Source organism: Streptomyces sp. NPDC085944, assembly GCF_040686295.1.
Taxonomy (GTDB): Bacteria; Actinomycetota; Actinomycetes; order Streptomycetales; family Streptomycetaceae; genus Streptomyces; species Streptomyces salinarius.
Map to the genome: position 1 here is coordinate 405,566 of NZ_JBFBJX010000006.1, position 52,956 is coordinate 458,521.

Genomic DNA, 52,956 nt, shown 5'->3' on the forward strand with positions numbered 1-52,956 from the left:
CGGTGAAACCGGCGACGATCTCGACGGGCGTCTGCCGGCTGAACGTGGCGTGCCATGCCTCTTGCGTCGCGGTCGGCTTGCCGCTGACCGTCCACCCGCCGGGCTGCGTAAAGGGGTCGTACCCGATCCGCACGCTCTTGTCGGGGCTGTCGAAGACGACCGGGCCGCCGGTCTTGGACTTGTCCTTCCAGCCCGAGGCGCGCAGGTACTCGGTGACGTGGCGCAGGTCGCCGCCGCCGGCTAGGTGGCGCGGTTCGACGAGGTAGTGCTGCTGCGGCTGCTGAGCGGTGGGGCCCCAGCCGGAGAACTGCTGGTTCTTCTTCACCGGCGCCGCCTCATGACCATCGCCGAGGCGGCGGGTGCCGCGTGGGGCCTGGCGGAGGTGACGGCGGGCGCGGCGAGCTTCTGGATGGCGCCGGTGTGCTCTTGGAGGTCGGTGCTGACGCTGTTGAGTTCGTTGGAAGCGCGCCCGAGGGCCAGCCAGACCTCGGGCGGCAGAAGACCGCGCTCGGAGTTGACCTTCGCGAACCGGGATCCGGTTTCGACGAGTCCGGTGACCTCGCCGAGCAGCCCGGTGTCGTAGTCCAGGATGTGGGCCAGGAGTTGGGCCGCCTCGTGCGGCGGCGCCAGCGCGAGGTGGTGGCGAAGCTGACCGAGCTGGGCGGTGATGGCCTCAGCCAGCTGTATGGACGGGAGGGGCGGGTTGGTCATGGGCCTCCTGAACAGGCTGGTCAGAGGTGCTAGTCGTGGTGGCGGAGGCGGTAGCTCTCGACAAGGAGGAGTGCGTCGCGGCGGCGGGCTTCGTCAAGGGCGGCCTCGGGGCGTCCGCCGGCCAGCGGGATGGTGCGTTCTTGGCTGCCGAGGGTGACGGCGCGCAGGTAGCGGCGGAACAGGGCGGTGACCAGGCGGGGTTTGCGGCCGGATGTGATGGGCGGTGGTGTGCGGTCATGATCGTGAGTGACGGCAGGCTCCTGCGGGTGGATGGGCCAGCCCCGGTGAGCCGGGGCCGGCGGTGGTCGGCTGGTCAGCGCGTACGACGTGCGTGCGCGGCGAGTGGCGGTGGTGGCCGGTGTGCTGCCTGTTCGGCGAGCGCGGCGCGGTAGGCGGTGCCGCCGAAGAGACCGGCGTCGATGTCGACCCGGTATCCGGCGCGGGCCAGTAGAGGTACAGCCCGGTCGGCCATGGACTTCATGGCGATCTCGTCCGTCTCGTCCGGGATCTGATGCCAGACGTCGTCCTCGACCTGATGCCGGTCGAGGCCGAGGCCGTCAAGCAGAGTCAGCAGATGCTCGGGGGCAGCGGCGCGGGTGTCGACGTAGATCGTTCCGTCGCTGTGGTACACGGTGACGTCGACGTCGCGCTCGTCGGCGAGGGTCATCAGGCCGAGACACGCAGGTCGGCTAACGTGCGCAGGCGGGGCCGGGGCGCCGTGGTCGCGTAGAGCCACGGCAGCGTCCGTGTAGGCGGCGGCGTTCCAGACGTCGTCGGAGATGTGGACCAGGTACCCGGCTTTGTGCAGCCAGGGCACCGCATGGCTGGCGAGCCGGTTCTTCGCGTCTTCGTCGAGGTGGGCGGGTGCTTCGTGCCATACGTAGGTGGGGCCGGCGGTGGTCAGCGTGCGGCGGGTGAAGCCGAGGGTGTCGAGAAGGGCGAGCAGCGGTTCGGGCGCTCCGGTTGGGGTGTCGGCGTGCACGGTGTCGCTGAGGGCTTTGCGGTAGAGCGTGACATCGGTGCCGTCATCGTCGGCACGGTTTCCCACGGGTGGTTGCTCCTGGGGAGGTAGGGGGTTATCGCCGTCGGGCCGAAGGCGCGGCCGAGGCGGTGGACGGCACGGCCGCCGGGGTGGTGCCCGGGGCGGGACGGGCCGACGGGTGGCCGAGGGACGTGCTGATGCCTAGCTGGGACAGGCGGTTGCCGACGGCGCGTGCGGAGGCGGCCTGTCGGGCGGTGTCGTCGCCCGGCAGGGCGAGGACTCCTCGGTCGGCGTCGAGGACGAAGCCGTGGTCGGTGAGCACCTGGGTGACGTCGGCACGCTCGGGCTTGTCGACCACCAGTGCACCCTCCGACCAGGTCAGGACCAGGCGCTGTGCGTCGGATGACGTTGGCGTGAGCTGCTCGGCGTTGGCGAAGACGTGGTGCACGGCGACGTAGTAGCGGGGCAGGAGGTCGACGGTGACGGCCTCGGCTGCGCTGAACGGGTCGGCCTCCACGGTGATTCCGTCGGGCTCGCGTACGCCCCGGAATGCCTCAGCCGGTACGTCGTGGGGGGCAATCGCGGCGATGAGGTAGCCCTCGCCGTCGCCGAGCGGGTCGGTGACGAACAGGCGTGTTCCGTCATGCCGTTGCAGTACCGCGCAGTGGTCCAGGGGGTGCCTGGCCAGGGCTTCGGCGATGTCGTTCATGTCCCACACGTGGTCCGTGAGGATGTCGCGGACATCGAGACTGCCGAGGTCGGGGTGGTACGTGCTGGTCCAGGCGCCGGGAAGTTCGCCGGCGAGGACGGTGGCGAAGGAGGCGAGGCTGGTGTCGGGGATGGGGTCGTGCATGGGCTCCTCGAAAGGGGACGGGGTGCGGGTCAGCGCCTCGGGTGTGCCGGTGCGGGGGCGGTTGGCACGGCGACGGGAGTGGAGGACAGACGCGGTGGCGGGCAGGCGCAGACGGCAGAGGCTTCGCGTTCGTGCGGTCCGACCTCGGTGGTGCACGCGCGGCGCTGGGGATGCTCCTGGTGCCGGTCGGCGAGGTCGTTGCGGGTGTGAGCCAGGTCGGACCACAGGACGCCGAGCCGGTGTTCGGCGAGGTACTGCAACCGCTTCGCGGTGTGCGGATCCGCTGGCTGGCCGAGGTCCTGGCAGAAGGCGGCGGTGGCCGCGAGCACCTCGCCGATGGCGATGAGGACGCCGTCGTGGGAGGCAGTCAGTTCGGTCAGGACGTCGGCGACCTCGTCGCTGGTGGCGGCGTCGCGGATCCGCTCGGCGAGGTGAGCGACCTGGGCGCCGAGTGGTAGGTAGTGCGGCTCGCGGGTCGTGGTGTCGAAGTCGGCATCCGTGTCGACCGTGTAGTTGACGGCGCGCAGCCGGGCCACGGCGCGGGTGGCGAGACGTTTCTCCTCTGCTTCGTCCAGGCCGACGGGCAGGCGGTGATAGGTCTCGTGGATGCGGGCGACGGGGACGAAGCCGGTGCGCTGGAGGATGCTGTGGGCTTCGGGATCGCCGCCGCGGGCGAGGACTTCTCCGGAGTGCACATCGCGCCCCAGGATCAGGGATCGATCGGCGAGGGCCATGAGGGAGGTTCTTTCTGACGGTCAGCGGACATGCCGGCTGGTGCCGGGTGCGGCGGGCAGCCCAATCACACGAGTCGAAGGCGGCGTTGGCGTCGTGGCGGAGGTACGGCCGTTGGCCGGCAGGGAGCCAGCCATGGCGTCAAGGTCTTGTTGGATGCCGTACAGGCGGCGGGCGATCAGCTCCAGCTGATGTGCACTGCCGGGACCGTGCGCGCCGGGTAGGCGGTCGAGTCGCTGTGCGGTGTGCTCGACGAGGCCGCGCACGGTGGACAGCGGCCCGGTGCGCTCGTCGGCGAGTTGCCGCAGCAAGCCGGCGAGTTGGGTCGTGACGTCTATGGCATTGGCCTGCAGTGTGGAGCGTCCGGCAAACCGGGCCTGCTGGACGGCCTGCTGCGGATCAGGGCCGGTGCGGGGCGCGATGAGGCCCAGCTCGGCCTCGATACGCCGGCTCTCGATGGATATCTTCTCGAACAGCCGTCGCTGCTGCGTCCAGGTCCCGTCGGCGCGGATGAGGTTGGCGATCAGATGAAGGCGTCCGGGCTGCGCCTGAACGGCGATCCACCGGCAGCCGTATTCGTCGCCGGGGTGGTGGATACCTGTGGCGCGGGCGATCCGGTGGGCGATCTCGGCCCACTCCGGGAGGGTGAGGTCGCGATCGTCGGGATGCAGGCGCGCGGACGCCTGCCAGATGGCCCGACGGTCGCCCTGCTCGTCGGCCGCGTGGCGGTGCTGCCAGGACGGATGGTTCAGATGCTGGGCCCAATCGACAGAAGTCCAGACCCGGTCCTCGTCGTCGAGGAAGTAGGCATCCAGCCCTGGCCAGTGGGCGACCACCGTGTGGTCGGTCAGCCCTTCTTGGCGGCTGACGGGTCGGCCCAGCGCCTCGGCGACCGCATCGTTGGGGTCGATGCCGCGCTCGTGAATACGAATGATCATGAAGGAGTGAAGTTCCGTGTTGCGCGGACGTGCTGGGCAAGTTCGTGGGCGGTGGCGATGAGGGTGTACTCCCGGACCAAGTCGGCGTGGACGGCCGGATCGCCGGGCGGCAGCAGCTCCAGGGCGTGGCCGATTGCCGTGAGGGCCTCGGGGTAGTGGCCCAGGCTGCGCCGGGCGGAGGCCATGCGGAACAGGGCGACCGGATCCGTCAGCCCGCCCTCGGGGAGCAGCCCCACTAGGGCCAGCATCAAGGACGCCCGGCCGGGCAGCAGGTTGCCCAGCCACAGACCGTGCAGCAGGACGTGCACGGTCTTGGAGTGAGCGTCGGAGGCAACGAGCACGCGGTCCATGACGGCCAGGCCGTCCGGCTTTGATTGCCCCAGTCGTGAGAAGGCGTACAGCGCCTCGCTGTAGGGATCCGCGTTGAGCACGCTCACCGGCACCTTGCACATCAGCGATTCGATGGTGTGGCAGCGGAAGTCGTAGCGCAGCGTGCTGAGGTAGAGGTGCCGGTACGTCTGCCAGATCAGCGGGTCGGTGCTGGAGTCGGTTACCTGCTCCTCGGTGAGCAGACCGAGCGCGCTGTTCTTGACCGCGCGCGCCCGCCAGGCGACGTCGGCGCACACCGCGGCCGACTCCTGCCAGGTCGCGTTCGCCTCGCGCAGGGCCCGGGCCAGAAGCTGCGGCCATTCGCTGCCCGTGATCGCCTCGATGGCGGCCGACGCCGCACCGGCCAGGGCCTCGGCGCGCTCGGTCTTGGATGCCTGGGTCACTGGCCGCCTCGGGCGTCGGCGACATGGACCACCTGGTTGAGGTGGGTGAGCGAGTACCAGCCGCAATCGACGTCCTCCTCGGCGCCGGCCAGGCGCGGGACGAGATAGCTGCGCAGCGCCTGCTGGTAGATGAGGCAGTCCGGGCACCGGGCGGACAGGTGCACGAGGTAGCGCGGGTGTGCGGTGATGTACGTGCGCTCGCCGCCGGCCGGGTCGTACAGGCGCCAGCCGTCCTCGTCGGTCGCGGTGTGCCAGGACGGGGTGACGACCTTGTACGCGTCGCCCCACAGTTCGCTGCCGGAGGTGCCCTTGAGGATGACGACCTGGTCACCGGGACGGAAGTGGGCGTGGGTGATGTCCCGGTCGGGGGTGACGATGTCACCGGGGGCCTGCGGATGGCGGGATGCGGGCACAGCGGGGTTCCTTCCACGAGGTACGCGAGGAGGCGGTGGGAGGAACAAGGATCCGGACGATCCCCGGTTTCGGTAACCGGGGATCGTCGGGTATACGACCCCGCGTTCTACCGGAACGGGTTCTCCGTCCCGGTGTCCTTGGACGTGGCTGCGTCCAGGAGTTCGGGCAGGTCAGGGCCCTCGGCGTCCCGCTGGTCGATCCACCAGCTGGCGCGGTCGAGGGTGCGGATCTTGTCTTCCAGGACGGCCCAGTCGGCCTCGTCCCAGGTGCCCTCGCTCACCAGCGCGCTGTACGCGGCGGTGACCAGCTGGTGACGGGAGCGCTCGCCCCAGTCCAGGGCCCGCTCGGGTCCTTCGAGCGGCGGCATGTCGAACTGCTCGGCCCACTCGCGGGCGGCCTGCTGCTCCTCGGCGCGCTTGGCGGCGAGCCAGGCTTCCTTGGATTCCGTGTCGGAGTCGCGGGCGGCCTTCCAGCAGTCGGTGCAGTCGCGGCCTTCGAGCCAGCGCGCGTATCCGGCGCGTCGGTCGGCGGGGCGGTTGGACAGGTTGTGCGTCACTTCGTGTCCACAGCTGTGGATGATCTTCCAGGTCGTGCGTACTGCCACGTGATTGATCCTGCTTTCTGTCTTTTGTCTTGTCTCAGCGGGTCCTGCGGATGGCGTCTGTGGCCGCCGTGGCGATGGCGGCGGGAGCGCTGGAGGGCTGGGGCAGGTGCAGCAAGGTGGTCCCCGGCAAGTGGCGGGACTTCGCGGTGAGGGTGAGCTGGAGCACGGCGCAGCCGGCGGTCGTGAGCTGCTTGACGCGGGTGACCGCTTGAGCGGTCTCGTCGGGGGTGTAGACGGCGTCAGTGACGATCACGAGGAGGCGCCCGGCGCCCGGACGGCTGAGTTCGAGGCCGTGGTCGAGCGCGTCCAGGGCATCGGCGAGGTTGTGGCTGCTGCCGTTGGCGCCGAACGTAGTCACGCGCTCCGGCGCCCGGTGGGTGGGTCGGGTAAGTGCGGTCAGATGCGTGTCGTAGGCGATGGTGGCGGTGCGGGAGTCGGGGTCGGTCAGGGCTGCAGCGCGTGCCACGATCCAGGCGGCGGACGCGACGGGCGCGCAGGCAGCACGCATGGAGCCGGAGACGTCAACGGCAATACCCACGCGCAACGGTGGGGTGGCGGAGTTACGGCGGCGGGTGTGGGTGAACGGCTCCGCGGTGGGCACTGACCCGGCCGCGCGCTGAGCGTCGCGGGCCAGAGCTGCGCGCATGTTGAGGCGGCCTGGCGGCGTGGGGCTGGTGGTCCGCTCCTCGGTCCGCTCGCGGTAGGCGGCGGCACGCAGGGCGCGGCTCAGGCGAGCTGCGGCGCTCTTCTCGGCGGCGGTGGGCCTGCGGGTGCCGGTGACCGGGTTGCTGTAGGGCGCCGGTGTGCCGTCGGGGGTGACGGTGGCGCCGCCGGAGTTGAAGACGGAACTCGCGGTGGCGGCGGCCTGGCGGCGCCGACTGGCCTGCTGGGCACGGTCGTTGGCCTGTGCCCTTGACCGGTCGGCCAGGGCGTTGGTCGCTGCGGCCTGTGCCGCGAGGTCGGCGGCGTCAGTGGCTGCCGCGCTATCCATGACGACCCCCACGGCGCCGGACAGCAGATCGGTGAGGTTCTCCGGCACGGGCAGGGCGGGGGCCGCGGTGTCCAGAGCGTCGCACCATGCTTGACCGTGCGCGAGCATCGTCGGGGCGTCGTGGTCGGCGCACTGGTGCGCTGCACTCCAGATGCGGGTGAGGGTGGTCAGCAGCTCTGCGCCCAGCACCGTCTTGCACAGATCGGCGACGGCCCGGGTCTCGCCGGCGTCCAGGATGCCGACGTCACGGCGGCCGAGGATCAGGGCCGCCACGCCGGCGGCGTGCTCGATGCCCTGGAGGGTGGGGTGGGCGATGTCGGGCATGACCAGGGTTCGGGCGCTGGTGCGCAGGTACGTGCGGTCGGTGGGCCGCGTGATCAGGTGTGCGCCTTCGACGCGGCTCTCCTCCAGCAGGAGCGCGGCCTCGACGACACGCGGGTTCGCTCCGGCCGGCGCTGTCCAGACGGAGTGGGCCGCGTGCGCGGCCTCGTGGACGAACACGCCCCAGGCGGCCGGGTACCGCTCCTCGTCGCCCATGATCCGCGGATGGATCTCGTGGGGCTTCAGCGGGGCGAACAGGCTGGCGTCGATTTCGACCTCGCCCAGCGTGGGGAAGTACGCGGCCGGCGCGCCGCTGCGCGTGCCGGGGCGGCAGGTGACGAGGAGGTCCTGGCGGCCGGAGAGGGCGACCAGCCGGTCGCCGAGCTCGGCTCCCACGCGCAGCCACGCGTGAGGGGAGGAACGGGGTTGCGCGGGCGGGGCGCCGTCGTCGTCCCAGCGCGCGAGGTCGGGGTCGTCGTCCTGCGTGGACTGGACGTGTTGGTGGACGCTCACCGCGAGCGGCCCCGGTGTGCGGAGCCGGTGCTTGAGGGCTGCCGGAGGGCCGAGGCGGGCAGCTGCTTGCCAAGGGTGAGGGGTGCGATCTTCTTGACGCCGACGGCCTTGATGACGGCGTCGGCGACGGCGTCGCGATCCTCTTCAGGGGCGATGCCGACCAGGTTCGCGAGCGCGGCGTTGGTGCCGAGGACGGCCTCGGTCCTCTGGTAGCTGAGCAGCTCTCGCAGTTGGGGGGCCCAGCCCAGCTCGCCGAGTTCGACTTGGCGGGACAGGTGTCGGGCGACCCGGACCACCCGGGCATCTATCCTCAGCGCCAGGGCGAGGTCATAGTCCGTGCCGACCTGGATCTGCACGCTGAAACGACTCGACAGCGCCTCCGTCAACACCGCCCCGTGCACGCCCGGATTGTGGCCCGCCACCACATAGAAGCCCGGCTCGGCCTTGATGGTCTCGCCCTTGTGGGCCTTGACCTGGATCTGCCGGCGCCCGTCCATCGCGGGGTACAGCGCGGCCAGCACCTTCGGAGAGATCAAGGTGGCATCGTCGATCAGCAGGGCGCGGCCCTCGGTCATCGCGGTGACCAGAGGCCCGTACTGGAATTCGTAGCCTCCGCTGTCGGCCTGTGTGTATTCGCCGATCAGGTCGCCGACCGTGGTGTCGCCGTCCCCGGCCACGGTGAGCAGGTCCGGGAACGCCGCCTCAACCAGACTGGTCTTGCCGGTACCAGGAGGGCCGTAGAGCAGCACCGGCACGTCGGCGTCACGCAGCCGGTTCAGCGCCTCGACGTCGGGCAGATCGGCCAGCTCGCGGGGGTGGTAGAGCTGGCCGCCCGCGCGGCGGATCGGGCCGGTCTGGCGGGGCGTGGTTGCTGCGGTGAAGGTCGTGCGGGCCTTAGCCGCCTGGGCGCGGGGAGCGTGGGTGCCCGGCGGGCTGATCACAGCGGCCTGCGCGGCAGCGGCGGTTTTTGCGTTCGCGCGGAACTCTGGCTGTCCGGTTCCGCTTTGGTCGGCCTCGCCGCGTCGCACCAGGGTCAGGGCGGCGTTGCGGACGGCGCCGTGGGAGTGGCCCAGCTGCCTGGCCATGTCCCCGATGGTGAGCGTGTCCGCCGGCCTGTCGGCCAGCAGCCGGGCGACCTTGGCCCGTAGTTCGCCGCCTTTGGTGCGCGCTGAACTCTTGCGCGTTCCGGGTGTGGTCAAAACGGAGCCTCTTCAACAGGTACGGGTGCGTGTGGGGTTGGCGATGCTCTGGAGAGGTCGGCGGCTCTCGGAGCGGATCACGGACTGTGCCGACATCGGCGACCGGACCCACCTGGTCGTACCGTCGCTCACCGGCAGGCCGAGGGATCGGCACAGGTGCACGGGGTTGCCGGCGACGAGTAGCTCGCTGGCTGCCGAGCAGGCCCGTGCGTCCGCTCCGTACCGGGTTCCGTCGCTCCGCAGGCGCAGTCGGGCGTCTCCTCGAAGCCGTCCTGGAGCAGGATCCGCCGGGCGGCGGCGTTGTAGCCGGTGGTGGTGATCTCGCCGGTGATGGCGTGACGGATCGGAATGAACGGCTCTGCGGGTGCGTCGGGCAAGGCGGATCTCCTATAGGTGGTGAGGGATACGGGCAGGTCTGGGCGGATGGAGCGTGGTGGCTCAGGACCGCGCGCCATGGGCTGACGTGCGCCGATGCCTGCCCCGGCGGCGGGCAGGGCCGGGGACGGCCAGACGGCGGCGGGCGCCAAGCAACACCGCTAGGCAGGCGAAGGCTCCGCCGGCCGGGAGCGCTGCGGCGTACGGATGCGCGGAGAGCACGCCCGCGAGCGCGGTGCCCGCGGCCTGACCGGTGCCCACCGCGGCGATCAGCCAGGCGTATGCCTCGGTGCGGGTGCCGGCGGGCGCGAGCGCATCCACCGTCAGGAACGCGCTGGTGATCAGCGCGGTGAGGAAGAGGCCCGGCAGCGCCGTGAGCATGATCGCGGAGTGCGGCCCGGGGCCCACGCAGAGCGGCGCCCACGCGAGAGCGAACAGCACTGCCCAGGTGCGGAGTTGACTATGTAGAGGGCCGGGCCAGTTGCGCCGGCCGTACAGGACGCCGCCGACGAGGCTGCCGACGGACAGCGCGGCGGGGATCACCCCGGACAGCAGGGCCATGCCGTGCCGTTCGGCCATGGCCACGGCCCACACGTTCATCGCTCCCAGCGCGAAGCCGACGCCGCAGACGGCGAGGAACAGCAACCGCAGCCCGCCGTGCTGCAGGGGCCCGAGGAACCCGCCCGCACGTCCACCTTCGGGATGCCACTGCCGGGAGGGCGCGGCGCTGAGCACCGCGCTCGCCCCGAGCAGCCCGAGTACCGCGGTGACCGTCATGGCGGCGCCGGGCCCCTGGAGGGTGGACAGCGTGGCGACCAGCGGAGGTCCGGCGACGTAGATCAGACCCTGGGCTCCTGTGTCGAGCGCGAGGGCGGCCCGGCGCCGCTCCGGATCCGGCAGCACCGCGGCCCACAGGGCGCGCAGATTCGCCTCCAACGGCGGCGTGCTCAGCCCTGCCAGGACGACCAATCCGGCCGCGAGCCCCGGGGCGGCGTCGGCGTCGGCGTACGCCAGCAGCAGGAGGCAGACCGTGGTCGCCAGGACGGCTGCCGTGGTGACAACGGTCTGGCCGCGCCGGTCAACCATGCGCCCCAGGGCCGGCTGCCCGATGGCGCTCGCGAGTCCGTACAGCGCACACAGCAGTCCCCCGGTCGTGAGCGATCCACCCTGTTCCGCGATCAGCAGGAGGATCGCGACGGGGACCATGCCGTTGGGCAGGCGGCCGATCAGCGTGCCCAGCAACAGCCGGGCGACGTGCCGCTCGGCAAGCAACGGCCGGGAAGTGGGGCGGTCCTGCGGGCGGCTGGTACGGGAGTTCAAAGCGGAGGTGCTTTCGGTGATCGTCTGGCGGGGACGAGAGGCGTGGGGCCTTCGTGTGGAGACGGCAGGTCAGCGCCGTTGCCGCCGCGGCGTGCCGGCGGGTGCGGGTTGTGCGGTCATGGCGGTCTTCGTGCGGCGGGGCGCCGATGGCGCGGACGCGGCGGGCGGGACGGCGCGCAAGTCGGGGTCGAGGTCGACGCTGTAGCGGGCGGCGGCGAGCATCTCGGCGGCCCACGTGGCGTGCTCGTTCTCCCAGGTGCGGCCCAGGTCGAACGGCAGCCGGATCCAGACGCCGCGCAGCTGCGGGTAGGTGTCGAATCCGGCGCGCTTAAGGACGCTCGCGGCGAAGTGGTCGACCGGGCCCTCGACGTCGACTTCGCCGCCCTGGCCGCGGGTGATGCGGATCGGTATCTCGCTCATCGGCTCCGCCCCTTCGCGGCCCTCTGGGCTTGGCCGCCGATGGGCACGGCGCCGGGCTGGGGCAGGTACTCGGGGAGGGTGGTGGTCGGGGCGCCGCGGTGTTGCGGGGAGCGGGTGGAGGCGGCCTGCGCGATGCGGTTGCGGCGCTCCATCAGCCCGTTGCGTACGGCCGGCCGGGGCGGTGAGGCGCTGCGGCCGGGGTCGAGGCTGTAGTCGGCGTGGACCTCGTAGCCGTGGCGGCGCAGGTCGTGGACGGCCTGGCGGGTGCGGCGGATGCCGTCCTGCTCGGGGTTGGTGAGCCGGTATAGGCCCGGGGTCTCGGGGACGGGCTCGAACTGTTCGCGGACGAGGAACCAGTCCGCGAGGTGTGCGGGGATGTTCGCGGTGACGGCGGCCACGAAGCCGTGGTCGGGGTGGGCGCCGATGCGGAAGTGGTCAGACAGTGGCGAATCCTTCTCTCGTGAGCGGTCAGCGGTGCACCGTCGGCGCCGGCGCGGCCGGGGGCGGCACGGGGCGGGAGGTGAGGGCACGCTGGCTGGAGGAGGCCAGAGCAGTCGGCCCGGCCGGTTTGGCCGCGCGGACCTGTCGCTCGAACGCCGCGCTGTCGGCGAGCCACGTCTCGATGGCCGGCCGCGCGGACAGGCCGAACTCGGCCCGCACATGGTGGTACTCGTGGGTCTGCAGCAGTCGACGAAGCTGATGCAGATCGTCGTTGAGGGTGGTGTACTCGCGCATGGCCGCTTCGCTGTCGGCGAGGGCGCTGCGCAGCCGGACGACTGCGGCCTGGTCACCTGGCCAGGGGCTGGACCCGGGGTCGCATCGGGCGATCAGATCAGGAGCTAGGTCGGCCACGGTGCGGAACTGGATCCAGGCGAGGTCGGTGAAGGAACGCTCCAGGGCGTCTGTGATCCGTCCGGTCAGCGGCACGCCATCGGCGTAGTGGCCGGACTCCTTCATCCCCTGAAGCCTCCGGTGCTCGCCCCGGATACGCTCCAGCGCCGCCAGAACAGTGTTCAGGTCCCGATGGTGCACGGCGTTTCGGTAAAGGGGCAGGAAGGTGCCGGCGATGAGGGCGGCTGCCCGGTCGGGTTCGGCAGGCAGCACCATGGTGCTCGGCGTGGTCGGATCCTCGAGAACGTCTTCCTTCTCGTGGTCGGTGAGCGCGCCGAGAAGGTAGCCGCTGGACTGACCGGGCCTCTCCACCAGCAGCAGCTCGGTGCCCTGGCCGTCCCTGAGGACGGAGGCGAAGGGCACGTTGTGGTTCTGCAGAGCGGCGTGAATCTCCCCGGCTTCCCAGAGCTGGCACCAGAGGTCGTCCTGCCACAGCGGAAGGCTGTAAATCTCCAGCTGGGCGCTCCAGTTGCCCGGTAGCTGGGCGGCGATCTCGGTCCCGACGTCGCCGAGGTAGCGGCGGGTGCTGGTGACGAGGGCGATCCCGTGTTCGTAGGCGTGGGCTGCCAGGGCGCTGGCGGCACGCCGGGCGGCCTTCGGGTCGGTGAGCGGGACCGCGTAGGCCCCGCCGGGCTGGCGGGTGAGACCGGCGGCTTCGATGGCCTGGTTGGCCTTCTGGTAGTTCTCGCCGACGGCGATCGCAACGAGGCCAAGGGTGGCGCTGGTGCTGAGGGCGATCTCGGTTGAGGGGGGTGTCATCAGGGTCCTGGTGGGTCGATCCTGCGAGCGAACTCGTCCGAACGGACGTGGCTCAGCGGGACTTCGGCGAGCGCTTGAACGGGTGGCCGCGCGCGGGTTCGGCGGATGAGGGGCGCGCAGAAGGGGATTGCGGCGTCGGAACGTGCTCGATGGTCACCAGAGGAAGGACGGCGTTGGGGAACGGGAAGGCCGTGGTGCGCAGAATGGGCCGCGGATCGAGCGTCTTGGTGACGACCGCGTGCATGAGGAAGTCGGGCGCCTGCTGCGTGAACGAGATGTCCCACAGGTGACCGAGGTCGTCCGGGGAGGCGGCCACGTGCCAGGCGATGGATGCGTCGCCATGGATCGCAGGAGCTGATGAGTCCGGTGGCCGGCCGATCACAGCGGCCTGCCCATCACGCGAGATGAAGCCGGACAGCCCGGAGGCGTCGAACGGGTTCCAGGCGTCGACGTCGACCAACAGCTCGAACGGGCCGGGTTCGACGCCGATTCCGTAGACGACGTGATCCGGATCGGCGGCCAGCTCGGCCGCCAGAGTGCCGACGAGCGTGGAGACGAATTCGATCGGCGCGGCGCCGCTGACGCTGGTCCGCCAACGCTCGGCGGCGTCCTCGTCACTGCGAGCCGAGACCACAAGGTGGGCGCCTCGTCCCACGCTCTTCTGCTCGTGGCGGATGGTGACGCGCCGACAGGGGCTGGTGGCGGTGAACGAGGAGTTGTCGGTGTGCGCATCCCACCCTGCCTCCTCGGCGAACACGTCCAGGAATTCGCGGTGGGTGGCGGGGAGACTGGCGGCCAAGTAACGGGGAGAGATAAGGATCTTCTCCCGGGGACGGTCCTGGGCCGGGATATCAGGCATAGGTGCTTTCGGTGAGGGGCGTATGGGGATAGGCGGGCCGTCCCGGCTACGCGGCGGCCGGATCGCAGTCGCGCCGCGGCAGGCACGCGGTGCGCAGACTGACGCCGAAACGGTGAGCGAACGATCTCGCCCGCGACTCCAGTTCGTCGTAGCCGTCCTGCGCTGTCATCTGCCCCGGATGCTTGCGGTAGCGGTAGACCGGCACGGGCAGCACGACGCCCGGGGACAGGCAGGTCACGGCGAGCGCGCAGTAATCCTCGCCCTGGACCAGGCCGCCCATGGGGGCCGCACGCACCAGATCGGTGCGGGCCAGAAGGGTGGTCGGGCCGAGCGGGATGGTGTCAGCCGGGTCCCGCCAGTACCGCCACACGTCCCCGGCCTCGTGCCGACCCGGCGGCGTCGGGGGCCGCCACAGGGTCGCGGTCCCATCGGGGTGGAGGTCCTGGCTGTATCCGGCGCACCAGCCCACCCCGGACTCCTCCAGGACACGCAGCCGCACGTCCATCGCCTCATCGGTGAACTCGTCATCGTTAGTCGCGGCAAACCCCGTGTCCCACACAGGTCGTGTCGCTTAACGACGGGCCGGTCGTCCGTTCCTGCTCGTGTGCCAGGTGGACCATTGTGTCGCTTTCTGGAGGCCAGCTACCCCTGGAATTGTGGCGGACGTCATGCACGGATGGGTGCGACCGCGAGAGATCGCGGTCCGCAGACGGCCGTCGGCGAGACGATCTCGGAGGTCTGTCGGAGTGGCGCATTCGTGCGGGATGTGGGTCTCCATTTGTTGGGGCAGTGGGAGTTGGTTCGACTGTCGGCGTACGGGCGCGCTGACCATGGCGGATGGCGCGCCCTTGAAGTCGCCTTGGGCGGCAAGTAGTTACGCCGACAGCTCTTGCGCTGTAGGGGGCGCGAGTGCACGAGTACTGGCTCCTGCGGAAACACCGGAATCCGCGTCCGATGAGCAGCGCGCGTGCTTGGTGATCATGAGTGGTTTCGTCCACCAGGCTCTGAGCGGTGGTCACTGGTGGTAGCGGGCCCTGGTTCCGGGGCCGCGAGGATGATGTTGTTTTCCATGTTCTCCGCGGGAAGCTCGGGGGGTGGGGTGAGCTTCAATGGTCGCTACGATCCCCGGTTACCCAAACCGGCGATCGTCGGCTATGTTGCGGTCGCTTGGCAGGCATGGCCCCTGCTCGGAGGCCGTGTCCCCTCTGTGACAGGTTTGGGCGAGGTCTTGGGGGAGGTCCCGGTCAGCAGGGGATGTCGAGGGTGACTGTGGCGCCGTGTCCGGTGTTGTCGGCGTGTGCGGCACCGCCGTGGGAGGCGGCGACCGCGGCGACGAAGGCGAGGCCGAGCCCCGAGCCGGGGCTGGTGCGGCTGGCTTCGGCGCGTGCGAAGCGGTCGAAGGCTTTGGGCAGGAACTCGGCGGGGAAGCCGGGTCCCTCGTCGGTGACGGTCAGACGCAGGTTCCCCTCGTGGATGGTCGCGGTGACGCGCACGTCCCCGCGGCTGTGACGCAGGGCGTTGTCGACGAGGTTGCCGATGGCCGGGCGGATCCACCCGGCATCCACGTTGACAGCGCTGGGCACGGCGTCGACGTGGAGGGTGCGGCCCTCACGTGCGGCGGCCGCGCGATGAGGGTTGACGGCGGAGGCGACCAGTTCGGGCAGGTCCACAGGAGAGCGGGTGAGGTGTTCGGTGCCACCGAGCTGCTCCAGGTCCAGCAGCGCGTTGGTCAGATCGATGAGCCGCTGGACCTCAGTGTCCACCGAGCGGATGGTTGCGGTGAGTTCGGCGGCGGGGCGCGGCTGGTGCAGGGCGACGTCGAGTTCGGCGCGCAGCAGGGAGAGGGGGGTGCGCAGTTCGTGGCTGGCGTCCGCGAGGAAGCGCCGCTCGCGTTCGGCGGCCGCTTCGAGGCGCTCGAGCATTTCGTTCAGGGTGTGTCCGAGCCGGGTGAGTTCGTCGTCGCGGTCGTCGGGAACGGGCAGCCGCAGGCCGGAGGTGCCGTCGGCCAGGCTCGCGGCCCGGCGGCGGTAGCGTTCCACCGGATCCAGTGCGGCGCGGACGGTGCGGTAGCCGACGTAGGAGGCGGCGAGCAGGGTGAGGCCCGCGGCGATACCGAGCTGAGCGAGCAGCTCCCGCAGGGCCTCGTCACGGTGGCCGCGGCGCAGTGCCGCGACGGCGATCACCGTGCGGTCGGGCAGCCGGACCCGCTGCGCCCTCAGCCGCAGCGTATGCGGATCCAGTGTCGCCAGCCCTCCGATGTCGCGGTGGACGGTGGCGCCGCGGGCGGCGGAGGCGATGTCGGCGGTGGTGAGCAGCCGCTGGGAGCGTACGAGGTCGCTGGCCTGGAGGATCCGCCCCTGAGCGTCCAGGACCTGGTAGGCGCTGCCGTCCGGGCCGCCTAGCTTCCGGCCGGCGAGCAGGTCGCCTCGCAGCTGGTGGAAGTACGTCGCCAGGTCCGCGTCGAGCTGCTCATCCAAGGCGTGCTCAACGCGCCAGTACACCAGGCCGGTCGCCCCGCCCAGGACGAGGGCCATGGCGGTGGCGACGGAGAGGACCAGCCGCACCACGACGGGCAGGCGCTGCCACCGCCGCAGGCCGCGCGGGCGGGGTACGGTCTCGGCCGCACCCTCCTGCGGTGTCATGGCCGGGTCTCCAGGCGGTAGCCGGTACCGCGCAGGGTGGTGATGCTGTTGCGGCCGAAGGGCTTGTCGATCTTCGCGCGGAGCTTGGAGATGTGGACGTCGACGGAGTTGCTGCGCAGGTCCGCCTCGCCGTCCCATACCTCCTCCAACAGCCGGGTCCGGCTGACTACCCAGCCGGCGTTCTCCATGAGCACCTCGAGGACGGCGAACTCACGCCGGGACAGGTCCAGTTCGACGCCGGCCCGCCAGGCGCGCTGCTCGTCGGGATCGAGAACCAGGTCACCGACCTCAAGACGGCTGCCGAGGGCGGGTCGACGGCGGGAGACTGCGCGCAGCCGTGCACTCAGCTCCTCCAGGGCGAAGGGTTTGGCCAGGTAGTCGTCGGCGCCGGCGTCCAGTCCCTCGACACGTTCCTTGATCGCGCTGCGGGCGGTCAGCAACACCAGTGGGACGTCGTTGGCCTCCCGGCGCAAGGTGCGGCACACCTCCACACCGTTCATGCCGGGCAGCATCACGTCCATGACAACGGCGTCCACCCGCGCATCGCGGGCCGCGTCGAGCCCGCTCGGCCCGTCATGCCGAGCCTCGGCGGTATGCCCGGACTCGCGCAGGTATTGGACGATCAGGCCGGCCAGCCGGACCTCGTCCTCGACAACCAGGAAGTGCACGGCGGAAGCGTAACGCGCCGGGTGCGACTCGCCGGACGGGCTCTGGTGCCTCTGGGCGCCGACAAGCCTTCATGGTCTGTTAATGCGACTTCCCTAGCGTGCGTCGCCTTACGGCAGTAGCCGGCCCCTGACCGCCACGGGCGGCGGCCGCCGCCCGGAACGGAGACCAGATCATGCACTCCTCTATATCGCTGCTTGCCGCCAAGTCGCTCGCATCTGCGCTGACGGTGGGAGACCTGACCGCGCGCGCCGGCCTGGACGTGCTGGCGCTGCTGGTGCTGGTGGGCTGGCTGTACCGGCGCCGGCGCAGCGTACCGGAGATGCCGCTCGCGCTGACCGCGCTCAATCTCGGGCTGTTCGCCGCGATGACCGCGATCAGCGCCGGCAAGTTCCCGGCCGGCGTCGGATTCGGGCTGTTCGGCATCCTCTCCCTGGTCCGGCTGCGCAGCGCCGCCTTCACGGTCAGGGACGTCGCCTACGCCTTCATCGCGCTGGTGATGGCGCTGAGCAATGGGCTGCCGCAGCGCGAGACCTGGATGATCATCGGCATCGACGTCCTCCTGCTCGTCACGGTGCTGCTGGTCGATGACCCGGCCTCCTACCAGCCCACCCGCACCATGAAGATCACCCTCGACCGCGTCTACCGTGATACCGCCGACCTGCACACCGATCTGACGGCCAGGCTCGGCAGCGAACCCCTCGCCGTCGAGACCGACGAGATCGACTACGTACGGGAGACCACCCGCGTATCCGTCCGGTACGCCGTGCAGGAGAGTACGCGGGTCTTCATCCCCGGGCAGCGGGACACGGAGGACTCCTCGCCGGTCGTGGCCGACGCGGCGGGTGGGGGGAAGTCGCTGTGACCATGACGCCAGCCGTGCCCGTGCACGCAGTGGCGGCCCCCGGCACCCCTGCCCGGTTCGCGGACCTGCTGCCACTGCACGAGCTGAGGGCGGCCTCGCTCGCCGAGGTCGACGCCGCGGCCGCACTCCAGCACCGGGTGGACCGCAAGTACCTGATACCGGCCTCATCGGCGGCCCAGCTGGTGAAGGACCTGGCCGGCACCCACCACGTCCTCGACATCCGCGGCCGCCGCACCACCGAGTACCGCAGCACCTACTTCGACACCTCTCACCTGGCCGCCTGGCGCGCCCACAACCAGGGGCGCCGCCGTCGGTGGAAGGTGCGTACCCGGCTGTATGCCGAGGACCGGTTGTGCCGGATGGAGGTCAAGACGAAGGACGGCCGCGGCGCCACCGTCAAGCACGCCCACACGGTCGACGCGGATGCCTACGCCCGCCTGGAGAGGGGCACCGAGGCCGCCGCCTTCGTCGAGGCCGTGCTTTACGGCAGCGGGATAGACGTCACCGCCGCCGATCTCGCCCCGGCCGGCGAAGTCTGCTACCACCGGGCCGCCCTCGCCGACCTCCAAGCCGGCACCCGCCTCACCCTGGACGGCCGGCTCGCATGCCACCGCGACGGCCGGACCGCCGAACTGGATCCCGGCTACGTCCTGGTCGAGACCAAGGGCACGGCCCGGCCCGCCCCCGCCGACCGCTGCCTGCTCGGCCTGGGCGCACGGCCGGTGTCCATCAGCAAGTACATCGTCGGTCTCGCACTGCTCGTCGAGGGGCTGCCCGACAACAACGTCCGACACCTCGCCCGCACCCGCTTCCGCACGGGCCCGCCCACCGAGACATCGGACGCCCGCACCGAAAGGAACACCCCCGCATGAACCGTCTGCGCCAAGTGAAGTGGCAGTACGCCGTGGTCGCCGCCCTCGCAGCCCTCGCCGCTGTCTTCGGCCTGCTTCACACCACCGCCACCACCCCGGCCGCCGCCACCACCGCGGCGAAGAAGAAGCCCGGCGCAACCGAACTGATCAAGAACGACCCCCCGCCCCTGCTCTTCGCCGACGCCGACGTGGCCGCCCTCGCCAAGCAGCAGACGGCGCAGAAGCACACCGCGGATGCTCTGTTCGCCAAGTGGAAGGCCGTGCACGGCTCCACGCGGGACGACAAAGCCTTCACCGCCTGGGTCGTCGAGCAGGTCCCCGCTCCGCCTGCAAAGGCCGCCCGCACCGCCGAACTGCACCAGGTGCAGCAGCTCGCCAAGACCCGTACGGCTGCCGGGAAGAAGGCCGCGACCTGGCTCGAAGTCCACGGCAAGGGCGACATCTGGAAGCTCTACGCGCACGACCAACGCGAACTACTCCCCCAGGAACAGGGAGCTGCGGAGAAAAGCGAACTGAAGAGCGCGCTGAAGCTGGCCAAGGCGATCACCGAGAAGCTGGCGGCCCGCTACCAGCAGCCCGCCCCCTACGTCCTCGACCCGTCGCTGCGCCCCGACAAGCACGTCACCGCCGGGCAGAAGGGCCCCTACTCCTACCCTTCGCGGCACGCCGCCAAGGCCGCGGCCGCCGTCACCCTCCTCAGCGGCTGGGCCCCGCACCGCGCCGAGGACTACCGGGCGATGGCCGCCCAGATCGTCTACTCCCGCATCTACATGGCCGGCCACGTGCCCAGTGACATCACCGCCGGCACCCTGGTCGGTGACCTGGTCGGCGACTACTTCGCCAACGCCGCATCCCCGGCCGGCGCGGGCAAGTAGCCGCGGCAGTGGCCTCCGCCGTGTCGGTCCGGCCGCGGCCCCGCCCCACCCGGGCGGGAGACGCGGCCGGCAGCCCCCTGCCACTGGCGGCCGTCGCGGTCGCCTTCGCCCTGGCCCAACTGCTCTTCGTGGTGCCCGGGCTGCACCTGGGCTGGGACGAGTCGGTGTATGCCAGCCAGGTCACCCCGCACATCCCTTCCGCGTTCTTCAGCGCGCCACGCGCCCGCGGTGTGCTGGTGCTGCTCGCACCGCTGACCCTCCTCACCTCGTCCACGCTCGCACTTCGGATATATCTCGCCGCCTTGTCCGCCACCGGGCTCTTCCTCGCCCTGCGGGCATGGCGGCCGCTGCTGCGGATGTCCGTGCTTGCTCTGGCCGGGGTGCTCTTCTGCGGGCTGTGGGTGACCCAGCTGTACGGCCCGCAGGCGATGCCGAACCTCTGGACCGCCCTCAGTGGACTCGCCGCGGTCGGCTGCTTCCTGCGGGCAGCCGGGGACCGCGACGACCGGCGGGCACTCGGCGGACTGTGCCTGGCCCTCGCGGCCGCCGCGCTGCTGCGGCCCTCCGATGCGGTATGGCTGTCCCTGCCGATGGCGGCCGCCAGTCTCCTCGTACGCCGATGGCGGCGCCCCATGCTGCTCACCGTCCTGGTCTGCGGGCTCGCGCTGGGCGGCGCGCAGTGGATCGTCGAGGCGTACCTGTCCTATGGCGGGGTGGTCGCGCGGCTGCACCGTTCCAGCGCCATCGAGGGCGGGATCGGCTGGCATCTCGCGTTCGGCGACCAGCTGCGCACCCTGGCAGGCGGCCCGGAACTGTGCCGGCCCTGCACGGTGCCCTGGCGGCACCGGACGAGCGCGATCTGGTGGTTCGTGACGCCGGTCCTCGTCGCGGGCGGCGTTCTGGCGGCCGCGCGCGCCCGACGACTGGCCACCGCCCTGCTGCCCGCCCTGTGTGGCGCATCCGTGGCAGTCCCGTATCTGCTGCTCATCGACTACGCGGCACCCCGCTTCCTGCTGCCCGCCTACGCGCTGCTGTCCCTCCCCGTCGCAGACGCCCTGGCCACCTCCGCCCGCTCCGTACGACCCCGGCTGCGGCCCGCCGCCATCGCCCTGGTCACCGCGCTCATCGCGATTCAGCTGGTGACCCAGCACGTGGTCCTGACCCGCGCCGTGCACGCCGCCGCCGACGGCACCGGCGAATACGCCCGCATCGCCGCCGATCTGCGGACGTACGGAGTACGGCCGCCCTGCCTGGTCACCGGCCGCCTTGCCACCCCCGTCGCATACCAGACACGGTGCGCCTCCGGGCAGATCACCGGACACAACCAGAACACGACCGTCTCAAAGATCCTCGCCGCCGCCCGGCACGAACCGGTTGCCCTCCTCGTCCGGCCCCACCACAAACCCCCCGCGTATGCCCGCCACTGGACGTCCCACCAGCTCGATGGCCTGCGCGTCCACCACGGCTACCGCGTCTACCTCCCACCCCACACGCCAACGACGCCGATGTAACGCTTGATACATTCATTGATGTGACGAATGCAGAACGCAGGGTGCGCTGGCTGGTACTGGTGATCAAGCTGGCCGCCGAGCCGTCCCGCCATCGCGTGGCCGTATGGCGGGAATTGCGCAAGGTCGGTGCGCTCTCGCTGGGCCAGGGGATCTGGGCCGTGCCGGATGTGCCGCTCTTCGCCGACGGCGTGCGGCGCGCGATCGAGCTGACCGAGCGGGCCGGGGGCGAGGCCGTGGGCAGGCGGACTGGGCCGAATTCCTGGCCGACTGCGGCAAGTTCGAGGACGAGCTGGCCAAAGAGATCCGCACCGCCAAATTCACCCTGGCCGAGCTGGAGGAAGAGGAACAGTCGCTGGAGCGGCTGCGGCGCTGGCACCGCGACCTGACGGCGCGGGACGTGTTCGGCGCCCCGCAGGCCGCCGAGGCCGGCAAACGGCTGGCGCAGTGCACGACCGCCTGCGAGGACTACACGGAACGGGTCTTCCGCGCCCTGCACGAGACCCAGGAGGACAACTGATGGCCCCGCAGCCGACCAAGCCGGTGCCGGGGCGGCAGATGTGGCCGCTGTACGCGGCCGCGTTCACCACCGCCTTCGGCGCACACGGCATCGCCGCCAGCCTCGGCGGCCTCTCCGGCGACGCGGTGACCTCCCTCCTGACCCTTGGCGGGCTTCTCGCCCTGTACGACGGGGCGGAGGTACTCCTCAAACCGGTCTTCGGCACCCTCGCCGACCGGATCGGCGCCCGCCCCGTCCTGCTCGGCGGTCTGCTCGCCTTCGCGGCCGCCTCGGCCCTGTACGCGGTGGCAGACAGCCCCGGCTGGCTGTGGGCGGCCCGCCTGGGCCAGGGCGCCTCCGCCTCCGCCTTCTCGCCCTCCGCCTCCGCACTGGTCGCCCGGCTCAACCCGGCCGCCAAGCACGGCCGGGCGTTCGGCAGTTACGGCTTCTACAAGTCCATCGGCTACACCCTCGGCCCGCTGCTCGGCGGCATCCTGGTCTGGGCCGGCGGGCTGTGGCTGCTGTTCACCGTCCTGGCGCTGCTCGCCGCAGCCGTCGCCACCTGGGCCGCACTCGCCGTACCCCATGTAGCACCGCTGCCGCGCCCCCGGCAGACCGTCGCGGACCTGGCCAGGCGCCTGACCGACCCGGCTTTCCTCCAGCCCACCGCAGCCCTGGCGGGCGCCACCGCGGCGCTCTCCGTCGGCGTCGGCTTCCTTCCTGTCTCCGGCGCGGCAGCCGGATTGGGCACCGTGTCCACCGGCGCGGCCGTCTCGGTCCTCGCCGCCTGCGCCGCAGTCGTCCAGCCCAAGGCCGGACGAGCCCTGGACACCGGCCGCCTCACTGCACGCACCGGTATCGCCACCGGCCTGCTCACCACAGCCGCAGGTCTGGCCTGCGCCATGCTGCCAGGACTGGTCGGCGTGCTGCTGGCCGCGGCACTGATCGGCATCGGCACCGGCCTGATCACACCGCTCGGCTTCGCCACCCTGGCCGCCTCCACACCCCCCGAACGCCTCGGCCAGACGATGGGATCCGCCGAACTCGGACGCGAACTCGGCGACGCAGGCGGCCCGCTGCTCGTCGCCGCGATCGCGACGACGGCGACCCTCACCTACGGCTACGCCGCCCTCGCCCTGCTCCTGACCGCAGGCCCCATAGCCGCCCTCAGCACCCGCCGCCGCACGACACACGCACCCGCGGACACACCGCAGTCATAACCAGCAATCCCGCCCCGTCAAATGCTCGCTGAGCGGGTTCATCACAGGACGCGCTCCAGCAGGCCCAGCAGATCACCTGTGGCGCCGGCCGCGCAGAGAGCCGGAAGGCCCAGGTTCGACGTCGAGTAGACGTCAAGATGGGACCGAGGCGGGCCACCCACAGCCAGGCGGGGCTGTCCGCCACCACGTACAGGGCAGAAGCGGCGGCGAAGGCGACAAGCCTGCCGAACAGGACCGGGCGGGCGCCGATGCGGTCGGCGAGCGTGCCGAAGACCGGCTTGAGCAGCACCTCGGCCCCGTCGTATAGGGCGAGCAGGCCACCGAGCACGATCAGCGACGTGACTGCGTCCTGGGAGAAGCCCCCGAGGTTGGCGGCGATGCCGTGGGCGCCGATGGCGGTGGTGAACCCGGCCGCGTACAGCGGCCACATCTGCCGGGCGGGTGCGACCCGCACGGCCTCGGCCTGGGTCATCAGTCCTGCTCCAGTGTCTGGTGCAGGGCATGGAAGACCCGTTCCGCGTAGTCCTCGCAGGCGGCCGTGCACTGCTTGAGGCGTTCGGCGGCCTTGGCCGCCTCTGGCGTGCCGCACACGTCCCGCGCGGTCAGGTCACGGTGGCATCGCCGCAGCCGCTCCAGGGACTGTTCCTCCTTCTAGTTCGGCCAGCGTGAATTTGGCGGTGCGGATCTCCTTGGCCAGCTCCGCCTCGAACTTCTCGCAGTCGGCGAGGAATTCCGCCCAGTCCTCCCGGCGGGCGGCAGCGAACAGCGCCTGTAGGTGCGCAGAGTCGGCGGGCGTGCGGCCGGCCGCGTCGAGCGTCACGACCTCGCCGTCGGCCCGGCCGGCCAGTTCCGCCGCGCGCGCCAGACCGTCGGCGAACACCGGCACATTGGGAACGGTCCAGGTGCCCTGGCCCGGGCAGAGCGCGCCGATCCGGCGCAACTCCCGCCAGACGGCGACCCGGTGGCGCGCCGGACCGACCGTCAGCCGCACCAGCAGCACCACCCACCGGACAGGGGCGGAATCAGTGGTCACAATCCAATCCACAATGTGTCACTCGTTACACACGGCCTTGGCCGGAGGGCGAGAACCGCGAGGTGGTGCCCGGCATGCCGTGGTCGCGCAGCGCGCCGACCTGCCAGCCGCGGGCCTGGCAGGTGTCGAGGATGCGGGGCAGGGCAGCGAGGGTGGTGCGCCAGGAGCCGGTGGCGGAGGTGCAGTCGGAGTCGTGGAGCAGGATGGTGCCGCCGCCGTGCAGGTCGCGGGTGACGGTGTGGTGGACCGAGTCCGGTGTGGCCCGTTTGCGCCAGTCCTCGCCCCAGGCGGTCCACAGCACCGGGGTCAGTCCGAGCCGGCGGCAGGCGAGGTGGGCGGAGGTGGTCATCACCCCGTACGGGGGCCGGAACAGCGCGGGTGGCCGGCCGGTGATGTCGGTGACGGCGGCGTGGGCGCGGGCGAGGTCGTCACAGGTGGCGCGGGGGCCGCGCAGCAGCAGCGGGCGGTGGTGCCAGCCGTGAACGGCGATCTCGTGTCCGGCAGCGGCCATGTCCTTGGTCAGGCCGGGCGAGCGCACGGCCATCGAGCCGAGCAGGAAGAAAGTAGCCCGGACGCTGCGGGCATTCAGCAGACGCAGGAAGTGCGGGGTGGACAGGTGGTCCGGGCCGTCGTCGAGGGTGAGGGCGATGTGGTCGGGGCGGCCGCGGCCGGCGAGGTGGGGCATGGCCCGGTTGCGCAGCGGGCCGAAGGTGGAGATCACCGGGGCGGCGTGGGCGGCGGCGAGCGCGGGCAGGGCGATCGCCCCCACCCGCCGGACGGTGCGGGCCAGGTGGCCTGGGCTCATCGGTCGTCGTCTTCCAGATAGTGGGCGAAAGCGCTGAGGTGGAGGCTGGGGTCCTCGCTCAGGGCATGGGCGAGGGGGGCGATCCCGAGCGAGACGGTTGCCGCCACGGCGACGGCCATGCGCGTCATCCGGCGCCGGGCGGGGCGCGGTGCCCCGGCGGGGCGTACGGGGCGCGGCCGGCGCGGTGTCACGGGTCGGCGGGCGGCGGGGTGAGGCTGTGCGTCCGGATCTGTGGCGGCCGGGTCGCGGGGCGCGGGGAGTCGCACCGGTACCGGGTGAGGCAACGCGGCAGGGTGTACGGCGGCCGGGGCATGCACCCCGGAATGCGCGGCGGGCAGTCGGCCTGCGGCCAGGGCGGTGACGGCCTGGACGGGGCCGGGCGCCGAGGAGAGCAGGGCCAGGCCCGCCGCCCGCTGCGACCGGCCGCGCGGCCCGTGCAGGAGTTCGGTCAGCGTCGGCGCCAGTTGGTCCGGCTCGCGGATCCATGAGGCCAGGCCCGCCTCGTCCAGGGCGGCGGCGTTGGTCTGGCCGTGGCCGGGGATGCAGCGGTAGCTGGCGACCGGGAGTCCGCTGGCGAGCGCCTCCAGCGAGGTGAGCCCGCCCGCGTTCTGGACGAGGACGTCACAGGCATGCATGAGGCCGGGCATGTCCTCCACCCAGCCGTGGACGTGGACGATGCCCTCCGCGCGCAGCCGGTCGGCAAGCGCCTGGTTGCGTCCGCACACCACGACCGGCAGCGCGAGGCGGGTCGCGAGGATCTCGGCGGCGGCCTCCCGTACCGGGCCGACTCCCCACGAGCCGGCGACCAGCAGGGCCAGGGGCGTGTCGTGGGGCAGGGCGAAGCGGGCGCGGGCGGCGCGCCGGTCGTCCGCGGTGGCGGGGGTGAAGCGCGGGTCGGTCATGGGGCCGGTCACTGTGACAGCGGCGGCGCCCTGGGCGTGTGCCTGGGCGGCCGGTATCGGGTGGGCGGCGAGGTGGGCGTCGATACCTGGTGCGACCCACAGGGAGTGGACGGAGAAGTCGGTGAGGTAGGTCAGGGCCGGTATGATCAGCCGGCCGCGCTGCCGCAGGGCGCCGAGGACCTGGCTGGCTCCGGGATAGGTCGATACGACCGCGCGCGTGTCCGGGGTGACGGCTGCCAGCGTGCGTCGTTGCGTGCTCCGCAGCAGGGCCCGTATCGCCGGGCCGGGACGGCGGGTGTGCTCGGTGGCGGCGTAGATGTGCTGGTAGCCCGCGGGGGCCCAGGTCAGCAGCTGGTGGTAGGCGCCGCAGAGCAGCCTGCCCGTGCCGGCCGGCAGCAGATCGAGGAAGTCGTGCCGGTCGATGAGGAAGCCCGCCGCTGTGAGGTGGCGGGCGAGTTCGGTTGCGGCTCCGTCGTGCCCGGCTCCCATGCTGGCGGAGATGAGGGTGATCCGCTGCGGGCAGGGGCCTCCGGGGCCCGTGACGGGCGGCGCGCCCGTGTGTTCGGCCACCGGATTGTCAGGGTAGGTCACAGCAGATCAGCCTCCAGAGTGGTAGGAGCGGGGCCACGGGTCGCTCCGGGCTCGCGCAGGGCGTTTCCGGGCCGGTCCGTGACGGGTGTGCCTACGGCCACCGGGCGGACCCGGCAGAGGTGGACTGTTCCGCTCAGCCGGAGCCCGAGTACGGGGCTTCGAGGGACAGTTCGGTCACCGCAACACCGACCGCGGCCGGCTTGGCCACGGATGCGGTGGGAAGGTCCGCCCCTGTCCCGGCGGCCCGCCGCCCGGCATCGGCGGCGGCCTCGCTCATGCGCTGAGAACTCCGGCCCCCAACAGCCCGAGGAGCGCCGTGCCGATGACGATGCGGTAGGCGACGAAGGCGTTGAAGGAGTGCCGGGCGACGAACCTCAGCAGCCAGGCGATGGAGGCGTACGCGACCACGAACGAAACGGAGGTGCCGACGACGAGAGGCAGAGGGCCGACCCCGGCGCCGACGGCGTCCTTGAGCTCGTACAGGCCGGCGCCGGTCAGGGCGGGGATGCCGAGGAAGAAGGAGAGCCGAGTGGCGGCCACCCGGTCCAGGTCGAGGATGAGCCCGGTGGACATGGTGGCGCCGGATCGGGAGAAGCCGGGGAAGAGCAGGGCGAGGATCTGTGAACTGCCCACCAGCATGGCGTCCTTGAGGCTGGTGTCGTCCTCACCGCGCTTGTGGCGGCCCATCTGGTCGGCCGCCCACATCAAGCCGCTGCCGACGATCAGCGATCCGGCAACCACCCACAGCGAGGCGAGCGGGCCCTCGATCAGTGGCTTGGCGGCGAGGCCCACCGCCACGATCGGGATGGTGGCGTAGATGACCCACCAGGCGAACTTGTAGTCGTGGTGGTGGCGTTCCTCGCGGTTTTTCAGACCGCGGCCCCAGGCGGAGACGATCCGCACGATGTCCTTGAAGAAGTACACGAGTACAGCGGCGATCGCGCCGACCTGGATGACGGCGGTGAACCCGACCACGGAGGTGTCGTCGACCGGGATGCCCATGAGCCCCTCGGTGATCTTCAGATGGCCGGTGGAGGATACGGGGAGGAACTCGGTCACCCCCTCGACGATTCCGAGGACGACGGCCTGACCGACGCTGATAGCACTCATGGGGATCCATCTCTACGGTGGGCGGGGCGGAAGACAACGAGGCGCTGGAGCGGGGCTGTTGAACGGGTTGAGCGCGGGCTCAGCGGCGCAACCGGCGCAGGACCCGGCGTGCCCGGCCGCGCCACACGGCCTGGCCGCGCTGCCAGGCACGGGAGCGGCGGGTGGCGGCGAGTTCGGCGCACAGCTCGTCGTAGGTGTGGGAGAGGGGGACGGGATCGAAACGGCGGGCAGACACCAGCGCCGCCTCGCCCATACGGCGACGGGCCGGCTCGTCGGCAATGAGGTCGAGCAGGGTGGCGGCCAGCGCACGCCGGTCACCCACGGGGATCAGGCGGCCGTCGACACCATCGTGGATGATCTCGGCGGGACCGAGCGGGCAGTCCGTGCTGACCACCGGCACACCGCAGCGCATCGCCTCGACCAGGGTCATGCCGAAAGACTCGGCATCCGAGGCGCTCGCGACGATCGACGCCTGGGCGAACGCGGCCTCGATCGGCGAGACAACGCCCATCAGCGTCGCCTGACCGCCCAGATTCCGGTCGTCGATCAGCTGCTGCAGCCGTTCCTCGTCGGTGCCGGTGCCGTAGATGCGCAGGCTCCAGTCGGGGTACTTGGCGGCCACCTCGGCGAACGCCTCGATGAGCACATCGAACCCCTTGGCACGGACCAGACGACCGGCCGCAGCGACGACCTTCGCGGTGCCGTCCGCGGGCGGGACATCGGGCTCGGGCACACCGTTGGGGATGGCAAGGATCCGCACGCCCGGCAGCCGCATCTTCGCCCGGTAGACAGCGGCATCCGCCTCCGTCGTGGTGACCACCGCGTCCAAGGTGCGGTAATGGCGGGCGAGTTGGGCGCGCAACTTCTTGCCGTGGCAGTCGTGGGTGAGGTGCTCCTGTGCGATGCGCAGGGCACGGGGCGAGCCGAAGCGGGCCAGGTAGACGTTGACACCGGGACGCGTGCCGATGATCACGTCCGCGTCGCAGTCGCGCAAGTACTCCTCGGCACGCCGGTCGGTGAGGCGGCTGTACTGCTTGTGTCGCTTCTCGGCAGCGGGGAAGACCTCGGCCGGCTGGTGAAACAGCGGGTCGGTCACATCGGCCGCATCCGGGCGGATGTCGACCAGGGGCACCAGCGTCACCCGCGGGTCGATCGCGAACCGGGGGCGGGCGCGGTGACGCAGCATGGAGACGACGGTCACATCGTGCCGGTCGGCGAGGGCCGCGGCCAGGTTGAGGGTGGTGCGGATCGTGCCGCCGATCCCGTAGACGTTGTGGATCAGGAAGGTGATTTTCACGCGGCGGGCTCCTGATGCTTCGTGGCGGTGCGTGTGCGGCGGCGGGCCCGTAGCACTTCCAGGACGAGCGGCAGCAGCGAGACCGCGACGATTACGCCGACCGGCGGCAGCAGGTAACGGTCGACATTCGGGATGCTGGACCCCAGGGCGTAGCCGCCGAGCACCAGGCCGACCGACCACACAAGACCGCCGGTGACCTGCCACAGCGCGAAGCTGCGCGCCGGAACCTGCACGATCCCGGCGAGCGGATTGAGCACCGTGCGCACCACCGGGATGAAGCGGGCGAGCACGATGGCCTTGCCGTGGCCGTAGCGGGCGAGGAGTTCCTCGGCCCGGGCCGCCCCGTCCAGCAGGTGGCGGTTGCGGGTGCGCGCAAGCAGGGCCCGCCCTGCGCGGCGGCCAAGCAGATATCCGCACTGGGCGCCGAGCAGTGCCCCGGTCACGGCGGCCGCCAGCACCACGGGCAGCGACAGATGGACACCGCCAGATCTGCCGGCGGTGCACAGCAGCCCCGCGGTGAACAGCAGCGAGTCACCGGGCAGGAAGAACCCGATCAGCAGGCCGGTCTCGGCAAAGAGCACCAGGAAGACCCCCGCGGCACCGAGCGCCGTCAACAGTGAGGTGGCATCCAATGGATTCAGGGCCTGAAACACCCGGCGTCCCTTCCTGGCCCGCGCCGCCCAGGGGACGACATAGCTGTCCCCCGGCGCGGGCGCATGGCACACTCGGACCACGGCAGTATTTACACCGCCGTAGAAGTTCTACACGACTGTAGAAGATGGGCGAGGGAACGACAAACCCATGAGCGACCACACACAGGGGCGGGGTCCGAAGCGGGCCAACGGCGAGCGGGAGGCCGAGATCCTCGGTCTGCTCCAGCAGGCCGAGGGCGCGCTGACCCCGGGCGAGGTCGCCGATCGCCTCGGCGGCGAGCTCACGTACAGCACCGTGGTGACGATCCTCACCCGCATGCACACCAAGCAGCTGCTGAACCGAACCAAGCGCGGCCGGGCCTACACCTACGCGCCCGTCACCGACGATCCCGGGTTCGCCGCCCACCGCATGCGCACCGTCCTGGAAGAGCGCCGCGACCGCGAGGCCGTCCTCGCCCGCTTCGCCGACAGCCTGTCCGACACAGACGCGGACCTGCTGCGCCAGCTCCTCGGGAACGAGCCGGACACCGGCCAGTAGCGGAGGCCCGCCCGATGCGCATTGCCGTCTACCTCCCCCTGCTGCTGTCACTGATCGCCCCGCTCGGCGCGCGGCCGCTGTCCGAACGCTGCGAACCGCGCCTGGCCACCTGGCTGCTCACCGCCTCGGCCCTGGTCCTCGGCGCGGCGAGCACCATCTCCCTGGGCCTCCTGGCCGTCACCGGCCTGATCCGCATCCCGCTCCTCGCCGGCCTCGGCCACTGGTCGGCGTCCACTGCACAGCGCGACGACCCAGCCGAACTGTCCGTCGCCCTGATCGCCGGCCTGCTACTCGGCGGCGCCGCGCTCGCCGCGGCCCGCATGCTCTGGCGCCGCGCCCGCTCCCTGGCCGCCGCCGCCCTGGAAGCCGCCTGTATGCCCACTCCCAACGGCCTCGTCATCGTCGACGACGAGACCCCGGACGCCTTCGCGCTGCCCGGACTGCCCGGCCGCGTCGTCGTCTCCACCGGCATGCTGCACACCCTGGACGAGACCGAGCACGACATCCTGCTCGCCCACGAGCGCGCCCACCTCGCCGCCCACCACTACGCCTTCGTCGCCCTGACCGGACTGGGCGCCGCCGCCAACCCCCTGCTGCGGCCCCTCGCCACCGCCGTCACCTACACCATCGAACGCTGGGCCGACGAGCACGCCGCCACCGCCACCGGCGACCGCACTCAAGTGGCCCGCACCGTCGGCAAGGCCGCCCTGGCCGCGCACCACGCCCCCGCGCGCCCACGCGCACCCGGCGCCGCACTCGGCATCCTCGGCCGCCGCAGCCCGCTCAGCAGCGCCGGCCCGGTCCCCCGCCGTGTCGCCGCCCTCCTCGCCCCGCCGCTGGGCCGCAGCCTCGGGCTCACGGTCGCCACCGCAGCGGTCCTCACCGCTGCGGCCTGGTCCACCGCCGAAGCCGCCCACGACCTCCATCTCCTCCTCAAAGCCGTCGGTGCCGGGTAGGCACCCCACCCGGTCGCGCGTCCACCACCCCAGTGGGCTGGGGCGATCAGCGGCGGACGGACGCACTCCGAGCCGACATAGATCATCTGGACCGCTCAATTGCACGATCCAAATGGCGCCGTGCGGTCTGCGGCAGCGGGCAGCGCTCGGACGTTGGCGCCGTCGGCGATCTGACGGCGGAGGCGTTCGATCTCCTCGTGCTGGGCGGTCAGCCGAGAGATCGCCAGCTTCTTGAATGCGGTGGCTTCCTCCAGGCGGGCGTCGCGGTCGGCGATACGGTCCTTCAGTTCCGCTCGGTCGGCCTTCAGCCGCTCGATCTGTGCCTCGCGCGGGTCGACGATCTTCCCGGCCTGCTGGAGTTCCCGGACGCGGCGCTCGAACTCTTCGGCCAGGTGCTGGTAGGAGCCGGGTCTGGGGGTGCCGTCGCGGTTCTTCTTGGGGTAGAAGCCGGTGCGGGTCACTCCGGCGATCGCAGCGAGAGTCTTGAGATCGGTCTTGCCGCCCGGTGGCAGGTTCCCGCTCAAGATCCGCTCCATCGCGGCGCGGATGGCGGCCTCGTTGCGGGCCTTGTCCTCCTCGGTGAGCCGAGCCATCACATTCCTCTCTCACGCAGCCGGGGAAGCGGCGTCGATCTCGGCGACCACGCGCAGGGCACGGTCGCGTTCGGGCCGCAGCCGTTCCTTCTCGCCCTCAGCCACGCGAGGGCTCTCGACGAAGGTGTCGATCGTGGTGACCTGCCCGAGCCATACGGGCCGGTGGCTGCGATGGTGGGTGGCCTGCGGGCAACGAGCCGAGTCGCACATTCCCACCAGCGGCTTCTTGGCGTTCGGGGTGCCCGCGAGCTTGAGGCACAGGGCCTTGGACGGGTCGCGGAACCAGCAGAAGTTCGCGACGCCGACGTGCAGCACCTTCGACAGCTTGCTCAGAAGGTTCTCCAGGTGCCGGTCGTCCTCAAGGACCTTGGGGTCGTGCCGGGCGGCCTCGTTGAGCTGCGCATCCACGTGCTGGAGAGCCTCGATCAACCCGCGAGCTCCGGGGCCGGCGGGCTTGCGGCCCTCCTTGAGGTCGCGGAACGCCTCCACGGTGAGCTCCATGTGCTGCTCCTGCTCGGCCTCCTCGACCTCGGTGAGGAACAGCCGCTGGGATCCACCGGGGCGCGCGGCGTACCCCTCTGTCGTGGCGACGGAGACATGCTTCAGCGCAATCTTCGCGGCCAGCAGTCCGCCGGGCCGCGCGGCGATGGAGAGAGCGAGCGTACGGCGCAGCATCCGGGCACTGATCGGCCCGACGGGGATGACGGGAAGCCCCCAGCGCTCACGATTGCCGGACTCCTCCAGCCACTTCCTCATACGGTCGAGGCTGAACGACATGGCGACGGTCCTGAACAAGGCGGCGCCGGGCGGCGCCCCCAGCAGCCGCTCAGCCAGGGCGACGGCACGGTGCACGTCCTCGATCACGACCCACTCGTCGGGCACCCCCGCCGAGCTTCTGTCCCTTGATCAACCGGCCGGCGAGCCGATACCGGGTACTACCCGACTTCGTCTGGGTCTGGCGCCGACAGCCGACGCTGAGCTCGAGCAGCTCGCTGTTGCGCATCCCGCTGAGCGCGCTGGTCACCACCAGACAGGCGGCAAGAACGTTGGCGACCATCGACGCGACCCCGGCGTCGGACAGCGGGGCTGTCCACGGCACCAGTGCGCCGTCCTCTTCGCGGGCAATCGTGGGTGCGGTGCGTGCCCAGTAGTTCTCGAATCCCATGTCCTCGGCGAGCGCGAGCAGCTCGGGCGCGATCTTCTCGCGCAGGTAGTCTCCGGCGATGGTGCTGGTGCCGACCTGGTAGGCGAGGCGATACCACGCGAGGTCTTTCAGGGGCGCGAGGTCACCGGTGCTGATACGCAGGATGTCGGCCCGGCCGTCGGCCCGCGGCAACGGCACGCGATCGGCCTGCATCTGGGCGATCAGGCGCTTCAGGTCCGGGACGTGGGCCAGCGTGGCACGCGGGAAGTCCTTCGTCGTGGCCGCATCCTCGCGGACCCTCTCGACGAGATGGGCGAGGTGCGGCCCGACCGTGTTGACCAGGTAGAGGCAGGTGGCCAGCACAGGCTGAAGGAGGTGATCGGGTACCGAGGGAGTGCGGTTGGCCCGCAGCCACGTGCCGCCGACGACCTTGATCGTGCTCCGGCCGTCCCACGGGACGAAGCCCGCACGGTAGCTGTCCGTGGACAGCAAATCGCCGTACAGGGTGACCAGTTGGACCACGCGGACGCTCTCGGCCAACGTCTCGGGCTCCGCCTGGACCGGCGGTGCACCCGGCTTGGGGACGTACCACTGTTCCTCGGCGGCAAACCTGTCGCAGTGCTCCTGCGTGACCTCATCCAGGGAAGTGACCCCGTTCGCAGTGAGCCAGTTGAACCACGCGGTGAACCTTCTCAGGAAGCGGTTACAGGTACGGGGACTGCGGTTCTTGCGAAGCGCGAGAGCACACTCCAGCACGCTGTCGTGCTGCGGGGCGAGCAGCGCGATCAGGACCTCCTTGGCGACCACACGCCATCTCGGGTTCAGGATCGTGGCGAAGTTCCAGGTCAGCTCGTGCTGCTTGATGGACCGGGGCTTGTCGGCCAGGCCCCACATGTCCCACAGGTCATCCTCGAACCGCGAGCGTACGGAGCCGGGCAGCAGCGCCAGTCCGATGGCCTCATGGACGTAGCAGCCGGCGAACGCAGAGACGGGCCGGCGGGTGATCGTGGCCGGGGCCCGCAGAGGGCGGGGGAGCTTCATCGGGTGGCCTCCTCGGGCCGCAGCGGGATCTCGCTGTCGTCGCCAGCCACGTCCAGCGCGCCCTTCGCCTTCGCCTCCGTGGAGAACTTCGGCAGGATGTCGTGGGTGAGCCGGTGTGCATACGGGCCGAACACCCGCAGGTAGTGGTCGGTCGTCATCTGCTGGAACTGTCGGCCGAAGAAGGCGTCAAGCCGCAGCAGATTCGACGCATGCCGCGGCAAGAACACCGCCAGCGGGCACAGCAGGCACACCCACGGCCGCGCCGGGCACGGCTTCCCGGCCGGACCATGGACACCGGCCAGCTGGTCGGTGCAGGCCGCGGTGAACACATCGCGCTCGCCGCCGACGAGTTCGGCGATGGCGGCCGTATCCAGCCCCAGCCGCCGTACCTCGTCGGGGAAGTCAGCCGCGAACTGCGCGGCCCTCTCGCTGGTCAGAACGACGGGCGGAAGTGCCTTGCGCAGGATGTCGGCCTGCCCGTCGTTGATGATCGAGCCGATGTCGTCGAGCTGGTCGGGGTCGGTGGGAGTGGCGTAGTGATCTCCCTCGGTGCGCGCACTGTGGTTCGGATCGATCAACGTGCGACCGGTCCAGCCACGACGGGCCAGCCGCTCGTCGTAGGTGTGCCGGATGCGTCCTCCATGGATGGGGAACTTCCGGCCTTGGCCATCGACGAGCCCGCTCAGTTCCACGAACTTGCGCCGCGGCGCCCCTTTCGAATGATCGCGGGCCGCGTCACCTTTGTCGGTGGCGCCGATCCAAAGCTCCTTCTGGAGATCGTCGGCGGCAAAGCGCCGCAGCGTGGAGGAATGATCCAGCCACTGCTCCAGCAGGCGCACCGCGGGACCCGTCAGGACGGAACTCTCCCGTGTCGTACGGCCTTTCACGTAGCACAGCAGAATCGTCGCGTCGCCCGCCCATTCCACGTCGCCGACGCCGAGGTCGGCGATGCCGTCGGGCACGACACCGCAGTACACACCGAGCAGTGCCTTGTAGGCGGCCATGATCGGGCGGTTCGGGAAGAGGTCGTCCCGCACCTGCTGCGCGGCTGCGCAGCCAGTGGAGGAGAACGTCCTGCGCATTCCGCGCTTTTCACCAGTGCGGGCCCGGAAGTAGTCGAGGTATGTGTTGTACGTCAGCGGACCGCGCCTGAGCATGAGCCACGCGATGTCCTCCTCCGCGTCCTCCCGATCAGTGAGAAGCGGATCTGAACCCCATTTGTCGCTCTGGACTGCCAGTTTGTAGCGGGCGTAGCTCTCGTCGACCTCGCGCCGGCACGTCGTCTCCAACCGCTCCCACTCGGCGTCGGTGTACGCCTTGTACGTGCTCAGCACGGGCCGGGCCTGGACAGGTTCGCCGTCGAGGTACGCGCGGACATCGGGGCGCAAGCACCCGGTGGTCAAGTCGAGGTCTTTGAGGAGCTGACGGGTGTTTCGCTCCCGGGTGTGGTTGCTGGCCATCCAGAACCGCATCAGCACGCCACGGGTCAGCTCGGAGGCGGGCCCGCTGAAGCCGTCCTTCGACAGCGCGTGGACCATCCTCCGCGCAGCGATCCCGTAACCATTGGCCGTGGCTCGCTTCTTGATGCCTCCATGGGGATGGGCGTTGGCTGCGAGACCTACCGCCAGGTCACGTGCCAGTTGCGGGTTGGGCAACCCCGCGAGCCTGACTGTCCAGTCGGTGCCGTCGACGAAGATGAAGTGGACACCCAGCGGCTCGTCCACGATGGTGGCGGACATCAGGTGTTCACCTCGCCGTCGAACTCGGCGTCCGCCTCAGCTGCGGCGGCCCTGTCGATCCGGGCGAGCGCACTCTGGTAGAGATCTTTGTAGATCCGGGTGATGTCCAGGCGCGCGATATATAGCTCCGTGGACGTCACACTCCAGTGACCGAGCAGATCACGCAGGATGAGCATCGGCTCGTGCTTGCGCAGGTACAGCGCGAGCGCCGCATCGGCATCGGTGTTCTCCACCAGGTCGGCGAGCCGTGCGTAATAGCCCTTGATCAGCTGCTCCAAGGTCCGCATAGCCATCGAATGGCGCAGCCGGTGGGGCGCCACAGTCGGGAACCGGGGTTCGTATCTCTCGCGGATGCGTGCCGAAGTGCGGCGGAAGACGGTCGCCCAGTCGATGACCATCCCCTCGTAGCGTGGAGCCCGTGATTGCAGGGGAAGTTGGGATTCATGGGGTCCAAGAAGAAGCCGCCGTATGACGCCGAGTTCCGTGAGGGCGCCGTGCGCATCGTGGTCGAGACCGGGAAGCAGGTCGGGGAGGTCGCCGAGGAGCTCGGCATCAACCCGGGCACGCTGCACAGCTGGGTGTCGCGGTGGCGGCGCAACGGGACGACGTCCTCGGACCGGCCCGTGCAGGCGGCGGACGGCAGCGGTGGTGGTGGGCGGGTACGGGAGTCCGAGTGGGCCGAGCTGGAGCGGCTGCGTCGGGAGATGGGCGAGAAGAACAAGCGGATCCGGGAGCTGGAGATGGAGCGCGATGTCTTCAAGCGATGCATGGCCCTCTGGGTGAAGTGACCGAGAACGCTCCGGAGGCGGTGGTCGCCTTTATCGGTAACCAGAGGGTCGAGCACGGCGTCCCGCACCGGTTTTCCTGCCGGGTGGTCGGGGTGAGCGAGGCATGGTTCTACAAGTGGCGCCGGCGCCCCGACGAGCCGACGCAACGCGAGCTCAGGAGGGCGAGGCTGGAGGAGCGGATCATCCACTTCTTCACCGAGTCCGGCGACACGTATGGCTCGCCGAGGATCACGCAGGACCTGTGGGCTGAGGGATGGCAGGTGTCGGTGAACACCGTCGCGGAGATCATGGCCGAGCTCGGCCTGCAGGGCCGCAAGCCCCCGCGTCGGCGGAAGTCGCTGACCCGGCAGGGCAAGCGGAAATCCGCCCCTGACCTGGTGCATCGCCGTTTCGACGCAGTGGCCCCGGACGTGCTCTGGTACGGGGATATGACGGAGATCGAGACCAGCGAGGGCAAGATCTATCTGGCCACCGTCATCGACGCGTTTTCGCGCCGCTGTCTTGGCTATGCCATGGGCGAGCATCATGACGCGGCCCTGGTCGGCGCGTCGTTGCAGATGGCGACCACGACACGGGGTGGCCGTCGGGACGGGACGATCTTTCATAGCGACAGGGGAAGTGAGTACACGTCAGAGGCGTACAACAACCTGTGTGAACGCCTGGGCGTGGTGCAGTCCATGGGGCGGGTGGGGTCGGCGCTGGACAACGCCGCCGCGGAGTCGTTCAACTCGCTGATCAAGGTCGAGTACATCCACCGGCACCGGTTCGCCACCCGCACCGAGGCCCGCCTGAAGATCGCCACCTGGATCACCGGGTTCTACAACCCCAGGCGCAGGCACAGCGCGGCCGGCGGGATGCCGCCGGAGGAGTTCGAACGGGCCATCACCGAAGCACGCAAGAAGAACGATCAGAGGTGCCAGGCCGCATAGGAGAGGTCTCTACGAAACCAGGGGATTGACACGACGAACGGCTCACCCGTGGACTGCAGACCCACCAGCGGGGACTGCCCCTCGGGGGTGATCAGGCACAAGCGCTCGGCCGGCCGCAGACTCTTCCACGAGCGACGTACCCCGTTGAGGCGCGCTCCCTCCCAGTCGGGCTCCTCGACATACAGCGGCTCACCGAGCTTCGACGGGGGCCGCCACCTGAAGCCCTCCGCCGAGGCGGCCCGGTCCAGGTCGATGTACTGATGCATCGTGGCCAGCGGCTCATAGTGAACCCACGTCGTGCGGTCCCTCTCTCCCTTGGTGATCGCGTACGCGAGCGGGAAGAGCACGGGAAGCGTCGTGGGGCGGGCTGGCAGCGGCGGGATCTCGTAGGTCGTCAGGTGGGTGAACTCCTTACGCCTCAGCCCGCTGGACAGTACGAAGCCGCCCATCGCGGAGTTCCGGGCGCCTTCCCGGGGACGGCGGTAGCGGAGATCAGGTTCACCGAGCGGGTCGAGACCGCCGAGTGCTCGCACGAAGAGCCCGGCGAAGTCCCACTCCAGATGCTTGATCGTCGTGTGAGGCCGAGGGCGGCCCAGCTTGGCCATGTTCTTCCTGGCCTTCTCCAGCACGCCGTGGGCCATCCTGTGCCCTACGCGGTAGGTGAAGGGCACGACGCTGAGCACGCCCTCGTCCTTCGCCCAGTCGTAGAAGGCGGACAGGATGCTCACGTGCAGGTTCCACGTGGTGTGGTCCCACCGCGCCTTCAGAGGGCCGGCCAGCCGGTACTCGGCGTACATGCTCAGCGCACCACGCAACTCCCGGCGGTCATTGAAGGGATGAACCCCGCGCGCCTGGAGGAACGAGAGCCACGCAGAGATGCAGCCAGCGCTGTTCTCCCATGTCCGAACCGCCGGCGCACCGTTGATCGGGAGCTCCCCGAGGTACCTGTTCGCCACCGTCGTCGGTCGCGGGGACCCTGGGGCGTCCTCAAAGAGCAAATCATCGTCGATGAGAACCGGCATCTGCTCTCGGATCAGCGGCTGACGCGCCACATCCCAGGTCTCCCAACCCGAAGCCGAAAAGCTGATCCTCTGCATGGCCGGAGACCATAGGTTTCCGACATAGCAGAGTGCAACACACTGCAACACGCACTATCGGACGTGGGCTTGGCAATGCGACACGGTCATTAAGCAGCAACTACATCGTCGTCCGCCCAGTTGACGTACTCGGTCCGCACCTCGTCGAGGGAGAAGTTCCGGGCGCAGGCCGCGCCGACGGGGCGCGGAAGGACCAGCGTGCGGACGCGGGGATCAGCGGCGAGGGTGGTGGGGAGCCGGGCGGGGTCGGCGCCGTCGAGGGCGACAATGGCCTCCCACGGCACGCTCTGACGGCACAGGCTGGCGTGCATGGCCACCAGGAACGCGAGACGTTCCGGGCGCAGTTGGGTGGCGATGACCACCGTGATCTTCGGGTGCGGGGGCAGGGGGATCTCCGGGCGGTGCGGCAGGGGGTGCTGGGGCTAGCGGCGGGCGGTCTTGCGGGGCGTCGGCGTCGCGGGTGACGCGGCGGTCGATGGGCGCCGCGCGGTGCGAGGCGAGATGACCGGGGGCCGGGAGTCCGGCGGCCAGGCGCCGGGCTTGGCGTTGATGCGGCTGCGCGGGTCGGTGTGCCACGGGACGACGGGGCCGCGGTCGTACGCCTGCAGGGCGATCACTTCGATGCCGTGCGGGTGAAGGACGTATGCCCACTCCAGCTCGTCGGTGCCGTCCTGCGTGACCAGGAGACGTTCGGCCGTGTCGTCCGCGCCGATGACGATCACGTCGGTGATCTGGCGGCTGGGGTACTCATCACCGCCGGTCAGGGAGCGGCGCAGGGCTTCGGGAGCGCCGTCGAGGAGGTCGGTGCCCAGCTCGTCCCAGCCGTGTTCGACGTCGTCGATCAGGTGTCGGGCCATCGCTTCCAGATCACCGGCGAACCGGTGCTGGTAGGCGGCCAGGAGCAGGGGCAGTTTGCTGTCGGGGTAGCCGTCGAAGTGGACGTACATGCCGGCGAAGCCGTCGGCGGTGGGACGGGCTATGACGGAGCGCGTGGACAGATGGGTCTCCTGAAGAGCGAGCGGGTGGGGTCAGTGCGCGCGGGGTCGCGGCGCCGAGGCTGACACCGGCGGTGGCTGGGCGGGTGCCGTACTGCGCGTGGTGGCCTGGGGTGGTGTGGTGCCGGGGATCGGCCGGCCGGGCTTCCACAGGCTGGCGGTGTCGCGGAACCGAACGCAGGGGTCGGTGTCCCACGCGACGATCGGACCGCGGGCCGAGCCGGGCGCGCCGATCACTTCGATGCCCTCCGGGTGGAGGACGTAGGCCCAGTCCAGCCGGGAGGCGGTCCGCTCGGTGAAGACGAGGCGCTCGCCCGGCGAGCGCCCCGAGTAGCGGCGTCCGGGCTCGTGGTTGCCCCGAGGGAGGGTGTCGCGGAGGAAGCCGGGGGCGTGGGCCAGCAGGTCTGTGCCCAGGGACGACCAGCCTTCCGGGGCGTCGTCGATGAGGTACCGGGCCAGGGCCTCGGTGTCTTCGCCGAAGGTGTACCGGTGTGCGGCGAGCAGCAGCGGCAGGTGGTGGCTGGGGTAGCCGTCCCAGTGCACGTACGTGCCGGCGTATCCGGTGCCGGTGGGGCGGGCGATGACGGAACGAGTGGACAGAGGATCTTCCTGTCGGTGAGGTCAGCGGGAGGAGCGGCGCACGGGCGCAGCCGATGCGGCAGGAGCCACGGCCGGGGCGGGGGCAGCCCGTACGGCGGCGGGCCGGTTCGGACGCCGGTAGGTGCCGGCCAGGTGGTCCTCGCCCAGGTAGGCGAGCTGGTCGCCCAGTTCAGACAGCTCTTGGGCGTGCCGACGGTACCGCTCGGCGATGCGCGGCTCCTGGTGCCGGTCGCACCAGTCGGCCGCGGCTTCGAGGAACAGGTGCAGCTCGCCCAGGGCGCTGTGCCCGTCGCCGAGCACCGCAGACGTGACCGCCTGGAACTCCGCGGCGGTGCGCGCCTCGTGAAGCTTGTCGGACCACGCGGAGACACCGTGACCGGCGTCTGCGAGGGTGAGCGACTCGGTGAACGGTCGCGCGTCGTGGGCAGCCCAGCGATGGAGGTCGTCGGCGGATGGCCGGGTTTCGTGTGGGGGCAGGAGCACGGGGACGCTCCGCTCGCGCTAGGCGCGGTCCGTCGCCGCAGAGCCGACCGGCGGTCCGGCGGCGTCGGTGCGGGCGCAGGTATAGCCGATGAGCTGGGACGGGGCGGCCTTCGCCGGGACGGTGGCGGCGTCGGAGCACACGAACGTGTAGGTCACCGAGGTGCGCGGGATGCCGTGCAGCCAGGCGTTGTCTTCCTTGGAGGGGTTGATCTGCAGCCCGGAGCGCGCGACGGCGTCGGTCTGCGTGTGGGTGTGGGCAAACAGCAGGAGTGCTCCGCCGTCGCGGGTCTTGAGCGCGTAGGCGTCCTTGAACCGGTTGCTGGCGCCGGCGAAGACGGTGGTGCCCAGCTTCCCGAACTTGCGGGTCGTCTTGTCGTGGACCTTGATCTGCTGCCGGCTTGCCTTGGTCGGCTCGAAGACCTTGGTCCCGGTGTTCGTCCCGCCGGTCGCGAAGTTGTCGATCACTCCGGCGCGTAGCACGTTGGCGTCGGCGGCGAGCTGCTTGTTGCCGGTGGCGTCGACTGCGGTGGCATGGCCGCTCTTGTCGAGGGCGATGTCCGGCAGCGTCGTGGACTCGAGATCGACGACCGAGACCAGCTCCCACCGCTTGTCCTTCGGCTGCTCGGCGAAGACGGCGATGCGGCTGGGATCCTTGCCCTTCTCGCTGGAGAGCGCGGTGGCGAACCAGCGGTCCTGGCCGGTGGTGAAGCGCGGGATGTACAGCTTGGCGCTCGAAGTGTCGTACGACCACGGCTTGTACGGCTTGCGGTTGGCCTTGGGCAGGCCCTCGGTCTCGGTGTAGTCGGAGACGGACATGGCGTACACCGGGCCGTCTTCGACGGTGTCGAGCCGGGCACGGTCGCGCTGCGCGTTGGCCACGTTGTTGATCTTCGAGTAGGTGGTGATGACGGCGCGGGCCTGCGCGTCACTGAGCGCGGGCGTCGGCTTCGGAGCCGCAGGCGTGGAGGTGGTCTTCTTATCGGCCGACGTGTCGTCGCTGGTGCAGGCGGTGGCGGCTCCGGCGAGCAGCGCGGCGGAGACGAGTAGGGGAAGGGCGCGGACGGCGTTGCGGATGGGGGTGCTCCAAGGGCTTGGGCGAGTGGGTCAGCGGGTGCGGAAGGCAGTTGAGCGGGGCAGGGGGACGGGGACTGTGGCGCTCGCGCGTGGGCTGCGGGGAGCGGCGGGTGTAGCGGTGAGCCGGTCAGCCGCCTGGTGGAGTTGGGCACCCGCCTTGTTGAGTCGGCCGCGGGTGCTGTCGATCCGCGCGTGCAGCCGAGCGCGTGTGGACTCTATGGACGTGGTGCGCTGCGCGGAGCGGGGCGTGGCGGCGAGCTGGTGTAGGACGCCTGCGTGGGCGACGGCGTCACCGAGGTCCGCCAGGGCGTGCCCCAGGGCGCCGGTCGTGTGCGTGAGCTGGGTGACCATGAGCCGGGTGATCTCCGCCTCGGGGTCACGGTCGCGGCGTAGGGCGCGGTCGGCGAAGGCCGCCGCGGTGGTGAGGTGGGTGAGCAGTCCGGCGATGTCGCGGACGCGGTCGTCGAGGTCGTCGAGGCTGTCGCTGCCGGAGTACACCGCGTCGTTCAGCGGCAGTTCGTCGGCCGCGTTGTGGATGCGATCGGCCAGCGAGTGCAGCTGACTGACCTGGTCGTAGGGAAAGGGCAGATGGACTCCCGGAGGTGCGCGGTGCGTGCCGGCCCGATCAGCGGGTTCGAGGGCCTGGGCATTGGGCCGTGTGTGCTGAGGGCACGAGCTGCCTGCGGAGTGGTGAGGTGGCCTTATCGGCCGCGCGTCACGCGGGTCGATGGCGTGCTCGCGGGCGCCGGAGCGTGCACGGCATGTGTCCGGGGCGCCTGTCGAGAAGCAGCCTGGGAGGCTGTTCCTTCCCGGTAGGCGCGGATGGTCTCTCGGAGGGTGTCGACGGCATCGGAGCGGCGGGCGGCGAGGATGTCGATCTGTGTGCCGCTGTTCTGCAGGACGCCGAGGCTGTTGATCGACGTGTTCCCGGAGGCGGCGCGCGTCAGAGTGTCGGCCGCCCTCGACGCGGCGTCGACGAACTGGTGGTGCACGTGGTCCAAGTGGCGCGCGGCCGTGTACAGAAGGTCGGCGAGCGCCGTTTCTGGCTCCCCGGCCTGGAGCCGCGCGATGGCGTGCGGCGATGCTCCGAGGGCTTCGTGCACCATCCGGGCGCCGGGGCCGGCAGAAGGTGGGAGGCTGGTTGGATTCTCGATGGGCATCCTCGGGATCGGGGGTGGCGGGCCCGTCTCGACAGGGTCAGTGCATGCGTGCGTCTGTGTCGAAAAGTGCCAGTTCGTGCGGGTGCAGGAGATGTTGCACGATGAATGATCGTCCGGCGACCTTCCACAGGCCGCGTCCGCGGTTGAGGTGGGAGATCGCGTCGGTCTCCACCGACGTGAGCCCCAGCAGCGCGGCGGCGGCCTGGAGTTGGTCGGTTTCCTGCCGGTAGATGATGCGGGTGGAGCAGTCGGCGAGCAAGCCCTCGGCCAGCGCGCGTCCGCGGGATCCGGCGTCGCCGGCGGTGAGCAAGTCGCTGAGTCGGTGGATGACCATCAGGTTGGCGATGCCCAGGCCGCGGCTGAGCTTCCACTGGGATTGCATCCGCGCGAGCAGGCCGGGGTGGCGCATCAGCCGCCATGCTTCGTCGTAGACGATCCAGCGTCGGCCGCCGTGCGGGTCGGACAGAGCGGACTCCATCCACGCGGAGGCGCAGGTCATGGCGAGGACCAGCGCGGTGTCGTCGCCGGAGCCGCCGAGGCGTGACAGGTCGATGGTCAGCATCGGGGAGTTGGGATCGAACGCCACGGTGCTCGGCGCGTCGAACATGCCCGCCAAGTCACCGTGGACCAACCTGCGCATGGCGTGAGCCAGGTCGCGGGAGGCGTCGCCGAGGCGACCGGACATGACGCCGCCGACCCGGTCGAGTTCGTCGGGGTTGTTGAGGGTGGCGGCGATGTCACCGAGCAGCGGGGTGCGTCCGCTCGCGGCGGCGCGGTCGACGACGGCGTCCAGGGCGACGTCGAGGCCGGTGTGCTCCATCGGCAGCAGGTCCTGCCCGAGGACGGTACGGGCCAGGGAGCCGAGCAGCAGGAGGCGGCGCTTGCGGATCTCGGACGCCCAGTCGGCCTCGGAGACGCTGGTGGGTCGCGGAGCCGCGTCCAGCGGGTTCAGCTTGCCCGGAAGCCCCGGTCCCAGGGCGATGGAGGTGCCGCCCAGCGCCTGTGCCACAGGTGTCCATTCGCCCTTGGGGTCACATGGGACGTAGACGCGGTATCCGAAGGCGATCGAGCGCAGCGCAAAACTCTTGGCGAGGGCCGACTTGCCCTGCCCGATCACGCCGGCCAGCAGCACGTTCGGGTTGGTGAAGCCTTCGATGCGGCCGTACAGCGCGAAGGGGTCGAAGCAGAAGGAGGCTTCGGCGTGTACGTCGCGGCCGATGTAGATGCCCTCGGCGCCGAGGCCGCCTTCGGCGAGGAACGGGTACGCCCCAGAAGCGGTGGCGGTGGTCATGCGGTGGGCGGGCAGCTTGATCTTGGTGTGGCGGGAGGAAGCGGGGCCGGGACGGCCGCCCGGGGGGAAGATCGGCGCCGGCATCTCCCGAGCTTCGGCCCCGGTGCTATGGGTGTGGGCGCCTGCTTCGGTGCGGGCCTTCGCGGTGGCCTCGGCGAGCTGGCGACGGGCCGCCTTGCGGGCGGCGCGATCGGTGCCGTGCGGGGTGAACAGAGGGCTGGCGCTGGCTCGGCGGGCGCGGCGGGCGGGCCGGTGGCTCATGAGTCGGTGGCTTTCACGTGACGGCGATCAGGACGCAGTGCTCAGGTCAGACGCGCGGTGAGGCGCTGAACAGGAGCGGCTTGCGGTAGCCCGCACCGTCCCCGGACCAGTCCAGCTCGATGTAGCCGTCCGCGAGGTACTGGTACTGGCCGCTGGCCTTCGTCTTGAGCGTCCCGGTCTCGTAGGAGCCGTTGCCGTTGCCGCTGCTGTGTTCGAGGGCGTGCTCCAGGTAGGTGTAGTTGGCGTACTTAACGACCGGGTCCGTGCCCGCGGTGGAGCGCTTGGTCTGCAGGTGGAAGCGCGCCTTGTTGAAGGTGAGGCTGCTGTGCTGGTTGGTCGCGTAGGGGCCGTCCCAGACGACCTTGGCCGTGGTGTAGATGTAGCCGCTGCTCCGCTTGGCGCAGAGTGTGACGTCGAAGTCCCAGTTGTCGGAATCGGGGCCGGTGTAGCTGGGGTCGTCGACGGTGTAGCTGCTGGTCTTGCAGTGGTACGACGCGGCAGAGGCCGGTGCGGCGGTGGCGAGGGCGGCGGTTCCGGCGAGGGTGGCGACGATGACGGCAGTGGAGGTGGAGCGCTTGAGCTTGCGCATGCAGGGCCTTTCGGTGGTGGGGGCTACTGGCTGCAGGTGGTGGTGCGGCCGGGTGCCGGGGCGTTGAGGTCGGCCGGGGTGGTCTTGCGGCGTACGACGTGGCCGGCGGCGAGGTGGCGCTGGCAGATGGTCAGGACGGGAGGTCCCTCGGGCAGGCGCTCGGGGTGGCATTCGGTGCTCGCCGCGGTCTCTTCCGCCACGGGCAGGAGGTGGAAGGCGTCGTGGACGGCGGCGATGGCCTGCCACAGCCGGGTGTGAGCGGTGGCGAGCTGCCGGCCGGCGGCGGGATGCGCGGGCCGGGTGGCCTCGGCAAGCTGGTCGATCAGCTGGTGCACCGCGGTCACATGGGCGTGCAGCACGTCGAGCTGCACGCGGTCCACGGCCGAGGCCGGGTGCTGGGCGCGCGGTGCGAGGGTGCGCGCGTGATGGCGGATGCCGGCGCTGGCGGCCCGCAGGTACGGGTACGCGTCACCGACAGGGAGGGCAGAGGTCAAAGGGGAAAGGTTCCTTCCTGCCGCGGCGGCAGGACGTCGGCGTATGCCGGGTGCGGGATTACAGGGCGGTGCGGGCGAGCGGCAGCGCGCCGAGCGTGAAGGCGTCGGGCTGCTGGAAGGTCAGACGCCGCAGGTCGACCTGGGCGGTGACGGCGGCGGTCTCAATCTGCGCGCAGGCTGCGTCGAGGAGGGCGTCGGTCTCGGCGGACACAGTGAGCAGTCCGGTCAGGGCAACGTCGGCGTGCCCGGCGATCAGCTGGCGCTCACGGGTCTTCACGTCCGCGTACTCGACACTGTCGGCCTCGGAGTCGACCTGCCCGCGCCGCGAGCGCTCGTTGGCGTCGGCGATGATCGCGGCCTTCTTGCGCTGGACGTCGCGCATCGCGGACTCGAGCCCCTGTGGCACGTATATGAGGGAGAGGGTGCGGCGCACCCCGGCGGTGAACATCAGGCCGTGCAAGAAGCCCGCGGAGGTTTCGGTGCGAGGCCAGTCCTCGACCCAGTAGGTGGCGTGCCGGGCGGAGTCGGTGGCGAGCCGGTCGTACTCCTCGACCTGGACCACGGGCCCGGCGGCGGCCGGATCGGCCTCGGCCCGCCCGGACTCCGACCACTGCTGCAGCGCGGAGAGAGCCCCCGGGTCGTAGGCGGTGCGGATGACGGCGGCGATCTCGCGCGCCGAGAGCCAGCCGGTCACCATCAGCCCGGCGCTGCGCGCGGCCTGCGCGATCGAGCTGGTGGTCTGCTCCATCACCGTGAAGGCGCCGGGCAGGCCGCCGCCGGCCTGCGAGATGAGGCGCTTGGCCGCTTTCAGGTCGAGGCTGATGGCCAGGTATGCCTCGTGCGGGGCGGCGGCCGGTCCGGCGGAGGCGACCAGGTCGCTGTAGACCTGCCCGGCCACCGGTGTCTCGGGATGGCCCTGATGGGCCCAGTGCCGGGCGAGGGTGTCGCCGCTGTCGGGGACGGTGCGCTCCAGGACCTGCACGGTGGCCACGTGTCCGGTCCGGGCGATGCCCGCCAGCGCACGGCCCCAGCTGCTCACGTTGTGGTTCTGCGTCGCGGGGTCCAGCAGGGCGAAGGCCCGGCTGGAGACCCGGGCGATGGCGGTCAGGGTCTGCTGGTGAGGGTCGTGAACGGCGGCGGCGCCGTTGGCGGAATCGCCCGGGGTGACCACTCGCAGCGAGGCGGCGGTGCCGGGCAGGTGCAGGACGCCGTCCTGGCGGGGACGGGTGACGGGCCGGGCGAGCCACAGGGTCTGCCCGGTGCGGCGCCGCTGCGCGAAGCGCAGGACGATCGGCGCCCAGTCGATCAGTGAGCTGCCGTGCCGGCGGATGGCGACCAGGGCGGCGACCACGGCCCACAGCGGCGTCAGGGCGATGGCGCCGAGCAGCCCGGTGGACACCACCGTGATCAGCAGCAGCGCCAACGCGGCCGATACGAGGCCGAGTTGGGGAAGGGACAGGCCCAGCAGGATGCCGCGCCTGGAGCGGTGGGGGAATTTGACGGTGAGCGGTTGGACGGTGAGATCAGACAAGGGCCGTTCCGGGGGTGCGCGGGGCGGTGGCCGGGGCGGCACGCGGCGAAGGGGTGCGCAGCGCGTGCCGCCCCGGAGTCGGGCAGGAGCTACAGGCCGGTGGGCGGGGGCGGCGGCGTGCCGGTCCCGCCGGAGGTGCCGGCCGAGTCCGGTGCCGGCGGGGCACCCTGCGGCGGAGGCGTGGAGCCGGTGCCGGGCTGCGACATGAAGCCGCTGCCGCCGCTGGGGGCCGAGGCAGAACCGCCGCCGCCTCCGGGCGCGCCGCCTACCTGGCCGCTGGTGTCGTCATCGGGGCTGGTCGGGGGCGGCTGGACCGCCTTCTCCAGACCGTTCTTGATCCCGTCTCCTCCGGAACCCTGGGGGCCTTGGCCTTCCTGGCCGCCGCCTCCGGTGGGGTTGGCGGCGATGTCGCCGGGGAATCCGCCGCCGGCCGCCTCGGGTCCTGCGGCGCCCGCTCCGGCTGCCGCGCCGCCGGTCCCTGCGGTAGCGACCGCGGCGGCGGCCTTACGGCCCGCCTTCTCGGCGTGCTGCCGGGCGAGCTGAGCGCCGGCGCCACCGGCGCGGTGGATCGACTCTCCGTCCGTGCCCTCGGCCGCCCAGTGGACGAACTTGAACGTGGCGTACGGGCACAACAGGACCAAGACCATGATCACGATGCCTGCCATGACATCGGCGAGGGCCCCAAGGCCGTCCTTGGCCTCGGTCTTGCCCATGGCGGCGATGCCGAGGACGAAGATGATGGTCATCAGCAGTTTGCTGACGACGAGGGTGGCGGTGGCTTCGATCCAGCCGCGCCGCCAGCGGCGGGCGGCCTCCCAGCCGCCGCCGGCCCCGGCGAAGATCGCGAGGGTGACCATGACGAGGATGCCGACCTTGCGGACCATCATCACGCACCAGTAGAGGAACGCTCCGACGGCGGCGCCGAGCCCGGCGAACACCGCGACCAGCCAGCCCAGACCGGCCAGGGAGGGGATCTGGGAAACCTTCACGATGCGGCGTACGGCTGTTTCGATGGACAGGTTCGATGCTTTGAACAGGCCGGCGGACAGGGCGTCGACCACTTCGATGGCGACGGTGGTCACGGCGATGGCGGCGAACGCGAAGATCACGCCGCTGGCGGTGCCGGTGAATGCCTGGGTGAGGGCTTGGCCGTCACGTTTGATGGCGGCTCGGATGAGTTGTGCGCAGAACGTCGCGACCAGGATGACCAGGCCGATCGGCAGCAGCATCTCGTAGTTGTCGCGGAACCATCCGGCGTTCAGATCGACTTTGGTGGTGGCGTCGACTGCCTTGGCGGCCAGGTCGGCCGCGGCGGCGGCGAGTTCGCCGGCGCTCTTGGCCATCCAGTCGCCGATGGCCTTGCCGGGATCGCTCGCGAAATCAACTGCTTCGCCGACGGCGCAGAGTTTGTCCGCTACGGGAAAATCGCAGAAACCCAAGGCGAGTTGATCTCCTTATCGGTCGGTGAGGGGGGTCACTGCGTGACGCTGGGAGCGATGGCGGCCAGGGTGCAGTCGTGGTTGGGGCGGCACTGCACGGCGAGAGTCACGGCGCGGTCCTCTGCTCCGCCGCCGCCCTTCTTCCACTCGATCTGCTGCTTGCCGTTGACGGTGACGACGTAGATGTACGCCTCGGTGATCGCGGACGGGTCCTCGGCGAGAGCCTGCTTGAACGCGCCGGGGTAGTGGCCTTCAGTGACCGTGCCGGTGGCGTGCTGGTCCTGGTCGGTCATGCGCGACCACAGCAGCGGGTCGGGGACCTGACCGGACACGGAGGCCCAGTCGGTGTACTTGGTCTCCTTGGTCATCCACGCGCGCATGCCGGCGAGCTGCTGGTCACGGCTGGTGTCGCGGGTGTCGTAGGACCAGAGCATTTCTGCTGCGGCCTTGGCGAAGGCGACCGGTTCGGCGATCTGTGGAGGCTTAGGCACCGATCCCGACCCGGCCGCGGGCTTCGGTGCGGCTTCGGTGGGCGAGGAAGTGGACGCCTGCGACGGCGTGTTGCCTTCGTCGTGGTGTTCACCGCGGCCGGTGAACCAGGCCGTGGTCGCGGCGAGGGCGAGCAGCGCGGTGATGACCAGGGCGACGATCGCGACGCGCTTGTTGGCCGACCAGGTCACGCCGTACCCGGACAGGGAGGGGAATCGATTCGGCATCAGTGAACCTGCGACCCCAGGCTGGAGAAGAACGCGACGATGCCGTTGGCGGCACCGAGGCCGAGCGCGGCGCCGGCGGCGACGACCGCGCCCTTCTTCCCGTTGGCCTCGGCCTGGTGGCCACCGGTGTGGTGGCCCCAGGCCCACACGCCGAGGGACACGGCGAGGGCGCCGACGACGGCGATGATCCCGAACATGTTGATGCTGTTGACGACGTTCTTCAGCACGGACAGGCCGGGGAGGCCGCCGCCCTTGGGCGAGATGCCTGGGTCGTAGGCGAGGAGGACGGCGGCGCGGTCTGCGAGAGATATGGGCATGGGTGTGGCGGGACTCCTTGCGTGCGCGGGCCGTACAGGGGCCGGCGGGAGGGGAGGAAGAGGAAGGGGAGGGGTGCGCTCGCGGCGCGAGAAGGGGCCCGGCAGGCACGGCCCGGCAGAGGTCCGGGCCGGCGCGACGTCACAGGACGCGGCGGACGGCCAAAATGTCCCAGTCCTTGATCGGGGTGATCCGGACCGGTTTCGATGTGCGCGGCGCCTCGATGACGAGGCCCTCGCCCATGTACATCCCGACGTGTTCGGGCCGGGCCGCAGTGCCGCGGCTGAAGATCAGGTCACCGGGCTTCAGGTTCTTCGCCGAGACGGCCTTACCTTCGTGCACCTGCGTGTACGTGGTGCGGGTGAGCTTGACGTCGGCGTGCGCGTACGCCTGCTGCATCAGCGAGCTGCAGTCGCAGCGGCCCATCGGGTCGGGGCCGTGGGAGTCGGTGCACGTGCCGCCCCACTGGTACTGGGTGCCGAGCTGGTGCATGGCCCACTCGATGGCTTTGCGCGCCTTCGGGTCGGCGTCCTTGGGGATCTTGTAGCCCTTCGGGACGCTGCCCTCGGGGATCCGCCCGAAGGACGTGCCGTCCTGGTCGGGCGTGCACCCTCCGGTAGTGGCCTCGGTGTCCTTGTCCTTGGTCGAGTCCTTGGCGGGTTCGTCCTTGTCGGCGTTCGGGAACGTCTTGGCGATGGCGGTCTGTAGCGCGGTGGCGAGGTCCTCCCACTGCGCGTAGGCGTCGGGGTAGCCGGACTTCTGGACGGCCTGGGCGGCTTGGGTGACCTTCATCTGCTGCCAGCCGTCGACCTTGAGCAGGTGCTTATAGAACTGCTCGCTCGCATAGACGGGATCGCGGATCTGCTGCGCTGTTCCCCACCCCTGGCTGGGGCGCTGCTGGAACAAGCCCAGGGAGTCGCGGTCGCCCGAGTTGAGGTTGCGCAGCCGTGACTCCTGCATCGCGGTGGCAATCGCGATGACCTGGCCCTTCTTGGGCACGTCAAGACTGATGCCGGTGGCCACGATGGTCTGCGCGTTGGGGATCTGTTCGGCCGGAAGGTCCAAGCCCTGGATGTGAACGTCTTTGCCGTCAGCGCCGTCGAGGAGCTTGGTGACCTCCTTGGTCACTTCGCCGGTGTCGATGCCGGTCAGGCAGCCGCTGAAGGCGGCGGTGGTGGAGGCTTCGCTGGAGGACGCCATCATCATGGCGGTGCCGGCGAGCAGGAGCGGGGAGAGGACGACGACGCCGATGCCGGCGGCTATGCCCTTCAATCCGGCCCGCCTCCCGGAAGGCGGTCACGGACCGGCGGACGGATCGCGGGCAGGGGAGGGTAGAGCGATGTCACAGCGAGGTCCTTGGTGAAGTCCCGGCGGCGCGTGCGTCGTTGAGGAAAGGGCGCGACGTCCGGGTGGTGGGTAATTCGGGTGGCCCAGGTGCTGTCGCGAGTTGCCGCTCGCGGTCAGCACGGGGCGTCGGGTCAGGTGTGCCAGGACATGGGGATACCTCCACGAAGGCAGGGGCGGGGGTGTGCCATCGGCGGTGTTCGCCGGGCAGTTCCAAAACAGTAGGGGCCGATCCCCGGTTGCCGAAATCCTTCGTGATCAAGGCTCTGTTTCGGGGTTTCCGGTGGCGATAGCTCCCAACCGGGGATCGTGCCCTACAGTTTTGGCTCCTCCCCTTGCCCCCTCGCGCAGCAGACCGCGGAGCCGTCGGCCCGCATTCGGTCCCGTGGGGTAATCCAGGCGAGCTGGAGCGTCTCTCCCTCTCTCACCCGACCCGAATTGGGGTATCTCTTTGCCTTTTTCCCTGCATCAGGGCGACGCGCTCGGCGTCCTCGCCGAACTGCCTGACAACTGCGTCGACTCCGTCATCACCGATCCGCCGTACAACAGCGGCGGTCGTACGGCGAAGGAGCGCACGAGCCGGTCCGCGAAGCAGAAGTACACCTCCGCCGACGCCGGCCACGAGCTGCCGGACTTCACCGGCGAGAACATGGACCAGCGCAGCTACGGGTTCTGGCTCACCCAGATCATGACCGAGGCGCACCGCCTCACCAAGGTCGGCGGCACGGCGCTGCTGTTCACCGACTGGCGACAGCTGCCGGTCACCACGGACGCCATCCAGGCCGCCGGCTGGCTGTGGCGCGGCGTGCTCGCCTGGCACAAGCCGCAGGCCAGGCCCCAGAAGGGGCGCTTCACCCAGAACTGCGAGTTCATTGTCTGGGCGTCCAACGGGCCGATCGACGCCTCCCGCAATCCCGTCTACCTGCCGGGTCTGTACAGCGCCTCGCAGCCCAGCGGCAAGGCGCGCCAGCACATCACCCAGAAGCCGGTCTCGGTCATGCGGGAGCTGGTGCAGATCGCCCCGGAGGGCGGCACGGTGCTGGACTTCACGTGCGGATCCGGCTCGACCGGGGTCGCCGCACTGCTGGAAGGCCGCGACTTCATCGGCGTCGAGAAGACCAAGCAGTACGCCCAGATCGCCTCCGACCGCCTCACCGAAACGCTGCAACAGACCCTTTCCCAGGGCGATTTCACCCTCACTGTCTGAGGGCGACCCGCTGCGCGAGGCGCGGCATTCAGGCCGGCCAGTGCATGCCTTGGCCGTATCTCGCGCAGCGTTATAGCAGCGAAGTCCCGGTTACCGAAACCGGGGATTCTCCGGATGGTTGGAGCCACAATCAACGCCCTATGGCTGCGGCTCAAGGAGGCCCCTTTTCGTGCCTGAATCCATAAACCCCCCGGAGGACGCGGGGACGGAACCGGCCCACACGCCCGATTCCCACCCCCTGCCGGAGGAGGGGGAACTGGAGCCGGTCCGCGTGCCGGAGGCCGGTCTGGCGAGCATCCAGGCGGACGTCGCCAAACTGACGGCCCGATTCGCCGATCACGACCGACAGATCGACACCCTCTCCGCCGCACCACCACCCCCGGACTCGCCCTTCGGCGCCTACGGCCTCCCCGGGTTCGCGGGCCTGCCCGCTGCGCCGGCACCACCCGAGCCACGCCCGATCCTCGAGCTGGAGGACGAGGAGTACGAGGACGAACTCGATGCCCTGTCGGACTGGGTCGACGACTTCCTGGTGCGTGTCTACGGCGCGGAGGTCACCACCGCCGCGCCGTGGTGTGAGCAGTGGCAGGAGCACGAAGACGTCGTTGCCTGGCTTCACGCCCTGTGGCTCGCCTACCAGCAGCACAAGGACGCCGAAGCTGGACTGTCCGGCTTGTTCGTGTGGCACCGGGACTTCCTCACCCACGCCATGGCGACCGTCCGGGCGGCCGGCGGGCCGCTGTCCGCGTGCATGACCGATCCGGACCGGCCCGCGCACCGGGTGCTGCCCGGCCCTCGTCCCTCGAATCGCACCACCAGCGCTGAGGAGCCTGAGGAGCGCGAGGAGCCCGGCGCGCCGGGCCAGGCGAGCGGATGACCGGCCGCGAGGACCGGCCGCAGTACGGCTTGTCCTTCGACCCACGCGCCCTGACCGACCTCCTCCAAGCCCCCGTCGACATCCGAGACCTGGCACTCGCCCAGCTCCAGGACATCGTCAACGCCCGCCTGTCCGGCACCAAGCTGACCCGTGACCTGGCCGGATGCCGCAAGGTCTACGTCGATCACCGCAATGCCTGGCGGATCGTCTACGCCCAGCGGCCCGCGCCCGCGACCGCCACGCACACCACCGAGATCCACGTCGTGGCCGTGCGCCCACGCGAGGCGCACGACGTGTACGACGCCGCCCGGACTCGCCTCGGCATCCGCCGGCGCCCGCTGAGCGAGCGCACCCACGCGGCGCGCACCCGTTCGCCGCAGCTGGGCACGCGCCAGCCCGCCCCCAAACCGGGACCGCCGCCCTACGCGGTGCCCGGCCTACCCCAACCCGCACTGCCCCCGACCCTGAGAGGGCGGTTCGTGATCTGATGTCCGTTTCCCGGTGAGGTTGGGGCAGGACTGCCGGTCGCGGGGATCGGCCGGCTATTGCGTCCTGGCGAAGC

Annotated in this window: 59 protein-coding genes and 4 pseudogenes (1 of these 63 running past the window's edge); 13 read left to right on the top strand and 50 right to left on the bottom strand. The window is 70.7% G+C overall.

Features of this window, described 5'->3' with window-relative positions:
- From AB0P07_RS15080 to AB0P07_RS15175, 20 genes and pseudogenes are all read right to left on the bottom strand, one after another.
- On the bottom strand, window positions 1-325 hold the start of the coding sequence (locus AB0P07_RS15080; RefSeq protein ID WP_365550149.1) for a DUF317 domain-containing protein. Its footprint begins 485 nt before the window's first position; 325 of the gene's 810 nt are visible here — the first part of the coding sequence; it begins with the start codon at window positions 323-325; its stop codon lies off the left edge, out of view.
- Entirely contained in the window at window positions 322-711 is a 390-nt protein-coding gene (locus AB0P07_RS15085) for a hypothetical protein (RefSeq protein WP_365550152.1), read from the bottom strand. Before AB0P07_RS15085 ends, AB0P07_RS15080 begins: the two co-directional genes overlap by 4 nt.
- 313 nt (window positions 712-1,024) lie before the next feature.
- Complete coding sequence (locus AB0P07_RS15090) at window positions 1,025-1,759, bottom strand: hypothetical protein (protein ID WP_365550155.1); 735 nt, start codon at window positions 1,757-1,759, stop codon at window positions 1,025-1,027.
- 28 nt (window positions 1,760-1,787) lie between these two features.
- Window positions 1,788-2,546, bottom strand: coding sequence for a hypothetical protein (locus tag AB0P07_RS15095; protein WP_365550158.1), 759 nt, complete (start codon window positions 2,544-2,546; stop codon window positions 1,788-1,790).
- A 29-nt stretch (window positions 2,547-2,575) separates the two neighbouring features.
- A complete protein-coding gene (locus AB0P07_RS15100) occupies window positions 2,576-3,280 on the bottom strand; it encodes a hypothetical protein (RefSeq protein ID WP_365550160.1) in 705 nt (234 codons plus the stop codon).
- Window positions 3,281-3,301: 21 nt separating this feature from the next.
- Window positions 3,302-4,216, bottom strand: coding sequence for a hypothetical protein (locus tag AB0P07_RS15105; RefSeq protein ID WP_365550162.1), 915 nt, complete (start codon window positions 4,214-4,216; stop codon window positions 3,302-3,304).
- Window positions 4,213-4,989: a hypothetical protein gene (locus AB0P07_RS15110; protein WP_365550165.1), complete on the bottom strand. Its 777-nt coding sequence runs from the start codon at window positions 4,987-4,989 to the stop codon at window positions 4,213-4,215. Before AB0P07_RS15110 ends, AB0P07_RS15105 begins: the two co-directional genes overlap by 4 nt.
- On the bottom strand, window positions 4,986-5,402 hold the full coding sequence (locus AB0P07_RS15115; RefSeq protein ID WP_365550168.1) for a hypothetical protein: 417 nt from the start codon (window positions 5,400-5,402) through the stop codon (window positions 4,986-4,988). The genes AB0P07_RS15110 and AB0P07_RS15115 overlap by 4 nt, the downstream gene beginning before the upstream one ends.
- Window positions 5,403-5,509: 107 nt before the next feature.
- The gene (locus AB0P07_RS15120) at window positions 5,510-5,959 is read right to left on the bottom strand and encodes a hypothetical protein (protein WP_365550340.1); all 450 of its coding nucleotides are present in this window, start codon (window positions 5,957-5,959) and stop codon (window positions 5,510-5,512) included.
- Between the two features lie 82 nt (window positions 5,960-6,041).
- Window positions 6,042-7,832: a hypothetical protein gene (locus AB0P07_RS15125; RefSeq protein WP_365550171.1), complete on the bottom strand. Its 1,791-nt coding sequence runs from the start codon at window positions 7,830-7,832 to the stop codon at window positions 6,042-6,044.
- Window positions 7,829-9,031 (bottom strand): AAA family ATPase, encoded by a 1,203-nt coding sequence (locus AB0P07_RS15130; RefSeq protein WP_365550174.1) that lies wholly within the window; start codon window positions 9,029-9,031, stop codon window positions 7,829-7,831. Before AB0P07_RS15130 ends, AB0P07_RS15125 begins: the two co-directional genes overlap by 4 nt.
- A 128-nt stretch (window positions 9,032-9,159) precedes the next feature.
- Entirely contained in the window at window positions 9,160-9,381 is a 222-nt protein-coding gene (locus tag AB0P07_RS15135; protein ID WP_365550343.1) for a hypothetical protein, read from the bottom strand.
- An 88-nt stretch (window positions 9,382-9,469) separates the two neighbouring features.
- Window positions 9,470-10,726 (bottom strand): MFS transporter, encoded by a 1,257-nt coding sequence (locus tag AB0P07_RS15140; RefSeq protein ID WP_365550176.1) that lies wholly within the window; start codon window positions 10,724-10,726, stop codon window positions 9,470-9,472.
- A 69-nt stretch (window positions 10,727-10,795) separates the two neighbouring features.
- Entirely contained in the window at window positions 10,796-11,146 is a 351-nt protein-coding gene (locus AB0P07_RS15145; RefSeq protein WP_365550178.1) for a hypothetical protein, read from the bottom strand.
- Window positions 11,143-11,544: a hypothetical protein gene (locus AB0P07_RS15150; protein ID WP_365550180.1), complete on the bottom strand. Its 402-nt coding sequence runs from the start codon at window positions 11,542-11,544 to the stop codon at window positions 11,143-11,145. Before AB0P07_RS15150 ends, AB0P07_RS15145 begins: the two co-directional genes overlap by 4 nt.
- Before the next feature lie 70 nt (window positions 11,545-11,614).
- Window positions 11,615-12,796: a hypothetical protein gene (locus tag AB0P07_RS15155; protein WP_365550183.1), complete on the bottom strand. Its 1,182-nt coding sequence runs from the start codon at window positions 12,794-12,796 to the stop codon at window positions 11,615-11,617.
- 52 nt (window positions 12,797-12,848) lie between these two features.
- Window positions 12,849-13,595, bottom strand: a complete 747-nt coding sequence (locus AB0P07_RS15160; protein WP_365550186.1) for a DUF317 domain-containing protein — start codon at window positions 13,593-13,595, stop codon at window positions 12,849-12,851.
- A gap of 106 nt (window positions 13,596-13,701) precedes the next feature.
- Window positions 13,702-14,193, bottom strand: a pseudogene (locus AB0P07_RS15165) (glycosyltransferase); the annotation flags it as partial.
- A 706-nt stretch (window positions 14,194-14,899) separates the two neighbouring features.
- Window positions 14,900-16,297: an ATP-binding protein gene (locus AB0P07_RS15170; RefSeq protein WP_365550188.1), complete on the bottom strand. Its 1,398-nt coding sequence runs from the start codon at window positions 16,295-16,297 to the stop codon at window positions 14,900-14,902.
- The gene (locus tag AB0P07_RS15175) at window positions 16,294-16,965 is read right to left on the bottom strand and encodes a response regulator transcription factor (RefSeq protein ID WP_365550191.1); all 672 of its coding nucleotides are present in this window, start codon (window positions 16,963-16,965) and stop codon (window positions 16,294-16,296) included. Before AB0P07_RS15175 ends, AB0P07_RS15170 begins: the two co-directional genes overlap by 4 nt.
- Before the next feature lie 173 nt (window positions 16,966-17,138).
- Between AB0P07_RS15175 and AB0P07_RS15180 the strand changes: the two genes are divergently transcribed.
- The 6 genes and pseudogenes from AB0P07_RS15180 to AB0P07_RS15205 all read left to right on the top strand — a co-directional run bounded on the left by AB0P07_RS15180 (window position 17,139) and on the right by AB0P07_RS15205 (window position 22,802).
- The gene (locus AB0P07_RS15180; protein WP_365550193.1) at window positions 17,139-17,828 is read left to right on the top strand and encodes a DUF4956 domain-containing protein; all 690 of its coding nucleotides are present in this window, start codon (window positions 17,139-17,141) and stop codon (window positions 17,826-17,828) included.
- A 2-nt stretch (window positions 17,829-17,830) separates the two neighbouring features.
- Window positions 17,831-18,700, top strand: coding sequence for a VTC domain-containing protein (locus AB0P07_RS15185; protein ID WP_365550345.1), 870 nt, complete (start codon window positions 17,831-17,833; stop codon window positions 18,698-18,700).
- Window positions 18,697-19,575, top strand: coding sequence for a phosphatase PAP2 family protein (locus AB0P07_RS15190; protein WP_365550196.1), 879 nt, complete (start codon window positions 18,697-18,699; stop codon window positions 19,573-19,575). Before AB0P07_RS15185 ends, AB0P07_RS15190 begins: the two co-directional genes overlap by 4 nt.
- An 8-nt stretch (window positions 19,576-19,583) precedes the next feature.
- Complete coding sequence (locus AB0P07_RS15195) at window positions 19,584-21,086, top strand: hypothetical protein (RefSeq protein ID WP_365550199.1); 1,503 nt, start codon at window positions 19,584-19,586, stop codon at window positions 21,084-21,086.
- A 95-nt stretch (window positions 21,087-21,181) separates the two neighbouring features.
- A pseudogene (locus AB0P07_RS15200) lies at window positions 21,182-21,603 on the top strand (Chromate resistance protein ChrB).
- 38 nt (window positions 21,604-21,641) lie between these two features.
- Entirely contained in the window at window positions 21,642-22,802 is a 1,161-nt protein-coding gene (locus AB0P07_RS15205; protein ID WP_365550348.1) for an MFS transporter, read from the top strand.
- 142 nt (window positions 22,803-22,944) lie between these two features.
- On the opposite strand, the pseudogene AB0P07_RS15210 reads toward AB0P07_RS15205, so the two are convergent.
- The 9 genes and pseudogenes from AB0P07_RS15210 to AB0P07_RS15250 all read right to left on the bottom strand — a co-directional run.
- A pseudogene (locus AB0P07_RS15210) lies at window positions 22,945-23,232 on the bottom strand (MFS transporter); the annotation flags it as partial.
- Between the two features lie 41 nt (window positions 23,233-23,273).
- Window positions 23,274-23,393: a Chromate resistance protein ChrB gene (locus AB0P07_RS15215; RefSeq protein WP_365550201.1), complete on the bottom strand. Its 120-nt coding sequence runs from the start codon at window positions 23,391-23,393 to the stop codon at window positions 23,274-23,276.
- Between the two features lie 16 nt (window positions 23,394-23,409).
- Window positions 23,410-23,835, bottom strand: a complete 426-nt coding sequence (locus AB0P07_RS15220) for a Chromate resistance protein ChrB (protein WP_365550204.1) — start codon at window positions 23,833-23,835, stop codon at window positions 23,410-23,412.
- A gap of 25 nt (window positions 23,836-23,860) precedes the next feature.
- Window positions 23,861-24,640, bottom strand: coding sequence for a polysaccharide deacetylase family protein (locus tag AB0P07_RS15225; RefSeq protein WP_365550207.1), 780 nt, complete (start codon window positions 24,638-24,640; stop codon window positions 23,861-23,863).
- Window positions 24,637-26,112 (bottom strand): glycosyltransferase, encoded by a 1,476-nt coding sequence (locus AB0P07_RS15230; protein WP_365550210.1) that lies wholly within the window; start codon window positions 26,110-26,112, stop codon window positions 24,637-24,639. Before AB0P07_RS15230 ends, AB0P07_RS15225 begins: the two co-directional genes overlap by 4 nt.
- A gap of 154 nt (window positions 26,113-26,266) precedes the next feature.
- Complete coding sequence (locus AB0P07_RS15235; protein WP_365550213.1) at window positions 26,267-26,410, bottom strand: hypothetical protein; 144 nt, start codon at window positions 26,408-26,410, stop codon at window positions 26,267-26,269.
- On the bottom strand, window positions 26,407-27,243 hold the full coding sequence (locus tag AB0P07_RS15240; RefSeq protein WP_365550216.1) for an undecaprenyl-diphosphate phosphatase: 837 nt from the start codon (window positions 27,241-27,243) through the stop codon (window positions 26,407-26,409). The genes AB0P07_RS15235 and AB0P07_RS15240 overlap by 4 nt, the downstream gene beginning before the upstream one ends.
- Window positions 27,244-27,322: 79 nt before the next feature.
- Window positions 27,323-28,540 carry a glycosyltransferase family 4 protein gene (locus AB0P07_RS15245; protein ID WP_365550218.1) on the bottom strand — a complete coding sequence of 406 codons (1,218 nt, stop codon included), beginning with the start codon at window positions 28,538-28,540 and terminating at the stop codon, window positions 27,323-27,325.
- Window positions 28,537-29,193: a DedA family protein gene (locus AB0P07_RS15250; protein WP_365550221.1), complete on the bottom strand. Its 657-nt coding sequence runs from the start codon at window positions 29,191-29,193 to the stop codon at window positions 28,537-28,539. Before AB0P07_RS15250 ends, AB0P07_RS15245 begins: the two co-directional genes overlap by 4 nt.
- Before the next feature lie 148 nt (window positions 29,194-29,341).
- On the opposite strand from AB0P07_RS15250, the gene AB0P07_RS15255 reads away from it, so the two are divergent.
- Both AB0P07_RS15255 and AB0P07_RS15260 read left to right on the top strand, forming a co-directional pair.
- Window positions 29,342-29,731, top strand: a complete 390-nt coding sequence (locus AB0P07_RS15255) for a BlaI/MecI/CopY family transcriptional regulator (protein WP_365550224.1) — start codon at window positions 29,342-29,344, stop codon at window positions 29,729-29,731.
- Window positions 29,732-29,745: 14 nt separating this feature from the next.
- A complete protein-coding gene (locus AB0P07_RS15260; protein WP_365550226.1) occupies window positions 29,746-30,687 on the top strand; it encodes a M56 family metallopeptidase in 942 nt (313 codons plus the stop codon).
- Window positions 30,688-30,782: 95 nt separating this feature from the next.
- Here the strand turns inward: AB0P07_RS15260 and AB0P07_RS15265 are convergent, their stop codons facing one another.
- From AB0P07_RS15265 to AB0P07_RS15285, 5 genes are read right to left on the bottom strand one after another with little or no spacing between them, the layout of a single operon-like run.
- A complete protein-coding gene (locus AB0P07_RS15265) occupies window positions 30,783-31,280 on the bottom strand; it encodes a hypothetical protein (RefSeq protein ID WP_365550229.1) in 498 nt (165 codons plus the stop codon).
- 12 nt (window positions 31,281-31,292) lie between these two features.
- The gene (locus AB0P07_RS15270; RefSeq protein WP_365550232.1) at window positions 31,293-32,162 is read right to left on the bottom strand and encodes a hypothetical protein; all 870 of its coding nucleotides are present in this window, start codon (window positions 32,160-32,162) and stop codon (window positions 31,293-31,295) included.
- Entirely contained in the window at window positions 32,107-33,465 is a 1,359-nt protein-coding gene (locus tag AB0P07_RS15275) for a hypothetical protein (RefSeq protein ID WP_365550235.1), read from the bottom strand. The genes AB0P07_RS15270 and AB0P07_RS15275 overlap by 56 nt, the downstream gene beginning before the upstream one ends.
- The gene (locus AB0P07_RS15280; protein WP_365550238.1) at window positions 33,462-35,204 is read right to left on the bottom strand and encodes a hypothetical protein; all 1,743 of its coding nucleotides are present in this window, start codon (window positions 35,202-35,204) and stop codon (window positions 33,462-33,464) included. The genes AB0P07_RS15275 and AB0P07_RS15280 overlap by 4 nt, the downstream gene beginning before the upstream one ends.
- Window positions 35,204-35,602 (bottom strand): hypothetical protein, encoded by a 399-nt coding sequence (locus AB0P07_RS15285; protein WP_365550240.1) that lies wholly within the window; start codon window positions 35,600-35,602, stop codon window positions 35,204-35,206. The genes AB0P07_RS15280 and AB0P07_RS15285 overlap by 1 nt, the downstream gene beginning before the upstream one ends.
- Window positions 35,603-35,647: 45 nt before the next feature.
- On the opposite strand from AB0P07_RS15285, the gene AB0P07_RS15290 reads away from it, so the two are divergent.
- On the top strand, window positions 35,648-35,992 hold the full coding sequence (locus tag AB0P07_RS15290) for a transposase (protein ID WP_365550243.1): 345 nt from the start codon (window positions 35,648-35,650) through the stop codon (window positions 35,990-35,992).
- Window positions 35,989-36,921 (top strand): IS3 family transposase, encoded by a 933-nt coding sequence (locus tag AB0P07_RS15295; RefSeq protein WP_365550246.1) that lies wholly within the window; start codon window positions 35,989-35,991, stop codon window positions 36,919-36,921. The genes AB0P07_RS15290 and AB0P07_RS15295 overlap by 4 nt, the downstream gene beginning before the upstream one ends.
- Here AB0P07_RS15295 and AB0P07_RS15300 read toward each other — a convergent pair.
- The 16 genes and pseudogenes from AB0P07_RS15300 to AB0P07_RS15375 all read right to left on the bottom strand — a co-directional run bounded on the left by AB0P07_RS15300 (window position 36,900) and on the right by AB0P07_RS15375 (window position 50,238).
- Window positions 36,900-38,018, bottom strand: a complete 1,119-nt coding sequence (locus AB0P07_RS15300) for a site-specific integrase (RefSeq protein ID WP_365550249.1) — start codon at window positions 38,016-38,018, stop codon at window positions 36,900-36,902. The genes AB0P07_RS15295 and AB0P07_RS15300 overlap by 22 nt on opposite strands.
- Window positions 38,019-38,122: 104 nt before the next feature.
- Window positions 38,123-38,380, bottom strand: a pseudogene (locus tag AB0P07_RS15305) (glycosyltransferase); the annotation flags it as partial.
- Window positions 38,381-38,440: 60 nt separating this feature from the next.
- On the bottom strand, window positions 38,441-38,965 hold the full coding sequence (locus AB0P07_RS15310) for a hypothetical protein (RefSeq protein ID WP_365550251.1): 525 nt from the start codon (window positions 38,963-38,965) through the stop codon (window positions 38,441-38,443).
- Between the two features lie 81 nt (window positions 38,966-39,046).
- Window positions 39,047-39,556, bottom strand: coding sequence for a hypothetical protein (locus tag AB0P07_RS15315; protein ID WP_365550254.1), 510 nt, complete (start codon window positions 39,554-39,556; stop codon window positions 39,047-39,049).
- Window positions 39,557-39,634: 78 nt separating this feature from the next.
- Window positions 39,635-40,096, bottom strand: coding sequence for a hypothetical protein (locus tag AB0P07_RS15320; RefSeq protein ID WP_365550256.1), 462 nt, complete (start codon window positions 40,094-40,096; stop codon window positions 39,635-39,637).
- 18 nt (window positions 40,097-40,114) lie between these two features.
- Entirely contained in the window at window positions 40,115-40,975 is an 861-nt protein-coding gene (locus AB0P07_RS15325; protein WP_365550259.1) for a hypothetical protein, read from the bottom strand.
- A 225-nt stretch (window positions 40,976-41,200) separates the two neighbouring features.
- On the bottom strand, window positions 41,201-41,668 hold the full coding sequence (locus tag AB0P07_RS15330; RefSeq protein ID WP_365550262.1) for a hypothetical protein: 468 nt from the start codon (window positions 41,666-41,668) through the stop codon (window positions 41,201-41,203).
- Between the two features lie 203 nt (window positions 41,669-41,871).
- Window positions 41,872-42,276 carry a hypothetical protein gene (locus AB0P07_RS15335; RefSeq protein ID WP_365550264.1) on the bottom strand — a complete coding sequence of 135 codons (405 nt, stop codon included), beginning with the start codon at window positions 42,274-42,276 and terminating at the stop codon, window positions 41,872-41,874.
- A 91-nt stretch (window positions 42,277-42,367) separates the two neighbouring features.
- Entirely contained in the window at window positions 42,368-43,882 is a 1,515-nt protein-coding gene (locus AB0P07_RS15340; RefSeq protein ID WP_365550267.1) for an ATP-binding protein, read from the bottom strand.
- 46 nt (window positions 43,883-43,928) lie between these two features.
- The gene (locus AB0P07_RS15345; RefSeq protein ID WP_365550269.1) at window positions 43,929-44,471 is read right to left on the bottom strand and encodes a hypothetical protein; all 543 of its coding nucleotides are present in this window, start codon (window positions 44,469-44,471) and stop codon (window positions 43,929-43,931) included.
- Window positions 44,472-44,494: 23 nt separating this feature from the next.
- On the bottom strand, window positions 44,495-44,965 hold the full coding sequence (locus AB0P07_RS15350) for a DUF6238 family protein (protein WP_365550272.1): 471 nt from the start codon (window positions 44,963-44,965) through the stop codon (window positions 44,495-44,497).
- Between the two features lie 58 nt (window positions 44,966-45,023).
- Window positions 45,024-46,496: an SCO6880 family protein gene (locus AB0P07_RS15355; RefSeq protein WP_365550275.1), complete on the bottom strand. Its 1,473-nt coding sequence runs from the start codon at window positions 46,494-46,496 to the stop codon at window positions 45,024-45,026.
- A gap of 89 nt (window positions 46,497-46,585) precedes the next feature.
- Window positions 46,586-47,935 (bottom strand): ATP-binding protein, encoded by a 1,350-nt coding sequence (locus AB0P07_RS15360; protein WP_365550278.1) that lies wholly within the window; start codon window positions 47,933-47,935, stop codon window positions 46,586-46,588.
- A gap of 35 nt (window positions 47,936-47,970) precedes the next feature.
- A complete protein-coding gene (locus AB0P07_RS15365; RefSeq protein WP_365550281.1) occupies window positions 47,971-48,651 on the bottom strand; it encodes a hypothetical protein in 681 nt (226 codons plus the stop codon).
- Window positions 48,651-48,968, bottom strand: a complete 318-nt coding sequence (locus AB0P07_RS15370) for a DUF6112 family protein (protein ID WP_365550283.1) — start codon at window positions 48,966-48,968, stop codon at window positions 48,651-48,653. Before AB0P07_RS15370 ends, AB0P07_RS15365 begins: the two co-directional genes overlap by 1 nt.
- Before the next feature lie 139 nt (window positions 48,969-49,107).
- Window positions 49,108-50,238: an NlpC/P60 family protein gene (locus tag AB0P07_RS15375; protein ID WP_365550286.1), complete on the bottom strand. Its 1,131-nt coding sequence runs from the start codon at window positions 50,236-50,238 to the stop codon at window positions 49,108-49,110.
- 523 nt (window positions 50,239-50,761) lie between these two features.
- Between AB0P07_RS15375 and AB0P07_RS15380 the strand changes: the two genes are divergently transcribed.
- From AB0P07_RS15380 to AB0P07_RS15390, 3 genes are all read left to right on the top strand, one after another.
- On the top strand, window positions 50,762-51,517 hold the full coding sequence (locus AB0P07_RS15380) for a site-specific DNA-methyltransferase (protein WP_365550289.1): 756 nt from the start codon (window positions 50,762-50,764) through the stop codon (window positions 51,515-51,517).
- 286 nt (window positions 51,518-51,803) lie between these two features.
- Window positions 51,804-52,394, top strand: a complete 591-nt coding sequence (locus tag AB0P07_RS15385; RefSeq protein ID WP_223828698.1) for a DUF4913 domain-containing protein — start codon at window positions 51,804-51,806, stop codon at window positions 52,392-52,394.
- Window positions 52,391-52,882 (top strand): hypothetical protein, encoded by a 492-nt coding sequence (locus AB0P07_RS15390; RefSeq protein ID WP_365550292.1) that lies wholly within the window; start codon window positions 52,391-52,393, stop codon window positions 52,880-52,882. The genes AB0P07_RS15385 and AB0P07_RS15390 overlap by 4 nt, the downstream gene beginning before the upstream one ends.
- The last annotated feature ends 74 nt before the right edge of the window (window positions 52,883-52,956 follow it).

Bases quoted from the DNA above. Each gene is read 5' to 3' on its own strand.
- AB0P07_RS15205 (WP_365550348.1), top strand. From the start codon at position 21,642: ATGTGGCCGCTGTACGCGGCCGCGTTCACCACCGCCTTCGGCGCACAC.
- AB0P07_RS15285 (WP_365550240.1), bottom strand. From the start codon at position 35,602: ATGGTCATCGACTGGGCGACCGTCTTCCGCCGCACTTCGGCACGCATC.
- AB0P07_RS15340 (WP_365550267.1), bottom strand. From the start codon at position 43,882: ATGAGCCACCGGCCCGCCCGCCGCGCCCGCCGAGCCAGCGCCAGCCCT.
- AB0P07_RS15310 (WP_365550251.1), bottom strand. From the start codon at position 38,965: ATGTACGTCCACTTCGACGGCTACCCCGACAGCAAACTGCCCCTGCTC.
- AB0P07_RS15100 (WP_365550160.1), bottom strand. From the start codon at position 3,280: ATGGCCCTCGCCGATCGATCCCTGATCCTGGGGCGCGATGTGCACTCC.
- AB0P07_RS15240 (WP_365550216.1), bottom strand. From the start codon at position 27,243: ATGAGTGCTATCAGCGTCGGTCAGGCCGTCGTCCTCGGAATCGTCGAG.
- AB0P07_RS15300 (WP_365550249.1), bottom strand. From the start codon at position 38,018: ATGCAGAGGATCAGCTTTTCGGCTTCGGGTTGGGAGACCTGGGATGTG.
- AB0P07_RS15370 (WP_365550283.1), bottom strand. From the start codon at position 48,968: ATGCCCATATCTCTCGCAGACCGCGCCGCCGTCCTCCTCGCCTACGAC.
- AB0P07_RS15290 (WP_365550243.1), top strand. From the start codon at position 35,648: ATGGGGTCCAAGAAGAAGCCGCCGTATGACGCCGAGTTCCGTGAGGGC.
- AB0P07_RS15255 (WP_365550224.1), top strand. From the start codon at position 29,342: ATGAGCGACCACACACAGGGGCGGGGTCCGAAGCGGGCCAACGGCGAG.
- AB0P07_RS15185 (WP_365550345.1), top strand. From the start codon at position 17,831: ATGACGCCAGCCGTGCCCGTGCACGCAGTGGCGGCCCCCGGCACCCCT.
- AB0P07_RS15180 (WP_365550193.1), top strand. From the start codon at position 17,139: ATGCACTCCTCTATATCGCTGCTTGCCGCCAAGTCGCTCGCATCTGCG.
- AB0P07_RS15275 (WP_365550235.1), bottom strand. From the start codon at position 33,465: ATGAAGCTCCCCCGCCCTCTGCGGGCCCCGGCCACGATCACCCGCCGG.
- AB0P07_RS15105 (WP_365550162.1), bottom strand. From the start codon at position 4,216: ATGATCATTCGTATTCACGAGCGCGGCATCGACCCCAACGATGCGGTC.
- AB0P07_RS15190 (WP_365550196.1), top strand. From the start codon at position 18,697: ATGAACCGTCTGCGCCAAGTGAAGTGGCAGTACGCCGTGGTCGCCGCC.
- AB0P07_RS15265 (WP_365550229.1), bottom strand. From the start codon at position 31,280: ATGGCTCGGCTCACCGAGGAGGACAAGGCCCGCAACGAGGCCGCCATC.
- AB0P07_RS15085 (WP_365550152.1), bottom strand. From the start codon at position 711: ATGACCAACCCGCCCCTCCCGTCCATACAGCTGGCTGAGGCCATCACC.
- AB0P07_RS15225 (WP_365550207.1), bottom strand. From the start codon at position 24,640: ATGAGCCCAGGCCACCTGGCCCGCACCGTCCGGCGGGTGGGGGCGATC.
- AB0P07_RS15390 (WP_365550292.1), top strand. From the start codon at position 52,391: ATGACCGGCCGCGAGGACCGGCCGCAGTACGGCTTGTCCTTCGACCCA.
- AB0P07_RS15095 (WP_365550158.1), bottom strand. From the start codon at position 2,546: ATGCACGACCCCATCCCCGACACCAGCCTCGCCTCCTTCGCCACCGTC.
- AB0P07_RS15335 (WP_365550264.1), bottom strand. From the start codon at position 42,276: ATGGTGCACGAAGCCCTCGGAGCATCGCCGCACGCCATCGCGCGGCTC.
- AB0P07_RS15170 (WP_365550188.1), bottom strand. From the start codon at position 16,297: ATGACACCGCAGGAGGGTGCGGCCGAGACCGTACCCCGCCCGCGCGGC.
- AB0P07_RS15365 (WP_365550281.1), bottom strand. From the start codon at position 48,651: ATGCCGAATCGATTCCCCTCCCTGTCCGGGTACGGCGTGACCTGGTCG.
- AB0P07_RS15235 (WP_365550213.1), bottom strand. From the start codon at position 26,410: ATGAGCGAGGCCGCCGCCGATGCCGGGCGGCGGGCCGCCGGGACAGGG.
- AB0P07_RS15145 (WP_365550178.1), bottom strand. From the start codon at position 11,146: ATGAGCGAGATACCGATCCGCATCACCCGCGGCCAGGGCGGCGAAGTC.
- AB0P07_RS15260 (WP_365550226.1), top strand. From the start codon at position 29,746: ATGCGCATTGCCGTCTACCTCCCCCTGCTGCTGTCACTGATCGCCCCG.
- AB0P07_RS15155 (WP_365550183.1), bottom strand. From the start codon at position 12,796: ATGACACCCCCCTCAACCGAGATCGCCCTCAGCACCAGCGCCACCCTT.
- AB0P07_RS15345 (WP_365550269.1), bottom strand. From the start codon at position 44,471: ATGCGCAAGCTCAAGCGCTCCACCTCCACTGCCGTCATCGTCGCCACC.
- AB0P07_RS15280 (WP_365550238.1), bottom strand. From the start codon at position 35,204: ATGTCCGCCACCATCGTGGACGAGCCGCTGGGTGTCCACTTCATCTTC.